Consider the following 43,836-nt stretch of genomic DNA (forward strand, 5'->3'; position numbering starts at 1 on the left):
CCCGGGCGGCGCAGGACGCCAGCCTCGCCGACCTGCGCCGCGCACAGCGCTGCGGCGCGCGGCTGGTCGTCCCCGAGGACCACGAGTGGCCGGGCCCGGCGCTGCACCCGCTGACGCTGGCCGCGCACGCCGGCGGGCACGACGGCGCCGACGGCCCGGGCGGCCGGCGCGACCGCACGACCGCGCTGGTGCCGCCGCTGGCGCTGTGGGTGCGCGGTGAGGCCCCGCTCGACGCCACGGTCGACCGCTCGGTGGCGGTGGTGGGGTCCCGGGCGTCGACCGCCTACGGCGAGCACGTGGCCGCCGACCTCGGTGCCCAGCTGGGAGAGCGGGGGTGGACGGTGGTCTCCGGCGGGGCCCACGGCATCGACGTCGCCGCCCACCGCGGCGCGCTGGCCGCGGGTGCGCCCACCGTGGTGGTGCTCGCCTGCGGGGTCGACCGGGCCTATCCGGCCGCCCACTCGGCGGTGTTCGAGCGCGTCGTCGACGGCGGCGGCCTGCTGGTCAGCGAGTGGCCGCCGGGTGCCGCGCCGCACCGGCACCGCTTCCTGGTCCGCAACCGGATCATCGCCGGGCTGACCCGCGGCACCGTGGTGGTCGAGGCCGCGGCCCGCTCCGGTGCGCAGGCCACCGCGCGCCGCGCCCGCGCGCTGGGCAAGCAGGTGCTGGTCGTGCCCGGCCCGGTCACCTCGGCGATGTCGGTCGGCTGCCACGAGCTGCTGCGCGAGGAGGAGAGCGGCGCCCGGCTGGTGAGCAACGCCGCTCAGGTGATCGAGGCGGTCGGCAGCCTCGGGGAGGACCTCGCCGCCCCCGCCGAGCGGCCCACGTCGGCGCGCGACGGCCTGTCCGACCTCGCCCGCCGGGTGCTCGACGCCTGCCCGGTCCGCGTCGGGGTCAGCGCCGAGCGGCTGGCGGCGGTCGCCGGCTGCGACCCGCTGGAGGCCATGCGGGTGCTGCCGGGCCTGGAGGTCGCCGACCTCGTGCAGTGGACCGGCGGCGGCTGGCGGCTGGCCCCGGCGCCGCGGGAGCGGGGGCGCCGCTGAGGTCGGTGGGACAGCGGTTCCGTCGTGTGGGACCGACCGGCGCGGCGCCTTGACCGGGCGACGGTGCCGTCGGACGGTCGGACCGTGACCGCCCGCACCGCCGACGCCCGCGCCGCGCTGCCCCCGGCGCTCGCGGCGGCGCTCGAGGGCTACGAGGACTTCCTCACCGGCGAGCGGGACCTGTCCCCGCACACCGTGCGCGGGTACGTCACCGACGCCGTCTGGCTGCTCGACCACCTGGCCCGCCGGGGCGGCATCCGCGTCGACGAGCTCGACCTCGCCGCGCTGCGCAGCTGGCTGGCGCAGGGCCGGACGCGGGGCGCCGGTCGCGCCACCACCGCCCGCCGCGCGGCCGCCGCCCGCTCCCTCACCGCCTGGCTGCGCCGCTCGGGGCTCACCCCGGAGGACGTCGGCCAGCGGCTGGTCAGCCCGAAGGCCCACCGCACGCTGCCCGACGTGCTCGCCCCCGACCAGGCCCGCGCGGTCGTCGAGTCCACCGCCGGCGCCGAGGAGCCGGTGGGGCTGCGGGACGCCGTCGTGCTGGAGCTCCTCTACGCCAGCGGGATCCGGGTCAGCGAGCTCGTCGGTCTCGACGTCGACGACGTCGACCGCGGCCGCCGGCTGCTGCGGGTCCTCGGCAAGGGCCGCAAGGAGCGCAGCGTCCCCTACGGCGCCCCCGCCGAGCGGGCGCTGGACGCCTGGCTGGTCCGCGGCCGCCCGGCGCTGGCCACCGCCGAGTCCGGCCCGGCGCTGCTGCTCGGACTGCGCGGGCGGCGGCTCGACCCCCGCGAGGCCCGCCGCACGGTGCACGCCGCGGTGGCCCGGGCGCCGGGTGCCCCCGACGTCGGACCGCACGGCCTGCGGCACTCCGCGGCCACCCACGTGCTCGAGGGCGGCGCCGACCTGCGCTCGGTCCAGGAGCTGCTGGGCCACGCTAGCCTCGCCACGACGCAGATCTACACGCACGTGACGGTCGAGCGGCTGCGCGCCGTGCACGCCCAGGCCCACCCGAGGGCCTGACCGGGGCCCGTGCCCGACCCCACCCAGCCCACCGCCTCCCCGCAGCACCGCGGGGACCGAGCCCACCACGAAGCGGGGAGTGCCGACGTGCCCGAGGCGACCATCCACCGGATCGGCGGCGACCCCGACGAGGACGCCGACGCCGCACTCGCCGACCTGTGGGCGCAGTACGTCGCCGACCGGTCACCGGCGCTGCGCGACCGGCTGATCCTGCACTACGCGCCGCTGGTGAAGTACGTCGCCGGCCGGGTCGGCAGCGGCCTGCCCGCGCACGTCGAGCACGCCGACCTCGTCTCCTACGGCACCTTCGGCCTCATCGACGCGATCACCCGCTACCAGCCCTCGCGCGAGGTCAAGTTCGAGAGCTACGCGATGTCCCGCATCCGCGGCGCGATCATCGACGAGCTGCGCAGCACCGACTGGATCCCGCGGTCGGTGCGCATGCGGGCCCGGCAGTTCGAGCGGACCGTGGCCGCGCTGGAGAGCCGGCTGCAGCGCAGTCCCACCGACGAGGAGATCGCGGCGGAGATGGACATGGACGTCGAGGAGGTGCGCAAGTTCCTCGGCCAGCTGTCGCTGGTCAACGTCGTCGCCCTCGACGAGCTGCTCACCGACGACGACGGCGGCGCCCCGCGCCTGGTCGACACGCTGCAGGACGCCAACGCCCTCGACCCGCAGGCGGTCGCCGAGCACGGGGAGTCGCGCCAGCTGCTGGCCCGCGCCGTCGAGCAGCTGCCCGAGCGGGAGAAGGTCGTCGTCAGCCTCTACTACTTCGAGGGGCTGACGCTGGCCGACATCGGCCGCGTCCTCGGTGTCACCGAGAGCCGCATCTGCCAGCTGCACACCAAGGCCGTCCTGCACCTGCGCACCAAGCTCGCCGACATCGCCTGAGGCCCCGGGCCGCCCCGCGCGCCGACCCGGCCGTCCGGGAGGTCACCCGAGCGGCAGCAGCCGCACCCGCGGCGGCTGCAGCAGGGCCAGGGGGTCGAGGTAGACCTCGCCGCGGCGCAGCCCCCAGTGCAGGCAGGCCGCGGCGGGACAGCCCTCGTGCCCGGCGGCGAGCGTGCCCAGCGGGTCCCCGCGCCGCACCTCCCGACCCGCGCCGACGAGGGGCGCGACCGGCTCGTAGGTGGTCCGCAGGCCGCCGGCGTGGTCGACGCTGACGACCGGCCGGCCGGCGACCATCCCGGCGAAGACGACGACGCCGTCCCCGGCCGCGCGGACCACGTCCCCGGGCGCCCCGGCGAGGTCCGCGCCCCGGTGCCCGGGCCCGTACGGCGACGGCGGGGGAGCGAAGGGCCGGGTCACCGCCGGCGGGTCACCGAGCGGGGAGACCCACGGCGGCGGTGCGACCGCGACGGCCGGGACGGCGGGATCGGCCGCGGCCCCGGCCGGGGCGAGGGCGGCCGCGCAGGCCACCAGGACGACGAGGAGCAGGCGGGCGCGCACCCGCAGCAGCCTCGCGGCCCGGCGGCCGGGAGGAGGGCGGTCGCCCGGACCTGTGGACGGCGCCGCCCTCGGGGGAGGAGCCCGCCCGCCACGGCGTATGCTCGTCGGCGCGACCCGTGTGCACGGGTCGACTCCGCGCGTCCTCCTCCCGCCCGCACCGGCGGGGCAGCCCCACCTCGGTCCCGGTCCCGCACCGGGTCGGTGGCGCCGCGGGACGCCAGGGCGGGCCGTCACCCGGCGCCCGCGTCAACCGAGGAGCGTGGCCGCCCGGCGGCCGCGCGCAGACAGGAAGGCTGCGGCCATGGCAGTCGTCAGCATGAAGCAGCTGCTCGACAGCGGCGTCCACTTCGGGCACCAGACCCGTCGCTGGAACCCGAAGATGAAGCGGTTCATCTTCACCGAGCGCAACGGCATCTACATCATCGACCTGCAGCAGACGCTCGGGTACATCGACTCGGCCTACGAGTTCGTCAAGCAGACGGTCTCCCACGGCGGGACGATCCTGTTCGTCGGCACCAAGCGCCAGGCGCAGGAGGTCGTCGCCGAGCAGGCGCAGCGCGTCGGCATGCCCTACGTCAACCAGCGCTGGCTGGGCGGCATGCTCACCAACTTCCAGACCGTGCACAAGCGGCTCCAGCGGCTCAAGGAGCTCGAGGACATGGAGCAGACCGGCGTGCTGGTCAGCCTGTCCAAGAAGGAGCAGCTCGGCCTGACCCGCGAGAAGGCCAAGCTCGAGCGCAGCCTCGGCGGCATCCGCGACATGCAGAAGGTGCCCAGCGCCATCTGGATCGTCGACACCAAGAAGGAGCACATCGCCGTCGGCGAGGCCCGCAAGCTCAACATCCCGGTCGTCGCGATCCTCGACACCAACTGCGACCCCGACGAGGTCGACTACAAGATCCCGGGCAACGACGACGCGATCCGCAGCATCACCGTGCTGACCCGCGTGGTCGCCGACGCCGTCGCCGAGGGCCTCATGGCCCGCTCGGCCGCGCAGGCCAACGCCGGGCGCGAGGACGGCGGCGAGCCGGCCATCGGCGGCGGCGAGCCGCTGGCGGACTGGGAGCGCGAGCTGCTGACCGGCCAGGCCGACGCCACCGCCGCGGACGCGCAGGCCACCCCGCTGCCCGAGACCCCGGTCGCCCCGCCCGCCGTGACCGCCGAGGAGGTCGCCCCGGTCGAGGGCGTGCCCGCCACCGGCGACACCGCCACCGGCACCCAGGGCGCCCAGAACGGCTGAGCCGCCGGCGCCGCCGCCCCGCGCACCTGCGCCCGGGCGGCGGCGCCGCGGCACGTCCGCACCCACCCCGCTCTCCACCTGAGAAGGAAGTGACATGCCTGCCTTCACCGCCGCCGACGTCAAGCGGCTCCGCGACGCCACCGGCGCCGGCATGATGGACGCCAAGAAGGCCCTGACCGAGGCCGACGGCGAGTACGACAAGGCCATCGAGCTGCTGCGCATCAAGGGCGCCAAGGACGTCGGCAAGCGCCTCGAGCGCTCCACGACCAATGGCATCGTCGTCAGCAAGCACGGCGCGCTGCTCGAGCTCGACTGCGAGACCGACTTCGTCGCCAAGAACGCCGACTTCGTCGCGCTCGCCGAGCGGCTGATCGAGATCGTGCTCGAGAAGTCGCCGACGACCCTCGACGAGCTGCTGGCCACCGAGGTCGAGGGGCAGACCGTCGCCCAGCTCATCGAGGGCGAGTCCGCCCGCATCGGCGAGAAGCTCGTCCTCTCCCGCTTCGCCACCTTCGAGGGCCCGACCGCGGTGTACCTGCACAAGCGGGCCACCGACCTGCCCCCGGCCATCGGCGTCGCGGTGCAGTACCAGGGCGGCGACGAGGAGGCCGCGCGGTCGCTGGCGATGCACATCGCCGCCGCCCGCCCGCGCTTCCTCAGCCGCGAGGAGGTCCCGGCCGAGGCGGTCGAGACCGAGCGCCGCGTGGCCGAGCAGACCGCCAAGGAGGAGGGCAAGCCCGAGCAGGCGATCACCAAGATCGTCGAGGGTCGGGTCAACGCCTACTACAAGGACTTCGTCCTGCTCGAGCAGCCGTCGATCACCGAGCCCAAGCGCACGGTGAGGCAGATCCTCGACGACGCCGGCCTGACCGTGCAGCGGTTCGCCCGCTTCGAGGTCGGCCAGGCCTGACCGAGGGCCCCTCGCCCCCCACCGCTCGCACGCTCGCGTCGGGGCCCTGCGAGGGGCCGTTCCAGCACCGCACCACCGGCCTCGTCCCTCTCCTGGGACGGGGCCGGTGGCGCGTCCGGGCCCGGCTGGCAGGATCACCCGGAACGACGTCGAGCGAGGGATGAGCCGTTGACCGAGACCGCCGCGCCGCAGACGACCTCCCTGACGCAGGCACCGCTGTCGGCACCCACCGCGTTCCAGCCCGCCGACGGCGCGGGTTACAAGCGAGTGCTGCTCAAGCTCTCCGGTGAGGCCTTCGGCGGCGGCAACGTCGGCGTCGACTCCGGCATCGTGCAGTCCATCGCCGGCCAGCTCGCCGCCGTCGTCCGCGGCGGCACGCAGGTCGCCGTCGTCGTCGGTGGGGGCAACTTCTTCCGGGGTGCCGAGCTCGCCGAGGCCGGGATGGACCGCCGGCACGCCGACTACATGGGCATGCTCGGCACGGTCATGAACGCCCTGGCGCTGCAGGCGTTCTGCGAGCAGGTCGGCCTGCAGACGCGGGTGCAGACGGCCATCGAGATGGGCCAGGTCGCCGAGCCCTACATCCCGCGCAAGGCCGTGCGGCACATGGAGAAGGGCCGGCTGGTCATCTTCGGCGCCGGCGCCGGCATGCCCTACTTCTCCACCGACACCGTCGCCGCCCAGCGCGCCCTGGAGATCGGCTGCCAGGTGCTGCTCATGGCGAAGAACGGCGTCGACGGCGTGTACGACGACGACCCCCGCACCAACCCCGACGCAGTCCTGTACGAGGACCTCGACTACGCCACCGTGCTGGCCAAGCAGCTGAAGGTCGCCGACGCGACGGCGATCAGCCTCTGCATGGACAACAGCATGCCGATCGTCGTCTTCAACCTGCTCAGCGACGGCAACATCGCCCGTGCCGTGGCAGGTGAGAGGATCGGGACGCTGATCAGCTGAGGCGGGCGCCCACCGCGCACGCCGCACCGCAGAGCACGGCGGGGACGCCCCGCCCCAGGAGGAGAGACCCGTGATCGACGACACCCTGCTCGACGCCGAGGAGCGGATGGACAAGGCCCTGTCGGTCGCGCGGGAGGACCTCGGCTCCGTGCGGACCGGCCGCGCCGCGCCGTCGATGTTCAACAAGATCCTCGTCGACTACTACGGCGCCCCCACCCCGGTCCCGCAGATGTCCTCGATCACCGTGCCCGAGGCGCGGATGGCAGTCATCAAGCCCTACGACAACGGCCAGCTCTCGGCCATCGAGCGGGCGATCCGCGACAGCGACCTGGGCGTCAACCCCACCAACGACGGCCAGATCATCCGCGTGGTCTTCCCGCAGCTGACCGAGGAGCGCCGCCGCGACCTGGTGAAGATGGCCCGCAGCAAGGGCGAGGACGCCAAGGTCGCCATCCGCAACGTGCGGCGCCGGGCCAAGGACGAGCTCGACCGCATCGCCCGGGACGGCGAGGCCGGCGAGGACGAGGTGCGCCGCGCGGAGAAGGAGCTCGACGACCTCACCGCCCAGCACGTCGCGAGCATCGACGAGGCCGTCAAGAACAAGGAGGGCGAGCTGCTCGAGGTCTGAGCCGCTCCCCCCGCGCTCCTCCGATGACCTCCCGTCCCGACGCCGCCGGGGCCGGCCCGTCCGGCGACGCAGCCGACACCGGGCCGATCCCGGTCGTCCGGCGCACCGGGCCGCTGCCGCCCCCACCGCTGTCGGTCGCGCCCGGCGCCGGTCCGGCTCCCGATCCGGTCCGGCCGGCGGTGCCGCCCACCGCGCCCGTCGTCCTGCCGCAGGCCCCCGCGCCGGCCACCCAGGAGATCGCGGTCCCGGTGGCCGCCCCCGCCGGTGCCAGTGCGGCCTCGGGCCTCGACGAGGACGGCCCGGTCGGCCCGGACGGTGTCCCGGACCCCGAGCCGGACCTGGTGCCGCCGACGAGCAGCCGCGCCGGCCGCAACCTGGTCGCCGCCATCGCCGTCGGGCTCGGCCTGGGCGCGGTCATCCTCGTCTCGCTGCTGGTCTACCGGCCGGCGTTCCTGCTGGTCGTCGCCGTGGCGATCCTGGTCGGCGTCGTCGAGCTCGTCCGCGCGCTGGAGGCCGGCGGCGCCCGCGCCCCGCTGGTGCCGCTGCTGGTCGGCACGCTCGCCATGCTGGCGCTGGCCTGGACCCGTGGCGCCGACGGGCTGGTGGCCGCGTTCCTGTTCACCGTGGTCGCCGTCCTGCTGTGGCGGCTCGCCGACGGGCCCGAGGACTACCTCCGCGACGCCACCACCGGCGTCTTCGTCGCCCTCTACGTGCCGCTGCTCGCCGGCTTCTGCGTGCTGCTGCTGGTGCCCGACGACGGCGCGGCGCGGGTGCTCGCCTTCATCGCCACCGTCGTCGGCAACGACGTCGGCGGGTACACCGCCGGCGTGCTGTTCGGCCGGCACCCGATGGCGCCGTCGGTCAGCCCGAAGAAGTCCTGGGAGGGGATGGGCGGGTCGATCGTGGCCTGCGTCGCCGTCGCCACCCCGATCGTCACCCTCGCCCTCGACGGGCCCTGGTGGGGCGGCGTGCTCCTCGGTGTCGCGCTGGCGGTCACCGCCACGGTCGGCGACCTGGGCGAGTCGCTGATCAAGCGCGACCTCGGCATCAAGGACATGGGCACCCTGCTGCCCGGCCACGGCGGGATCATGGACCGCCTCGACAGCCTGCTGCCCTCGGCCGCGGTGGCCTACCTGCTGCTGTCGTGGGTGGCGCCCCCGGCTTGAGGCGCAGTCGTCTCCCAGACGGAGCCGACGACGGCGAAGCCGCGGCGCGCGTACCAGTGGCGCGGCCAGTCCGCGGCGTCGGCCTCGAGCACGACGAGGTCGCACCCGGCGCCGGCGGCCAGCTCCAGGGACCGCGCGAGCACCGCGTCGGCGTACCCGCGGCCGCGCGCGGCGGGGTCGGTCATCACCGACTCCACCGCGGCCGTGGCACCGTCCACCCGCAGCTGACCGGCCGCCACCACCCGGCCGTCGGCCCGCACGACGACGTCGTGCACCGCGACCACCCGGCCGGTGCGCGCCTCCCGGCCGACCAGCTGCGCGACGACCTCGTCGAGGTCGGGCACCCCCGCCAGGGAGCGTCGCCACGAGGCCTCCCACAGCGGGTGCACCTCGCGCTGGTCGACCACCTCGGCGCGCTCGGCGCCGGGCAGCCCGGGGGTCGGCCGGCGGGCCATCACCAGCAGCTCCTCCGCCTGCCAGCCGGACCCGGCCAGCCGACCGGCGACATCGCCGGCACCCGGCCAGGTCAGCGTCGCGACGGGGTGCGCCAGGCCCGCGCCGGAGACGGCCCGGGCCACCGTGTCGGCATCGACCGGTTCCCCGAGCACCACCCGGTTGTCGTCGTAGGAGTGCGGGAACCGCGGGTCGAGCACCGCGACGCCGCCGGGGACGTCGCGCACCTCGGCGGCTCGTCGCGTCCGCACCGACAGCGACAGCGCCACCGCCCGGCCCAGCGCGTCGTCCGGCGCCGGGAGCACGGGCTCGGCCGGCGGCCGGTACGGCACGACGGCGACCACCGCGCTCGTCGGCAGCGGCCCGTAGAGGTGCGGGAAACGGGTGCCGTCGGCGTCGGGCTCCTCCCGCACCGGGTCCGGCAGCCGCGCGGGGTCGACGACGAGCAGCACGAGGTCGCGCCGGCCGGGGTGCAGCCGCCCGGCGGGCACGTGCACCTGCCCGGGGTGGGACAGGTGCACGAACGGGCCCGGTGGCCGCAGCGCGCCGTCGTCGAGGGCGGCTCGCCAGTCGGCCGGCGTGCAGAGGTGGACGAGCGGGCTCACGCGGCCGGGGTGTCCGGGTCGACGCCGCGGGCGGCCAGCGCCGACTCGATCGCCTCGCACACCGTGCGGACGACGGCGACCCGCGCGTAGCGCTTGTCGTCGGCCGGCACCACCGTCCAGCGCCCGCCCGGGTGGTCGGTGCGCTCGAGCATCTCCTCGACGGCGACCTCGTACGCGGGCCGCTTGTCGCGGTTGCGCCAGTCCTCGTCGGTGAGCTTCCACGCGCGGTAGGGGTCGTCGCGGCGGGACTCGAAGCGCCGCAGCTGCTCCTCGGGGGAGACGTGCATCCAGAACTTGACCAGCACGGTGCCCTCGGCCGCCAGCGTCGTCTCCAGGTCGACGATCTCCTGGTAGGCCCGCTGCCACTGCTCGTCGGTGGCGAAGCCCTCGACCCGCTCCACCAGCACCCGGCCGTACCAGGTGCGGTCCAGCACGGCCATGCCGCCCCAGCCGGGCAGCACCGGCCAGAACCGCCACAGGAAGTGGTGCCGCTTCTCGTCGTAGGAGGGGGCGGCGAACTGGGCGACGCGCACGTGCCGCGGGTCGAGCTCGTCGACCAGCCGCTTGATGGCCCCGCCCTTGCCCGAGGCGTCCCAGCCCTCGAAGAGCACGCACAGCGGCGGACCCAGCTCCCCGGACCCGATCTGCCCGCCGAGCAGCAGGCGCAGGTGCACCAGCCGCCGCTGGGCCTCGGCGAGCTGCTGCTTGCCGTCCTTCTTCGACAGCTGCGCGGACAGGTCGACGTCGTCGAGTCGGCTCACCCCGCCGAGCCTGGCCCACCGGACCGCGCTCGGCACGCGGGAGCCTCAGCCGGCCCCGAGGTCGGCGTGCTGCCGGATCCACGCGTGCATCGCGATGCCCGCCGCGACGCCGGCGTTGATCGAGCGGGTCGAGCCGAACTGGGCGATCGAGAGCACGTCGCCGGCCAGCGCCCGGGCCTCCTCCGACAGCCCGGTGCCCTCCTGGCCGAACAGCAGCACGCAGGCCCGGGGCAGCTCCGCCGTCTCCAGCGGCCGGGCGCCGGGCAGGTTGTCGACGGCGAGCACCGGCAGGCCGGCGTCGCGCGCCCACGCGCCCAGCGCCGCGGCGTCGGGGTGGTGGCGCACCGAGAGGTAGCGGTCGGTCACCATCGCGCCGCGCCGGTTCCAGCGGCGACGGCCGACGACGTGCACCTCGGCGGCGAGGAAGGCGTTGGCGGTGCGCACGACCGTCCCGATGTTGAGGTCGTGCCGCCAGTTCTCGATGGCGACGTGGAAGCCGTGCCGCCGCGGGTCGAGGTCGGCCACGATCGCCTCGACGGTCCAGTAGCGGTACCGGTCGACGACGTTGCGCCGGTCGCCGGCGGCCAGGAGCTCCGGGTCGTACCGGGGGTCCTCGGGCCACGGCCCCTCCCACGGACCCACCCCGACGCTGTCGAGCGGGACGGGCGCCTCCTCGGCCTGGCTCACCTCCGCGACGCTAGCTGGCCGCGCCTCCGGCACCCGGACCCGTCCGTCCGGCACGATGACTCCTCCGGGTGATCTCAGAATGACGATGCGTTACTGCGAGGTGGGATGACGGCACGGCAGGACGACGAGGTGCCGGGGAGCCCGGACGGAGCCGGGACCGCCGGCGACGAGGGGACGGAGCCGGGTGCTCCGCTGCCGTCGGCGGTGGAGGAGTGGCAGGACTGGCTGCCCGAGTGGCTGACCGAACCCGCGGAGCCGGAGCCGGGGTGGCCTGCGGAGGCGGCTCTCCCCGCGGTGGTGGAGGACCCCGTCCCGGAGGAGGAGCCGCCCGCCGAGGTCGGCGCGGAGGCCCCCGGGCCGGTGGTGGACCCCGAGCCGGAGGAGGTCGCCGGGCCGGAGGAGGTCGTCGATCCGGTGGAGGTCGCCGGGCCGGTGGAGGTCGCCGGGCCGGTGGAGGTCGCCGCCTACGAGGAGGCCGCCGTCCCGGAGGACGTGGCTGTCCCCGAGGAGGTGGCCGTCTCCGAGGAGGTGGCTGTCCTCGAGGAGGTCGCCCTCCCGGAGCCGTTCGCCGACCTCTCCTGGCCGGACGCGACCGTCACCGGGACGGTGCCGCCGCGGGTCGTCGTCCGCCCGCGGGAGCGACCCCGGCGCCGGCTGGGGGTCGCCGTCCTGGCCTGCCTGTTCGCCATCGGCGGCATCGTGGGCGCGGCCCTGGTGGAGCGGTCGTCGTCCGGGACGGCGCCGTCGGCCGCCGTGCAGGCCTCGCCGAGCGCGGGAGCCACCCCCAGCCGGGCCGCCCCCACGCCCCGGCGCACCGGCATCGGGGACGCCGTCGCGGCCGCGCCGACCACCGCCGTCCCGGTGCCGGTGGTCCCCGAGCAGCCGACCTCGCCGGCTCCCCCTCGGGCTCCGGAGCCCGTCCCCTCGGCCACACCCCCCGCCACCCCGCCGGTGCCCGCGCCGGTGCCCGTGCCCGTCGCCGCGCCGGCGCCGCAGCCCGCGGCCGTCCCGTCCGCGGCGCCCGAGCCGTCGCCCGTCCTCCCGCAGCAGCCCGCCGCGCCTCCCGTCATCGGCACGGGTGCGATCGGCAGCGGGCCGGGTCCGCGGCCGGCCCCAGGGGGGACCCCGGTGGAGAACGAGACCCCTGACGTCCCGCAGACGCCGACGTCCCCGTCGGCCCCGCCGCCGCCCACCACCCCCTCCCCGCCGGTTCCGCCGCCGGCCGACGACACCACCGAGCCGGAGGACCCACCGGTCGTGACCGAGCCGGAGGAGCCCGGCACCGGCGGGGACGGCGCGCAGGTCGAGCCGACGCCGGTGACCACCCCGACCGACGCCGGGCAGCCGGGGGCCTGAGCGAGCCACCTCACCGGCGGGCGGGCCCACGGGCGGCACGCGGGTGGGACCATGGGAGGGCCATGACTGCCCTGCCGCTCGTCTTCGACGCCCCCCGCCGGGGCAAGCCGCCGCGCCACCTCGCCGACCTCACCCGCGAGGAGGCGCGCGCCGCCGTCACCGAGCTCGGGCAGCCGGCCTTCCGCGCCGACCAGCTGGCCCGGCACTTCTTCCGCGGGGTCACCGACCCGGCGGAGATGACCGACCTGCCCGCCGCCGCCCGCGACAGCCTCGCCGGGACGCTGCTGCCGGGGCTGCTGACCCCCGTGCGCACCCTGAGCGCCGACGGCGGCCGCACCCGCAAGACGCTGTGGCGGCTGCACGACGGCGCACTGGTGGAGAGCGTGCTCATGCGCTACCCGGACCGGGCCACCGTCTGCATCTCCAGCCAGGCCGGCTGCGGCATGGCCTGCCCCTTCTGCGCCACCGGCCAGAACGGGCTGACCCGGAACCTCTCGGCCGCGGAGATCATCGGCCAGGCGGTCGCAGCGGCCGCGGCGATGGCGAACGGTGAGGTCCCCGGCGGGCCCGGACGGCTGTCCAACGTCGTCTTCATGGGCATGGGGGAGCCGCTGGCCAACTACGCGCGGGTCCGCAGGACCCTCGACGCGCTCGTGACGCCGGCGCCGCACGGCCTGGGCCTGTCCCAGCGCTCGGTGACCGTCTCCACGGTCGGCGTCGTCCCGGCCATCCGGCGGCTCACCGAGGAGGGGCTGCACGTCACCCTCGCGGTCAGCCTGCACGCGCCCGACGACGAGCTGCGCGACACCCTCGTGCCGATCAACACCCGCTGGAAGGTGGGCGAGGTGGTCGAGGCCGCCGACGCCTACGCCGCCCGCACCGGCCGCCGGTACTCGGTGGAGTACGCGCTCATCCGCGACGTCAACGACCAGCCCGAGCGGGCCGACCTGCTCGGCCGACTGCTGGCCGGGAAGCGCGCCCACGTGAACCTCATCCCGCTCAACCCGACGCCGGGCAGCCCGTGGGACGCCAGCCCGCTGCCCGCGCAGCGGGAGTTCGTGGCCCGGCTGCGCGCCGCCGGGGTGCCGACGACGGTCCGCGACACCCGCGGGCAGGACATCGACGGCGCCTGCGGGCAGCTGGCGGCGGCCGACCGGGTCGAGGGCGTCCCCGCCGTCGCCGTCCCCGCGCCGTCCCTCGAGCCGCCGGTGGAGCTGGGTGCCGAGGCGGACGAGTGACCTCGGAGGCGCCGGCCGAGGCCCACGAGCACAGCCACGCCGACGTCTCGGGCGGGTGGCTGCGGGCCGCCGTCTTCGGCGCGATGGACGGGCTGGTCACCAACACCGCGCTGGTCGCCGGCGTCGGCGGCGGAGGTGCCTCCTCGCGCGCGATCGTGCTCTCCGGGGTGGCGAGCCTGGTCGCCGGCGCCGTCTCCATGGCGCTGGGGGAGTACACCTCGGTGCGGACGCAGAACGAGCAGCTCGACCTCGAGGTGGAGAAGGAGCGGCGCGAGCTCGAGCGCAACCCGGGCGGTGAGCTCGCCGAGCTGGTGGAGATGATGCGGGTCCGCGGGGTGGACCCCGACCTGGCGCGGCAGGTGGCCGTCCAGCTGCACCGGGACCCCGACGTCGCCCTGCGGCTGCACGTGGTCGCCGAGCTGGGGCTCAGCCCGAGTGACAAGCCCTCCCCGCGGACGGCGGCGGTCTCCTCGTTCCTCACCTTCGCCACCGGAGCGGTGGTCCCGCTGTTGCCGTTCCTGTTCGGGTTCCCGCTGCTGTGGGTGGCGCTGGTGGCCGGCGGGATCGGGCTGTTCACCGCCGGGGCGCTGTCCGCGCGCTTCACCCCGCGGCCGTGGTGGTACGCGGGCGGGCGGCAGCTGCTCTTCGGCGCGCTGGCCGCCGGGCTGACCTACGCCGTCGGCGCGGCCATCGGGGTCACCGCCTCCGGCTGACCTGCTGGAACGGCTCCCTGCAGGGCCCCGCCGCGGGCCTGCGAGCGGTGGGGGGCAGGGGGTCCTTCGTCAGGGGCGCCAGGCGGTGCGCTTGCGCCGCAGGTCCCACAGGAGCAGGCCGGCCATGACGGCGGCGATGCCCACCAGCCACAGGTCCTCCATGCGGGCCTCGTGGTTGCCCCACAGGTAGGACAGGATCGCCAGGGTCATCACCCAGCCGGTGATCTGCGCCCACTTGCCGGCGCGGGCGTGCCAGCCCCAGTCCTCGGGGCGCTCCTCCTCGATCGGGTGCGCCCCGGCCCGGACGACGCCCTCCTCGCGGTTGGGCTGGTTGACCCGCGCCGTGGCGGGGTTGTCCTGCGCGATCCGGGCGCGGTGCAGCTCGCTCACGCTCTCCATCCTGCCAGCCGCCCGTGCCTCGCACCGGTCGAGGTGGCGGCGGGTCGTCAGCCGTCGCAGGACAGCCCGGCCGCCGCCACGGCGGCGCGCGTCTCCGCCGTCGCCTCGCGGGCCAGCGTGCCGCCCTCCGGCTCGCCGGCCGGCAGGACGGCGACCGGGCCCACGTCGGCCCGGGCCAGGGACGCGAGGTCGGCGACGGAGGTCCCGGGGTCGACGGTGAGGGCGCCGGAGGCGGCCCAGGCCACCGACTGCAGCCGCCACGGCGCGGCCAGCGCCCGCTGCACCTGCTCGGTCAGGGCGGCCAGGACGCTGCCCGCCGCGGTGGCGCGGCCGTCGGGGTCGACCGGCGCGGGCACCCAGGCGCCGTCCACGAGGTGCTCGGGGTGGCGGGAGCGGACGAGGGCGAGCGCCGTGGCGCCGTCGACGCGCTGGCGGCCGGCGCGTTCCAGCAGCAGGCCGGCCGGCTGGTCGCGGACGGGCTCGGGGACGTCGACCTCCAGCCCGCCGGCGGCGTCGACCACCGCGGCGAAGCCGGCGAGGTCCACGCCGGCCAGGTGGTCGGTGGGGATGCCGAGGCCGCACAGCGCGGCCACGGTGGTCCGCGGGCCGTCGAGCCAGGTCAGGGCCAGGCGCCCGGGGCGCCCGCCGACGCGGACGACGAGGTCGCGCGGGACGGAGGTGACCGTGGTGCCCGCGTCGGTCTGGTGGACCACCAGGACCACGTCGGCCCGGCTGCCCGGCACGGCCTCCTCGGTGCCGAAGTCGCGGGGGTCGGCGCCCTCGGGGAGCCGGGCCCGGGAGTCCAGGCCGACCAGGACCCAGGTGCGGCCGTCGGAGTCGTCCGCGGCCAGGTCCACGTCCACCTCGCCGACCCGGCCGGCGAGGACGGCGGCGTCGGCCCCGACGACGGCGAGCAGCAGCACGAGGACGGTGAGGGCGACCCTGGACCACCTCCGCCGTCCGGAACGCGGCCGACGCCGGCCAGGGGAGCCCTGGCCGGCGTCGGTGTCGTGCGGTGCGGTCATGCTCAGACCTGCGCGGCCTCCGCGGCGCCCGCAGCGCGGCGGCGGGTGACGAGCACCAGGCCACCGCCCAGCGCCAGGGCGCCGGCGCCCAGGCCCAGCGGCAGCGCGATGCTGGCGCCGGTGTAGGCCAGGTGGTCACCGGAGCCGGTGCCCGACGCGGCGGTCACGGTGAAGGCCTCCTGGAAGTAGGTGCCCTGGTCGCCCTCGTAGACCAGCGTGTGCGCACCGGCCGGGGTGCCGGCCGGGAGGGTGAACTCGACGCGGACGTACCCGCGGGTGTCGGCGGTGGCGGTGGCGACCGTCTGCGGGGCGGAGTGCAGCGTGACGGTGACCTTCTCACCCGGCTTGAAGCCGCTGAGGATCTTGACGACCTTCTGGCCGGGGGCGGCGGTGTCGCCGGTCGCGCCGCCGCTGTCGGGGCTGGCCACGCCGGGGGTGTTGGCCGCGGTGCCGCGGATCTGGCCGGTCGGCGCGACGGTCGGCTTGGCCGGGGTGGTCGGCTCGGCGGTCGGGGCGGCCGGCGCGGCCTCGAGGGTGAAGGAGAAGTCGGGGTACCAGTCCGCCACGTCCGCGTACGGCTCGCAGCTCGCCCAGACGACGTACTCACCGGGGGTCGCGGCGGACGAGAAGGTCGCCGTGGCCGTCCACGTGCCGTCGGCGTCCACCGGCCCGTCCAGGCTGAGCACCGGCTCGGCGGCGTCGGGGTCGGCCTCGACGTCCGCGGCCACGAGGAAGTCCACGTAGACGATGGCCTCCTCGCCCTCGGGCGCGACGCAGTCGGTGCCGGTCAGCACGTAGGGCTGGCCGATGACGGCCGTGTCCGACCCCTCGAGGGGCGGGAGGAAGGAGTCCACGGGGGAGGCGAGGGCGGTGGGCGCGAACGCGAGACCGGCCGCGGCGGTGCCGGCGGCGAGCCCTGCGACGGTGCAGAGGCGGAGCGTGGACACGCGGGACATGAGGCCCTCCTGGGTCTGTGGCCCGGGCGTTCGGGCCGTCAACAGCTACATCGGCAGTCCCACGCCGCGCTGTACCGGAGTGATCAATCGGGGGCAGGAGTGGCAGATGGGTCCCCTGGGGCCCGATACCGCTCCTGGGACGGCGGTTGGCAGGATCACCGCATGAGCGAGCCGCGCGAGGTGACCGTGCTGGGCTCCACCGGATCGATCGGCCGGCAGGCGATCGCGGTCGCCGGGCAGAACCCCGGCCGGCTGCGGATCACCGCGCTGGCCGCCGGCGGCGGGGACGTCGCCCGGCTGGCCGAGCAGGCCCTCACCCTCGGCGTGCGGACCGTGGCCGTCGCCCGCGCCACGGCGGCCCAGGACCTGCAGCTGGCCTTCTACGCAGCGGCGTCGCGGCGCGGCTGGGCGAGGGGCGAGTACGCCCTGCCGGAGATCCTCGCCGGCCCGCGGGCGGCCGAGGAGCTCGCCGCCCGCCCCGCCGACGTCGTCCTCAACGGCATCACCGGCTCGATCGGCCTGGGCCCCACGCTGGCCGCGCTGCGGGCCGGCACCGTGGTCGCCCTCGCCAACAAGGAGTCGCTGGTCGCCGGGGGCGACCTGGTCACCGCCGCGGCCGCGCCCGGTCAGCTGGTGCCGGTGGACTCCGAGCACTCGGCGCTGGCGCAGTGCCTGCGCGGCGGGCGGCGCAGCGAGGTGGCCCGGCTGGTGCTCACCGCCAGCGGCGGCCCGTTCCGCGGCCGCGCCGCCGCCGAGCTCACCGACGTCACGCCCGATCAGGCGCTCGCTCACCCGACGTGGGACATGGGCCCGGTCGTGACGATCAACTCCGCGACCCTGGTCAACAAGGGCCTCGAGCTCATCGAGGCCCACCTGCTCTTCGGCGTCCCCTACGCCGACATCGACGTCGTGGTGCACCCGCAGTCGATCGTGCACTCGATGGTCACCTTCACCGACGGCGCCACCCTGGCCCAGGCCAGCCCGCCGGACATGCGGCTGCCGATCGCGCTGGCGCTGGCCTGGCCCGACCGGCTGCCGCACGTGCAGCCGGCCCTGGACTGGTCCACGGCGAGCACGTGGGAGTTCGCGCCGCTGGACGACGACGCGTTCCCCGCCGTCCGGCTGGCGCGCGCCGCGGGGGAGGCCGGCGGCGTCGTCCCGGCGGTGTTCAACGCCGCCAACGAGGAGGCGGTCGCGGCCTTCCTGGCCGGGCGGCTGCGTTTCCCGGACGTCGTGGGCCTGGTCGCGCGTACGCTCGACGACGCGCCGGACCTCGGCGCCCCCACCTGCGTGGACGACGTGCTGGCCGCCGAGCGCTGGGCCCGGCAGCACGCCCGCGCCGCCCTCGTCGGAGGTCAGAGCTGAGCACCCTCCTGACGGTCCTCGGGATCGTCGCGTTCTTCGTCGGGCTGCTCGCCTCCATCGCCTTCCACGAGGCCGGGCACTTCTGGTGGGCCCGGAAGTTCGGCATGCGAGTGCCGCAGTTCATGGTCGGGTTCGGGCCGACGGTCTTCTCCCGGCGCCGCGGCGAGACCGAGTACGGCGTCAAGGCCATCCCGCTGGGCGGCTACGTCCGCATCGTCGGCATGATCCCGCCGGCCGAGGAGGGCGAGAGCAGGCGCGCCACCCGGATGCGCAGCTTCATCGCCGAGGTGCGCGGGCAGGCGCTCAACGACGTCCTGCCCAGCGACGCGGGCCGGGTCTTCTACGCCAAGCCCTGGTGGCAGCGCGTGATCGTCATGTCCGCCGGGCCGTTCCACAACCTCGTCCTGGCCGTCCTCTTCTTCACGATCACGCTCACCGCGATCGGCACCACCGTCATCACCACCCAGGTGCAGACCGTCCCCGCCTGCGTCGTGCCGGCCGGGGCGGAGAGCATCGCCGTCGCCGACGCGCAGGACCGCGACGTCTGCGACATCCCGATCGTCACCAGCGGCGCCGACGCCGGGCAGGTCTGCGAGGAGGGCAGCCCGAACTGCGCCCGCCCGGTCCCCAGCCCCGCCGCCGAGGCCGGCCTGCGCCCGGGCGACACGATCGTCGCCGTCGACGGCCAGCCGGTCGACCCCACCGCCCACGACAGCTGGACGGCGGTGCAGCAGGCGATCCGCGGCTCGGCGGGGGAGCCGCTGGACCTCGTCGTCGAGCGCGACGGCGAGCGCCGCGACCTGACCGTCACCCCGATCGAGAACGTCGTCGCCACCGAGGACGGCCCGGTGACCGCCGGCTACCTCGGCGTCGGCCCGGTGGTCGGCTTCGCCCGCCAGTCCGTCGCCGACCTGCCCGGCTACTTCGGCATGGTCGTGTCCCAGTCGGTGCAGCGGCTGATCGAGATCCCCGAGAAGGTGCCGCAGCTGTTCCGCGCGGCCTTCCTCGGCGAGGAGCGCGACCAGAACGGGCCGATCGGCGTGGTCGGCGTCGGCCGGATCTCCGGGGAGGTCTTCGCCATCCAGGAGTTCAGCGGCGCGGAGAAGCTCAGCTTCTTCCTCAGCCTGCTGGCCAGCGTCAACCTCGTGCTGTTCCTGTTCAACCTGCTGCCGATCTACCCGCTCGACGGCGGCCACGTGGCCGGGGCGCTGTACGAGAAGGCCCGCTCCGTCGTCGCCCGCCTGCGCGGCCGTCCCGACCCCGGCCCGTTCGACATCGCCCGCCTGATGCCGGTCGCCTACGTCGTCGCCGGGCTGTTCATCGCGCTGTCGGGGCTGCTGCTCGTCGCCGACGTCGTCAACCCGATCACACTCCAGTAGGCGTCGGCACTCCTCCCGCTCCAGCGGGGATACTCGGGGTCATGGCGACCTCCGTCGGTCTCGGCATGCCCGCGCTGCCCCCGCCCGTCCTCGCGCCCCGGCGCAAGACCCGCCAGCTCATGGTGGGCGACGTCGGCGTCGGCAGCGACCACCCCGTCAGCGTGCAGTCGATGACGACGACGAAGACCGCCGACGTCAACGCCACGCTGCAGCAGATCGCCGAGCTCACCGCGTCGGGCTGCCAGATCGTGCGCGTCGCCGTCCCCGACACCGACGACGCCGAGGCGCTGCCGGTCATCGCGCGCAAGTCCCAGATCCCGGTCATCGCCGACATCCACTTCCAGCCGCGCTACGTCTTCGCCGCGATCGACGCCGGCTGCGCCGCGGTCCGGGTCAACCCCGGCAACATCAAGAAGTTCGACGACAAGGTCGGCGACATCGCCCGGGCGGCCGAGGCCGCCGGCATCCCGATCCGCATCGGCGTCAACGCCGGCTCGCTGGACAAGCGGCTGCTGGCCAAGTACGGCAAGGCCACGCCCGAGGCGCTGGTCGAGTCGGCGCTGTGGGAGTGCTCCCTGTTCGAGGAGCACGACTTCCGCGACATCAAGATCTCGGTCAAGCACAACGACCCCGTCGTCATGGTGCGCGCCTACGAGCTGCTCGCCGCGCAGTGCGACTACCCGCTGCACCTGGGCGTCACCGAGGCCGGCCCCGCCTTCCAGGGCACCATCAAGTCCGCCGTCGCCTTCGGCGCCCTGCTCAGCAAGGGCATCGGCGACACCATCCGCGTCTCGCTCTCCGCGCCGCCCGCGGAGGAGGTCAAGGTCGGCAACCAGATCCTCGAGTCGCTCAACCTCAGGCAGCGCGGGCTGGAGATCGTCAGCTGCCCGTCGTGCGGCCGCGCCCAGGTCGACGTCTACAAGCTCGCGAACGAGGTCACCGCCGGTCTCGACGGCCTGGAGGTGCCGCTGCGGGTCGCCGTCATGGGCTGCGTCGTCAACGGCCCCGGCGAGGCCCGCGAGGCCGACCTCGGCGTGGCCTCGGGCAACGGCAAGGGCCAGATCTTCGTCAAGGGCGAGGTCGTCAAGACCGTGCCCGAGTCGCAGATCGTCGAGACGCTCATCGAGGAGGCCATGCGGCTGGCCGGCGAGCAGCTCGACGACGGCGTCGCCTCCGGCCCGCCGGTCGTCAGCGTCGGCTGACCGCGCCCCGCACCGCGCCGTGCTCCGCTCGCCGACCGCCCGCGTCCTCGACGAGGGCGACGAGGCGGCCGTCCGCCGCCTGCTGGCCGCCGACCCGGTCGCGGCCTGCGTCCTCGCCGGCCGGGTGGAGGCGGTCGGCACCGCCCCGACGGCGCTCGGCGCGCCGCTGTGGGGCATCGGCAGCGGCCGCAGCCTCGACGCGGTCTGCCTGGCCGGGGCCAACCTGATCCCGTTCGCCGTCCCCGGCGCCGAGCGGGCCGCCGCCACCGCCTTCGCCGAGCGGGCCCGACGGGCCGGGCGGCGCTGCTCGACGATCGTCGGCCCGGCCGCCGCCGTCGACCCGCTGTGGGAGCAGCTAGAGCCCTCCTGGGGGCCGGCCCGCGACCACCGGCCCCGGCAGCCGCTGCTGGCCATCGAGGGGCCGCCGGCCGTCGTCCCCGAGCCGCGGGTGCGGCCGGTCCGCCCGTCCGAGGTCGACGTGCTGCTGCCCGCCGCGGTGGCCATGTTCACCGAGGAGGTCGGGGTCAGCCCGCTGCGGGTCGACGGCGGCGCCGGCTACCGCGCGCGGGTCGAGGACCTGGTGCGCGCCGGGCAGTCGCTGGCCTGGATCGAGGACGGCCGGGTGTTGTTCAAGGCCGAGATCGGGGCGGTGTCGCGCGCGGCCTGCCAGGTGCAGGGCGTGTGGACCGCACCGGAGGTGCGCGGCCGCGGGATCGGGGCGGCCGGGATGGCCGCCGTCGTCGAGTACGCGCGGACCTCGATCGCCCCCGTCGTCAGCCTCTACGTCAACGACTACAACGCCCCGGCCCGCGCGGTCTACCGCCGTGTCGGGTTCGCCGAGGTCGGCTGCTACGCGAGCGTCCTGTTCTGAACCGGCTCCCCGGCGGACCGGGCGGCCTCCACGGGGACGTCGTCTCCGTCTGACAGGGTGTGCCGACGTGGCAGCACGACGCACGGCGGTCCTCGGCACGGTCCTCACCCTCCTGTCCGCGCCCGTCCTCACGGCCTGCTCCGGCAGCTCCGAGGACGACGTCCGCGCCGCCGCCCAGGCCTTCCTCGACGACTGGACCGGCGGGGACACCGGCGCCGCCGCCGCGGGGACCACCGACCCGGACGCGGCCGGCGCGCTGCTGGAGCAGACCGCCGCCGACCTGCCCGGGGCCACGCTGGCCGCCGAGCTGGGCGACGTGACCGTCGACGACGGCACCGCCACCGCCGCCTGGACCGCCACCTGGGACCTCGCCGCGGCCCCCGACTGGACCTACGACGCCACCCTCGAGCTGCGGGAGGCCGAGGAGGGCTGGGAGGTCGTCGCCGGGCCGACGGTGGTGCACCCGGAGCTGGGGGAGGGGCAGCGCCTGCAGCTGACCCGCTCGCTGCCCGAGCGCGCCGCCATCACCGACGCCGCCGGCCAGCCGATCTTCGTCCCCACCGAGGTGGTCAACGTCGGCGTCGACACCGCCCAGGTCACCGACCTGCCGGCGCTGGCCTCGGCGCTGTCGGCGGCCACCGGGGTCGCCGCCGAGGACATCACCGCCGACGTCCAGGCCGCCCCGCCCGGCCAGTTCGTGCCGGTCATCACCCTGCGCCGTCCGCAGTTCGAGGCCATCCGCGCGCAGGTGTTCGACCTCCCCGGGGCGGTGTTCCCCACCGACACCCGGCTGCTCGCCCCGTCCCCCCGCTTCGCCGCGGCGCTGCTCGGCCGGGTCGGGGACGCCACCGCCGAGGTGATCGAGGAGACCACCACCGACGGGGTCGCGGCCTACGCCGCCGGCGACGAGCTGGGCCTCTCCGGCCTGCAGCGGGCCTTCCAGGAGCAGCTCACCGGCACCCCCGGCTACACCGTCTCGGTGCTCAGCACCGACGAGACCACCGGCGACCCCGGCCGCGAGGTGGCCGCCGTCGCCCCGGTGCCGGGCAGCCCGCTGCAGACGCCGATCGTCCGCGCGCTGCAGGAGGCCGCCGACGGCGCCGTCGCCACCCAGCCGCTGCCCACCCACCTCGTCGTCGTGCGGCCGGGCACCGGCGAGCTGCTCGCCGTCTCCTCCAACGAGGCCGCCGCGGCCGGCAACGCGCTCACCGGGCAGTACCCGCCCGGCTCGAGCATGAAGACGATCACCGCGACGGCGCTGCTGTCGGCCGGCACGGTGACCCCCGACGCCCCGGTCGCGTGCCCGGGGACGACGGTGGTCGACGGCCGCGAGTTCGAGAACCAGGACCAGTTCGACCTCGGCACCGTGCCGTTCACCGAGGCCTTCGCCCAGTCGTGCAACACGACCTTCATCCAGGCCGCCCTGCAGCTGCCCGACGACGCGCTGGCCGCCGCGGCCGCCTCCTACGGCGTCGGCAGCGACTGGCAGCTCCCGGTCGAGCTGTTCTCCGGCAGCGTCCCGACCGACTCCACCGGCACGACCAAGGCGGCCGACGCCATCGGCCAGGGCCAGGTGCTCATGAGCCCGGCGCAGATGGCGCTGGTGGCCGCCGGCGTCGCCGCCGGGACCCCGGCCGTCCCCGTCGAGGTGGTGGGTGCGGAGCCGGCCGGTCCCGCACCGGCCGGTCCGGACCCGGCGGTGCTCGACCAGCTCCGGCCGCTGATGCGGCAGGTGGTGCTCACCGGCACCGCGCGGGAACTGGCCGACCGCGGCGAGGTCTACGGCAAGACCGGCACCGCGGAGTTCGGCAGCAACACCCCGCCCGACGCGCACGGCTGGTTCGTGGGCTACCAGCTCGCCGGTCCGCAGGGCGACGTCGCGTTCGCGGTACTGGTCGAGGGCGGGCAGTCCAGCAGCACCGCCGTCGCCGTCACCGACGCCTTCCTCGGCGCCCTCGGCTAGGAGATGCCCGGCAGCGCCGCGGTGGTGTCCGGGCGGCCGGCCGCGGCGCGCCAGGCGACGGCGCGGACCTCCGCGGCCACCAGCGCGTCGAGTGCCAGCCGGCGGACGCCGGTGTCCTCCGCGGCGTCGAGCAGTGCCACCCAGCTCGCCGAGACGCCCTCCTCGAGGACGGCGCCGAGCGCGGCGGCGTCGACCGGCGACAGCACCGGGAACGGCAGCTCGTAGCCCGCCTCGGCCGGCACCGGGTCGGCGTCGCGCTCGTCCAGCAGCGCGGCCAGCCGGTCGCGGGCGTCGCGGTGGGCCTGCTCGCCGTCGACCGCCTGGGCGCGCCCCTCCGGCGGCAGCGCCGCACCGACGACGCCGTAGCCCCACACCGCCGCGTGCTCGGCGGCCAGGGCGTCCTGCAGGGCGCCGTCCTCCCCGCCGGTCGCCGTGCCGTCATCGGTCACGTCGGTGCCTCCTCACCACAGCTCCCTCACGCCGGCCCCTCACACCAGTGCGGCCTCGTGACCGCGCAGCCCGGCCGCCACCGACCCCAGCAGCGCCGCCCGCGCGCCCGAGGCGTCCAGGCAGGCGTCGGCGTGCGAGGCCGTGGCGGCGGCGACCTGCTCGCGCAGCCAGCCGAGCACGTCCGCGCCGGCCGGCGGGGCGGGCGCGGGTGCCGTCGCCGAGGCGGTGGCGGACGGCGCCGCCTCCCGCAGCCGGTCGAGCTGCTCGCGGGCCTGCGCGGCGAGGGGCGTCACCCGGCCCCCCAGCCCCGGGTCGGCGGCCGCGGCGGCGTCGTAGGCGGCCACCACCGCCTCCTGCACGGGCACCTGGCCGGCCAGCCGGTCGTCCTGCGCGGCGGCCCGCGCCGCGTCGCCGGCGGAGCCGCCGTCGGCCCCGCCGGAGGTGCACCCGGCCGCCAGCAGTGCCAGCCCGCCGGCGCCGGCCAGCAGCCGGCGCCGGGAGAACCCGGCGGGGGAGGAGGTGGACATCACGGCCATCCTCCCAGGCGCCCGGTCGTGCTCCGGGCAGCGACGGGCGGGCGGCCGCTGCGGCGCGGGGGCCCGGAGCGGCCGGGGCCGGTGCCGCGGGGGAGCGGTAGCCTGACCTCTTCCCGGGTACGCCGCCGGCGGGCGTGCGCGCCGCCGTCCGCGGCCCCGGGGTGCGGTCCGCCGAGCACGAGCTCCGACCGGTGCAGAGGGGAGGGAGCCCGTGTCCGCCACGCATCAGCAGGACCCGGCCGCGACGAGGCTCGCCGGCTGGATCGAGCCGGTCGTCACCGCCGCGGGGTACGACCTCGAGGAGCTGGTGGTCACCCCCGCCGGCCGGCGCAGCGTCGTGCGGGTCGTCGTCGACCGCGACGAGGGCGTGTCCCTCGACGACGTCGCCGAGGTCAGCCGCGCGGTCTCGGCCGTGCTCGACCGCAACGACGGCGAGCTGGGCCGCGCCCCCTACGTGCTCGAGGTGACCAGCCCCGGCGTCGACCGGCCGCTGACCGAGCCGCGGCACTGGCGGCGCAACACCGGCCGGCTGGTCACGGTCACCGTGGGGCCGGCCGGGGCCGCCGAGCAGGTGACCGGGCGCGTCACCGCCGTCGACGACGCCGGGGTCACCCTCGCGGTGGAGAAGCCGGGCAAGCCCGGCGCCAAGCGCAAGGCGCCCACCCCGCGGCAGGTGCCGTGGGCGCAGCTGGGGGCCGGCCGGGTGCAGGTCGAGTTCGGCCGCCCCGCCCGCGACGAGGGCGCCGCCCACGACGAGGACCCGCACGACGACGAGCTGCACGACGACGAGCTGCACGACGACGAGCTGCACGACGACGAGCTGGACGACGACCCGGCGGACGACGACGAGGGCGACGACGGAGGAGGACAGTGAACATCGACGTGACCGCCCTCAAGGCGGTCGAGCGGGAGAAGGGCATCCCCGCCGACACGGTCATCGAGGCCATCGAGACGGCGCTGGTGACCGCCTACCGGCACGCCGACGGCGCCGCCAAGCACGTGCGGGTGCACGTGGACCGCAAGAGCGGCGAGGTCGCGGTGCTGGCCCAGGAGCTCGGCGCCGACGGCGAGGTCGTGCGCGAGTGGGACGACACCCCCTCCGACTTCGGCCGGATCGCGGCCAGCACCGCCAAGCAGGTGATCGTCCAGCGGCTGCGCGACGCCGAGCACGAGCAGACCTTCGGGGAGTACGCGGGCAAGGAGGGCGACATCGTCAGCGGCGTCGTCCAGGCCGACGCCCGCCGCAACGCCCAGGGCTCGGTCCTGGTCGACATCGGCAAGGTCGAGGCGGTGCTCCCGGCCGCCGAGCAGGTGCCCGGCGAGCGCTACCCCCACGGCAGTCGGCTGCGCGCCTACGTCGTGTCGGTGTCGCGCACCTACCGCGGCCCGCAGGTGACCGTCTCGCGCACCCACCCGAACCTGGTGCGCAAGCTGTTCGCGCTCGAGGTCCCCGAGATCGCCGACGGCAGCGTCGAGATCGTCGCCGTCGCGCGCGAGGCCGGACACCGCTCGAAGATCGCCGTCCGCACCTCCGTGCCGGGCCTCAACGCCAAGGGCGCCTGCATCGGGCCGATGGGCCAGCGGGTGCGCAACGTCATGAGCGAGCTGCACGGCGAGAAGATCGACATCGTCGACTGGTCCGACGACCCGGCCACCTTCGTCGCCTCGGCGCTGAGCCCGGCCCGGGTGAACAGCGCGACGCTGGTCGACCCGAAGGCCAAGGCGGTGCGGGTCGTCGTCCCCGACTACCAGCTGTCGCTGGCCATCGGCAAGGAGGGGCAGAACGCCCGCCTGGCCGCCCGGCTGACCGGCTGCCGGATCGACATCCGCAGCGACGCCCAGGCCGACGACGCCGCGCCCTCGCCCGGCGTGGGTCGCCCGCCGCTGCGCTCGGGTCCGCCGCCGGTCCGCGCCGGCGCCTCCGGCGGCCGTCCGTCCCCCGGCGGAGGGGGCCTGCGCCCCGGTGCCCGGCGCCCGGAACAACGGGGGCCCGCCGCGCGCTAGGATGACGGGTGGCCGAAACGTCGATCCCGGTGCGCACCTGTGTGGGCTGCCGGAAGCGCGCTCCGGTCACCGACCTGCTGCGTGTCGTCCACCGGTCCGGGACCCTCGTGCCCGATCCGCGGAGGAGGCTCCCCGGCCGGGGAGCCTCCCTGCACCCCACCCCGGAGTGCCTGCACGCAGCGGAGCGACGCCGGGCCTTCCCCCGGGCGCTGCGCCTCCCCGGAGGCGGCGCCGCGGTGGAGGCCGGTCCGCTCCGGGCCCACGTCCTCGGCGCCGCGGCGCAGGAGGACCCCCGGCCCGGGACGGGCGACAGCGAACGAACGACAGACCGCACCCCAGACGGACCGGCACCCGGCCGGTCCGCACGTCGAGAGCAGGACGTCGTCGGATGAGCCAGCCGTGAAGTCCCCACGATGACAAGCCAGACCATGCACCACTGACGACGAGGTCGCGCGGGCGAGCCGCCGGCCTCACCAGAGGAGATCCGTGCCAGGCAAAGCCCGCGTCCACGAACTCGCCAAGGAGTTCGGGGTCGACAGCAAGACCGTCCTCGCCAAGCTCAAGGAGCAGGGCGAGTTCGTGAAGTCCGCCTCCTCCACCGTCGAGGCCCCCGTGGCCCGGCGGCTGCGGGAGGCCCTCGGCGCCGCGACCGGCGGCGGCAACGGCGGTGGCAACGGCGGCAACGGGAGCGCGGCCCCCGCGGCCCGTCCGGCCGCCCCGCGCCCGTCCGCGCCGCAGCCCGCCGCGCGCGCCCCGCAGGCGCCCGCCGCTCCGGCGGCGCCCGCTCCGTCGGCCGGCCAGACCCCGGGTCCCCGCCCGGGTGCGCCGCGTCCCGGTGCCCCGACCCCCGGTCCGCGACCGGTCGCGCCCCAGGCGCCGGCCGCCAGCGCCCCGGCGGCCAGCGCCCCGGCCGCCAGTGCACCGGCGGCCAGTGCTCCGGCCGCCAGTGCCCCGGTGCAGCAGCCGGCCGCGCCGCAGGGCCCGCGTCCGGCGGCCCCCGGCGCCCCGCGCCCCGGTGCGCCGGCGCAGCGTCCGGCCGGTGGCCCCGTCCCCGGTCCGGCCCGTCCGGCCGCCCCGCGTCCGGCGGCTCCCGGCGCTCCCCGTCCCGGCGGTCCCGCCGCCGCTCCGGGCGCCCCGGGTGCCGGTCCGCGGCCGGGTCCCCGTCCGGCGCCGCGGCCGGGCAACAACCCCTTCAGCAGCGCACCGCGTCCCGCCGCGGCCGGCCCGCGTCCGGGTCCGGCGGCCGGTGGCCCGCGTCCCGGCCCCGGTGCCGGCGGTCCGCGCCCGGCGCCCGGCGCCGGCGGTCCCCGCCCCGGTGGCCCGCGTCCGGGTCCCGGTGCCGGTGGCCCGCGTCCCGCGGCCGGCCCGGGTGGTCCCCGGCCCAACCCGGGCATGATGCCGCCCCGGCCCTCGCCGGGCATGATGCCGCCGCGTCCGGCCGGTGCCGGTCGTCCCGGCGGCGGTCCCGGTGGTCCCGGCGGCCGTGGCCGCCCGGGTGCCCCGGGTGGTGGCGGCGGCTTCCGTCCCGGTGGCGGCGGCCCCGGTGGTGGCGGTGGCGCGCCGGCCGGCGGGTTCCGCAGCGGCGGTGGCGGTGGCGGTCGCGGCCGTGGCCGCGGTGGCTCCGGTGCCGGCACCGCGGGTGCCTTCGGCCGTCCGGGCGGGCGCGGTCCCGTCCGCGGGCGCAAGAGCAAGAAGCAGCGGCGCCAGGAGTTCGACCAGATGGCGGCGCCCAGCATGGGCGGCGTCAGCCTGCCCCGCGGCAACGGGCAGGTCGTCCGCCTGCCCCGTGGCGCCTCGCTGACCGACCTGGCCGAGCGCATCGGCGCCCAGCCGGCGGCGCTGGTGACCGCCCTGTTCCACCTGGGCGAGATGGTCACCGCGACGCAGTCGGTCAACGAGGACACCCTGCAGCTGCTCGGTGCCGAGATCGGCTGGGACATCCAGGTCGTCTCGCCGGAGGACGAGGACCGCGAGCTCCTCGAGACCTTCGACCTCACCTTCGGCGACGAGGGCGACGAGGACGACTGGGTGGCCCGTCCGCCGGTCGTCACCGTCATGGGTCACGTCGACCACGGCAAGACCAAGCTGCTCGACGCCATCCGCAACACCAACGTGGTGGCGCGGGAGGCCGGCGGCATCACCCAGCACATCGGCGCCTACCAGGTCGTCACCGAGCTGGAGGGCGAGGAGCGGCCGATCACCTTCATCGACACCCCGGGTCACGAGTCGTTCACCGCGATGCGTGCCCGTGGGGCGAAGGTGACCGACATCGTCGTCCTGGTCGTGGCCGCCGACGACGGCGTCATGCCGCAGACGGTCGAGGCGCTCAACCACGCCCAGGCCGCCGCGGTGCCGATCGTGGTCGCGGTCAACAAGGTGGACAAGGAGGGGGCCAACCCCGCCAAGATCCGCCAGCAGCTCACCGAGTACGGCCTGGTGGCCGAGGAGTACGGCGGCGACACGATGTTCGTCGACGTCTCCGCGACCACCCGGCAGGGCATCGACGACCTGCTCGCGGCGATCCTGCTGACCGCCGACGCCTCGCTGGACCTGCGCGCCAACGCCGAGCAGGACCCGCAGGGCGTGGTCATCGAGGGCAAGCTGGACAAGGGCCGCGGCCCCGTCGCCACGGTGCTGGTCCAGCGCGGCACGCTGCGCGTCGGCGACTCGATCGTGGCCGGCGACGCCTACGGCCGCGTCCGGTCGCTGCTCGACGAGTACGGCAACAAGCTGAAGGAGGCCTCGCCGGCCCGCCCCGTGCAGGTCGTCGGCCTCACCTCGGTGCCGCGTGCCGGTGACACCTTCCTCGTCGTCGAGGAGGACCGCGTCGCCCGGCAGATCGCCGACCGGCGGCAGGCCCGCATCCGCAACGCGCAGAACGCCTCGATGCGCAAGCGGATCAGCCTCGAGGACCTCGACGCCGCGCTCAAGGAGAACCGCCAGCTCAACCTGATCATCAAGGGCGACAACTCGGGCACCGTGGAGGCGCTCGAGGAGGCGCTGATGAAGATCGAGGTGAGCGACGACGTCTCGCTGCGGGTCATCCACCGCGGCGTCGGGTCGATCACCAAGAGCGACATCGACCTGGCGCTGGCCGACGACGTCATCGTCCTGGGCTTCAACGTCCGGGCCGAGGGGCAGGCCACCGAGCTCGCCAACCGCGAGGGCATCGACGTCCGGTACTACTCGGTCATCTACCAGGCGATCGAGGAGATCGAGGCGGCCCTCAAGGGCATGCTCAAGCCGGAGTACGAGGAGGTCGCGCTCGGCACCGCCGAGGTCCGCGAGGTCTTCCGCGTGCCGCGCATCGGCAACGTGGCAGGCTCCATCGTCCGCAGCGGCACGATCAACCGGAACTCCAAGGCCCGGCTGGTCCGTGACGGGGTCGTCGTCGCCGACAACCTCACCGTCGAGTCGCTGCGCCGGTTCAAGGACGACGTCACCGAGGTCCGCGAGGGCTACGAGTGCGGTATCGGCCTGGGGTCGTTCAACGACATCAAGGTCGAGGACGTCATCGAGACCTTCGAGGTCCGCGAGAAGCCGCGCACCTGAGAAAGGACCCCCTTGCCCCCCACCACTCGCAGGCTCGTGGCGGGACCCTGCAAGGGGGCCGTTCCAGCGGTCGGCGGTGAGTGATGTTCACCGGATCTCTCACCGCCGACCTGCTGCTCGGCGACGTCCACTCGCTCAAGGGCAAGCGCGCCGTCGTCCGGCCGATCGTGGCCGAGCTGCGGCGCCGCTTCGCCGTGGCCGCCGCCGAGGTCGGCGACCTCGACCTGCACCGCCGCGTGCAGGTCGGGGTCGCCACCGTGGCGGGGGACGCCGGTCAGGTGACCGACGTCCTCGACGCCTGCGAGCGGTTGCTGGCCGAACGGCCGGAGGTGACCCTGCTGTCGACGCACCGACAGCTGTTCTCCGACACCGACGACTAGCCGGCCCCACCACCCCTGCCCGACCCGGGCGCGCCTCGACGCGCCCCCGATCCCCGGAGGTCCGCCGTGGCCGATCCCGCCCGCGCCCGCAAGCTCGCGGTGCGCATCCGCCAGATCGTCTCGTCGGCCATCGAGTCGCAGATCAAGGACCCGCGGCTGGGCATGGTCACCGTGACCGACGCCCGGGTCACCAGCGACCTGCGCGAGGCCACCGTCTTCTACACCGTCTACGGCGACGCCACCCAGGCCGCCGACTCCGCGCGTGCCCTCGCCAGCGCCACCGGCGTGCTGCGCTCGACCGTCGGCCGGCAGACCGGCATCAAGTTCGTGCCGACGCTGACCTTCGTCTCCGACGTCGTCCCCGACACCGCCCGCGAGCTCGACGCCGCCCTCGAGCGGGTCCGCTCGGCCGACGCCGAGCTGGCCCGCCTGCGCGAGAACGCCACCTACGCCGGGGACGCCGACCCCTACCGGCACCCCGAGGCCGACGACGAGCCCTCCGACGCCGCGGGCGCCGAGGCCCCGTCCGAGCAGAGCAGGAACGCCTCGTGAGCGAGAACGACCCCGATCCGCACCTGCCCGACGAGGGCCTGGGCCGCTCGGAGCTCGGCGGGCGCGCCGAGCCCGACGCCGGCGACCCCACCGACGGCGGCCGCACCGGGCAGATCGGCGCGGTCCCCAGCATCGCCGAGGACGAGCCCGACGACGGCGGCCCCCCGCTGCCGCCCGGCGGCGGCCTGGTCACCGAGGACACCGACGCCGCCCCGGTCGCCGACCCCGGCCCGGACGCCTGAGCGCATGACCGCCACACCCACGCAGCCGGCGGTCGGCACGCCGGTGGCGGTGCTGGCCGCGGCCGCCGACGCCGGTGCGACCGTCGTGCTCTCCGGGCACGTGCAGCCCGACGCCGACGCGCTGGGCAGCACGCTCGCCCTCGCCGAGGGCCTGCGCCGGCGCGGCGCGCGCGTGGTCGCGACCTTCCCCGGGCGGCACGTGCTGCCGGCCTCCCTGGGCTGGCTGCCGGGCGCCGAGGGGCTGCTGCCGGCCAGCGCCGTCGACCCCGCCCCGGACGTCTTCGTCAGCCTCGACGCCGCCTCCCCGGCCCGGCTCGGCGAGCTCGCGCCGCTGCTGGAGCGGGCCGGGACCTCCGTGGTGCTCGACCACCACGCCAGCAACCCCGGCTTCGGCGACGTGCGGCTGGTCGACCCCGCGGCACCGGCGACCGTCGTCCTGGTCGCCGACCTGCTCGACCGGCTCGGCGTCGACCTCGACGCCCAGCTCGCGACGCTGCTCTACGCCGGCCTGGCCGCCGACACCGGGTCCTTCCGCTTCGGCAGCACCCGCCCGGAGACCCACGCGCTGGCCGCCCGGCTGCTGGCCACCGGCATCGACCACGCCGCGATCAGCCGGCGGCTGTTCGACACCGCTCCCTTCGGCTGGCTGCGGCTGCTCTCGGCGGTGACCGGCCGCGCGGTGCTCGAGCGCGAGGTCGGCGGCGGCCTGGTGTGGACCTGGTCCAGCAGCGCGGAGGCGGCCGAGCACGGCCTGCCCGGCGAGCAGCTGGAGGCGCTGGTCGACGTCGTCCGCACGACCGCGGAGGCCGACGTCGCCTGCGTGCTCAAGGGCCAGGACGACGGCACGTGGTCGGTGTCGCTGCGCTCCCGCGGCGGCACCGACGTCGCCCGCGTCGCCATGGCGCTGGGCGGGGGCGGGCACCGGGCCGCGGCCGGCTACACCTCGCGGCTCGACCTCGGGGCCTCCATCGCGGCGCTGCGCGAGCAGCTCGGGGCGTGACCGCGCACCGCCCCTCGGTCCTCGCGCTGGCGGCGCCGGCACTGGTCGTGCTGGCCGCCGAGCCGCTGTACCTGCTCGTCGACACGGCCGTCGTCGGCAACCTGGGCACCGTGCCGCTGGGCGGGCTCGCCGTCGGCGGCGGGCTCCTGGCCTGGGCCGCCGCGCTGCTCAACTTCCTCGCCTACGGCACCACCGCCCGCGCCGCCCGCCGCGCCGGGGCGGGCGACCGCGCCGGCGCCGTCGCCGAGGGCGTGCAGGCCACCTGGCTGGCGCTGCTGCTCGGTGCCGCCGTCGTCCTGCTCCTCCAGGTCCTGGCCGGGCCGCTGACCCGCGCGCTGGCCGGCGGGCCCGGCGAGGTGGCCGCCGCGGGGGAGCAGTGGCTGCGCATCGCCGGCTGCGGCGCGCCGCTGCTGCTGGTCTCCCTGGCCGGCAACGGCTGGCTGCGCGGGGTGCAGGACCTGCGCCGGCCGGTGCGCTTCGTGCTGGCCGGCAGCCTGCTCAGCCTGGTGCTGTGCCCCCTGCTCGTGCACCCCGCGGGGCTGGGCCTGCCCGGGTCGGCGGTGGCCAACCTCGCCGGCCAGTCCCTGACGGCGGCGCTGTTCGTGCGGGCGCTGCTGCGCGAGGGTGCCGACCGGCGGTTCCGCCCGGCCGCCGTCCGCGCGCAGCTGGTCCTGGGCCGCGACCTGCTGCTGCGGGCCACCGTGCTGCAGCTGGCCTTCCTCGTCGCGGCCGGTGTCGCCGCCCGCGCCGGGCAGGCCCAGCTGGGCGCGCACCAGATCGCCCTGCAGCTGTTCCTCTTCCTCGCGCTGGTCCTGGACGCCTACGCCATCGCCGCGCAGACGCTGGTCGGTCACGCCCTCGGCGCCGGCCGGCCCGGCGAGGCCCGCGCCGTCGCCCGGCGGGTGACGCTGTGGGGGCTGGGCACCGGCGTCCTGGTCGCCGCCCTCCTGCTGGCCGGCCGGGAGCTGCTCGTCCCGCTGTTCACCGGTGACCCCGCGGTGCGCGCGCAGGCCGAGGTGGTCTGGTGGTTCCTCGCCGGGTTCCAGCCGCTGGCCGGCGTCGTGTTCGCCCTCGACGGCGTCCTCATGGGCGCCGGCGACGTCGCCTACCTGCGCACCGTCACCGTCGGGGCCGCGCTGGTCGGGTTCCTCCCGCTGTCGCTGCTGTCCGGCCCGCTCGGCTGGGGCCTGGCCGGTGTGTGGACCGGCCTGACGGCCTTCATCGCGCTGCGGCTGGTGGCCGTCCTGGTCCGGGTGGCGGGGGACCGGTGGCTGACCGCACCTGCCACCGTGGGGACGTGAACCCACCAGGCGAAGACGCTCTGCCGGCGCTCCACGTCTTCGCGGGGACCCCGAGATGAGCCGCCGCCGCGCCGCCGACGCCGACGTGACCCCGGGCGTCCTGCTGGTCGACAAGCCCGGCGGGATGACCTCGCACGACGTCGTCGTCCGCGCCCGGCGGGTGCTCTCGGTCCGCCGGGTCGGCCACGCCGGCACCCTCGACCCGATGGCCACCGGCCTGCTGGTGCTCGGCGTCGGGGCCGCCACGAGGCTGCTCGGTCATCTCGGCAGCTCGGACAAGGTCTACGACGCGACCGTGCGGCTCGGTCAGACGACGGTCACCGACGACCGCGAGGGGGAGGTGCTCACCACCACCTCGGCCGCCTCCCTCGACGACGACGCCGTCCGCGCCGCGCTCGCCGCCCAGACCGGCTCGCTGCAGCAGGTGCCCTCCTCGGTCAGCGCGGTCAAGGTCGGCGGCCGCCGCTCCTACGACCGGGTGCGGGCCGGCGAGGAGGTGGTGCTCGAGCCGCGCTCGGTCACGGTGCACCGCATCGACGTCCACCGCCTCAGCCGGCCCACGCCCGACCTGGTCGACGTCGAGGTCACCGTGGCCTGCACCGCCGGCACCTACGTGCGGGCCATCGCCCGGGACGCCGGCGCCGCGCTCGGCGTCGGCGGCCACCTCACCGCGCTGCGGCGCACGGCGTCGGGCCCGTTCACCACGGCGCAGGCCGCCCCGGTCGAGGAGGCCGCGGCCGCGCTGGCCGCCGGCGGCGGGCCGGGCGTGCTGGGCCTCACCGACGCGGCCACCGCCGTCTTCCCCGAGCGCCGGCTCACCGACGACGAGGCGCGCGCCCTCGGGTACGGGCAGCGGGTGCCCGCGACCGGCCGCCCGGGGCTGGTGGCCGCCGTCGACCCCGCCGGCCGGCTGGTGGCGCTGGTCGAGGACGCCGGCTCCACCGCCCGGGTCGCGGTCGGCTTCCCCGGGTGAGGGTCTGGAACGGCTCTCGTGCAGGGGCCCGCGCCGAGCGTGCGAGGCACGGGGCACGGGGGTCCTTCGTCTAGCCGCGGGCGGCCTTGCCGATCAGGGAGTCGTCCAGGTGGGCGAGCAGGTCGGCCGGGTCGTCGTAGACCTCGTCGGCGCCGGCCTCGAGCAGCTCGGCGCGGGAGATGCCACCGCAGGTCACCCCGACGCACGGCAGCCCGGCGTCGCGGGCGGCCCGCACGTCCCAGACGGTGTCCCCGACGACGACGGTGCGGGAGGCGTCCAGGCCGTGTGCCTCGACGGCGGTCTGCAGCAGGTCCGGCGCCGGCTTGGCCGCCTCGACGTCGGCCGAGCAGGTGGTCCCGTCGACGACGTCCTCGCCGCCGATCGCCGGCACCATCCACTCCAGGTCGGACTCCTTGCCGCTGGTGGCCAGCACCACGGCCAGGCCCTGCTCCCGGCAGGCGGCCAGCAGGTCGTCGACGCGGGGGAAGGGCGTCACCAGCTCGCGCAGCGGCTCGTAGCGCCGGGTCTTGGCGTCGGACACCTCCTCGACGTCGTCGGCCCCGTCGCCGAGCAGGTGGGTGACCAGCTCCTCGCTGGCGATGCCGATCGAGCGGTGGCAGGCGGCCATCGACACGTCCTCGTGCCCGGTGTCGCGGAACGCCTGCCACCAGGCGAGGACCTGCAGGTAGTTGGTGTCGAGCAGGGTCCCGTCGACGTCGAAGAGCACGCCGGGCCGCTTGTCCTGGGTCACCGCGCCATCCTCACCCGGCCGCGCGGTCCCCGCTGCGGTTAGCCGGGGGGCGGGGACGGGCAAGGGGATCGCATGAGCGTCGTGAAGATCAACGCGATCACCGTGCCGCACCACGCCCAGGAGCGCTTCGAGGAGCGCTTCCGCGGCCGCGGCGGCGCCGTGGAGAAGACCCCGGGCTTCGAGTGGTTCGAGCTGCTGCGCCCCCTCGAGGGCACCGACCAGTACCTGGTCTACACCCGCTGGGAGAGCGAGGAGGCCTACCGGGCCTGGGAGGACGGCCAGGACTTCGCCCGCGCCCACGACGGCGGCGGCGACGAGCTCGCCCCGGCGGCCAGCGACTCCCACCACCTGTGGTCCTACGAGGTGATCGAGAGCTCGGCGCCCGACCGGCCCTGACCCCCGCGGCGGTCGGCGCCCGGCCGCCGCGGTGCCCGGCGCTACTGTGAGCCGTGGGCCGGACGTCCGCCGGCCCGGTTCCAGCACGAGCTCACGCAGGTGGGAGACATGACCGACACGCTCGCCGACAGCCGCACCTCCACCCGGGTCTTCACCGAGGGCGTGCCGGTGACCGTGGAGGACGTGACCCGCCGCCCGGTCGCCGCGCGCGAGGCGGTGCTCGCCGACCCCGGCTTCGGCCGCCACTTCACCGACTCGATGTTCGTGGCCCGCTACACCGCCGGCCGCGGCTGGCACGACGCGCGGCTCACGCAGTACGCGCCGCTGCAGGTCGACCCCGCCACCGCCGCGCTGCACTACGCGCAGTCGATCTTCGAGGGGCTCAAGGCCTACGCCCAGCCCGACGGCAGCGTGGCCACCTTCCGGCCCGAGGCCAACGCCGCCCGCTTCGCCCGCAGCGCCCGCCGGCTGGCCATGCCGCCGGTGCCCGAGGAGGCGTTCCTCGCCGCCGTCGACGCGCTGGTCGACGCCGACCGCGACTGGGTGCCCACCGGCCCCGACCAGACGCTCTACCTGCGGCCCTACCAGCTGGCCACCGAGCCCTTTCTCGGCGTCCGGCCGGCCGACGAGTACCTCTTCCTGGTCATCGCCAGCCCGGCCGGCGCGTACTTCCCGCGCGGGGTGCAGCCGGTGTCGGTGTACCTGTCGGAGGACTACATCCGCGCCGCGCCCGGCGGCACCGGCGACGTCAAGTGCGCCGGCAACTACGCCGCGAGCCTGCTGGCCCAGGAGCAGGCGATCGCCGCCGGCTGCGACCAGGTGGTCTGGCTCGACGCGACGGAGAAGCGCCACGTCGAGGAGATGGGCGGGATGAACCTGTTCTTCGTCCTCGGCTCCGGCGACGACGCCGAGCTGGTCACGCCCGAGCTCACCGGCACGCTGCTGCCCGGCATCACCCGCGACTCGCTGATCACCCTCGCCCGCGAGCGCGGCATGCGGGTCACCGAGCGCCGCTTCAGCGTCGACGAGTGGCGCTCCGGCGTCGCCGACGGCTCGGTCACCGAGACCTTCGCCTGCGGCACCGCCGCCGTCATCACGCCGGTCGGCGAGGTGCGGGCCCGCACCGGCGACTTCACCGTCGGCGACGGCACCCCCGGCCCGGTCACGATGAGCCTGCGCGAGCACCTGCTCGACATCCAGCACGGCCGGGTGCCCGACACCCACGGCTGGCTGCACCGGGTCGCCTGAGCGACCCGGCGGACCCCCAGGAGGACGGCGCGTGCGGCGCTGGCGCGGGCTGGCGGCCACCCCGGCCGACCTCGGGCGCACGGTGGTCACCGTCGGCATGTACGACGGCGTCCACCGCGGCCACCAGCAGCTCATCGGCACTGCCGTCGCCCGGGCCCGGGCGATGCACCGGCCCTGCGTGCTGGTCACCTTCGACCCGCACCCGACCGAGGTGGTCCGCCCCGGCTCGCACCCGGCGATCCTGACCTCGCTGGACCGCAAGGCCGAGCTCGTCGCCGGGCTGGGCGTCGACGCCATGTGCGTCATCCCCTTCACCCCGGACTTCAGCCGGCTCACCCCCGAGGAGTTCGCCCACGGCGTGCTCGTCGAGGACCTGCACGCCGCCGCCGTCGTCGTCGGGGAGAACTTCACCTACGGGCACAGGGCGGCCGGCGACGTGACGACCCTCGCGCAGGAGGGCCGCCGGTTCGGCTTCGCCGTCGAGGGGATCCCGCTGGCCGGCGACGACTCGGCCGACGGCGCGGTCACCATCTCCTCCACCTACATCCGCGCCTGCGTCGCGGCGGGGGACATGGAGAGCGCGGCGCGGGCGCTGGGCCGCCCGCACCGGGTGGACGGCGTCGTCGTCCGCGGCGACCGGCGGGGCCGGGAGCTGGGCTACCCGACGGCGAACGTCGAGAGCCCGCCGTTCACCGCGATCCCGGCCGACGGCGTCTACGCCGGCGCCCTGGTGACCCGCGCCCCGGACGGGTCCACGCGCGACAGCGCCCCGGCGGCGATCTCGGTGGGGACCAACCCGACGTTCCACGGCTCGCGGCGGACCGTCGAGGCGTACGTCCTGGACTTCGCCGGTGACCTGTACGGCGAGCACGTCGGCGTCGAGTTCGTCTCGCGGCTGCGGCCGATGACCTCCTTCGCCGGCGTCGACGCCCTCGTCGCGGCGATGGCCGACGACGTCGCCCGCACCCGCACCGTGCTGGGGCTGCCCCCCGCCGGGTGATCGCCGCGGGGGCCGCCTCCGGCGGCGCTGGTAGCCTCGGAGCGGTCGGGCGCCGCCCGACGAGTGTGCGACCTGCCCCCGTGACCCAGACCGGGGGCCACACGTGACCCAGGCCAGGAGGCCCGCCCATGCCGCTCGACAGCGCGACGAAGCAGCAGATCATGACCGAGTACGCGACGGTCGAGAGGGACACGGGCTCGCCCGAGGTCCAGGTCGCGATGCTCACCCGCCGGATCAGCGACCTGACCGAGCACCTCAAGCAGCACAAGCACGACCACCACAGCCGGCGGGGCCTGCTCCTGCTGGTCGGCCGCCGCCGGCGGCTGCTGAACTACCTGGCGAAGACCGACATCACCCGCTACCGCTCGCTCATCGAGCGGCTCGGTCTGCGCCGCTGACCCCAGAGGGGACCGTCCCACCGGGACGGTCCCCTCTCTCGTGGGGCACCCGCCCCACGGGACCACGGCGCCCGCCGTGCGGCCCGACGCTGGTCGGTCCTCGGTGGTGGCCCCCGGGCATGCCCCTCCACGGGAGGGGGAACGACTCCCGCGGGCTTCGATCGAAGACCGGTCATCCCGGAGCAGTCCGGCGCGAGACGCCACGAAGAGGACGTCGCCGCATGCGACGTAGGAAGAGGACACCGTGTCCGCACCCACCACCCAGGGCAGCCAGACCACCAACGGCGTGGCTGCCGAGTACGACCCCGAGGACGGGGTCACTACCGCCACCGCGGTCATCGACAACGGCAGCTACGGCAGCCGCAGCGTCACCTTCGAGACCGGCCGGCTGGCCAAGCAGGCCGCCGGCTCGGTCGTCGTCACCATGGGCGACAGCATGCTGCTGTCGGCCACCACGGCGGGCAGGCAGCCCAAGGAGCACTTCGACTTCTTCCCGCTGACGGTCGACGTCGAGGAGCGCATGTACGCCGCCGGGCGCATCCCCGGCTCGTTCTTCCGCCGCGAGGGCCGGCCCAGCGAGGACGCGATCCTCACCTGCCGCCTCATCGACCGCCCGCTGCGCCCGACCTTCGCCAAGGGCCTGCGCAACGAGGTCCAGGTGGTCATCACCGTGCTGGCGCTGGACCCCCAGCACCTGTACGACGTGCTGGCCATCAACGGCGCCTCCGCCTCCACCCAGCTGTCGGGCCTGCCGTTCTCCGGCCCGGTCGGCGGCACCCGCGTCGCGCTGGTCAACGGCCAGTGGATCGGCTTCCCCACCCACGCCGAGCTCGAGGACGCCGTCTTCGACATGGTCGTGGCCGGCCGCCTCCTGCCCGACGGCGACGTCGCGATCATGATGGTCGAGGCCGAGGCCACGGAGAAGACGATCCAGCTGGTCTCCGGGGGCGCCACCGCCCCGACCGAGGAGGTCGTGGCGCAGGGCCTCGAGGCCGCCAAGCCGTTCATCCGGGCGCTGTGCGAGGCGCAGTCGGCGCTGGCCGAGAAGGCCGCCAAGCCGGTCGCCGAGTTCCCGCGCTTCCTCGACTACTCCGACGACGTCTACGCCGCCGTCGAGTCCGCCGCCCTGGACCGCCTCACCCAGGCGCAGTCGATCGCCGGCAAGACCGAGCGCAACGACGCCACCGACGCGCTCAAGGACGAGGTCCTGGCCTCGCTCGCCGAGCAGTTCGCCGGCCGCGAGAAGGAGGTCTCGGCCGCCTTCCGCGCCGTCACCAAGAAGGTCGTCCGGCAGCGGATCCTGCGCGACAAGGTCCGCATCGACGGCCGCGGCGTCACCGACATCCGGCCGCTGTCGGCCGAGGTCGAGGTCGTCCCGCGGGTGCACGGCTCGGCGCTGTTCGAGCGCGGCGAGACGCAGATCCTCGGCGTGACCACGCTGAACATGCTCCGCATGGAGCAGCAGCTGGACACGCTGTCGCCGGTGACGCGCAAGCGCTACATGCACAACTACAACTTCCCGCCGTACTCCACCGGTGAGACCGGCCGCGTCGGCTCGCCCAAGCGGCGCGAGATCGGCCACGGTGCGCTCGCCGAGCGGGCGCTGGTCCCGGTGCTGCCCGACCGCGAGGAGTTCCCCTACGCGATCCGGCAGGTCTCCGAGGCGCTGGGCTCCAACGGCTCGACGTCGATGGGCTCGGTCTGCGCCTCCACCCTGTCGCTGCTCAACGCCGGTGTGCCGCTGCGCGCCCCGGTCGCCGGCATCGCCATGGGCCTGGTCTCCGACGAGGTCGACGGCAAGACCGAGTACGTCGCGCTGACCGACATCCTCGGCGCCGAGGACGCCTTCGGTGACATGGACTTCAAGGTCGCCGGCACGAAGGACTTCGTGACGGCGCTGCAGCTGGACACCAAGCTCGACGGCATCCCGTCCGACGTGCTCGCCCAGGCGCTGACCCAGGCCCGCGCCGCCCGGCTGCACATCCTCGACGTGATGAACGAGGCCATCGACGCCCCCGACGAGATGAGCCCCTACGCCCCGCGGGTCACCACGGTGCGCATCCCGGTCGACAAGATCGGCGCGGTCATCGGCCCCAAGGGCCAGATGATCAACTCGATCCAGGACGAGACCGGCGCCGAGATCACCATCGAGGACGACGGCACGATCTACGTCGGCGCCTCCGACGGCCCCTCGGCCCAGGCCGCGGTGGACCGGATCAACGCGATCGCCAACCCGCAGATGCCGAAGGTCGGGGAGCGCTTCCTCGGCACCGTCGTCAAGACGACCCCCTTCGGTGCCTTCGTCTCGCTGCTGCCGGGCAAGGACGGCCTCGTCCACATCAGCAAGCTGGGCGGCGGCAAGCGCATCGGCAAGGTCGAGGACGTCGTCAACGTCGGGGACAAGCTGCAGGTCGAGATCACCGACATCGACGCCCGCGGCAAGATCAGCCTCGTCCCGGTGGCCGCCGACGGCGACGGTGCCGCCTCCGGTGACGGCGCGGCCCCCTCCGGTGACCAGGCCGCCCCGGCCGACGCTCCCGCGGAGGCCTGACACGGCTACCGACCTGGGTCCGATCGGGGCCGGGGTGGGGACGGGGTCGACCGACCTCGCCTCCGCCCCGGCCCCGGCCGGTGTCACGCGCGTCCTCGACGTCGACGAGGTGGGCGGCCGCGTCGAGCGCACCGTGCTGCCCGGCGGGCTGCGGGTGCTCACCGAGACGATGCCCGGCGTCCACTCGGTCACCCTGGGCATCTGGGTGGGCGTCGGCTCGCGGGACGAGACCGCCCGCGTCTCCGGCGCCTCGCACTTCCTCGAGCACCTGCTGTTCAAGGGCACCCGCAGCCGCAGCGCGCTGGAGATCGCGACGGCGATGGACGCCGTCGGCGGTGAGATGAACGCGTTCACCGCCAAGGAGCACACCTGCTACTACGCGAACGTGCTCGACAGCGACCTCCCGCTGGCCGTGGCGCTGCTCGGTGACCTCGTCACCGAGGCGCTCAACACCGCCGAGGACCTCGAGTCCGAGCGGACGGTGGTGCTCGAGGAGATCGCCATGCGCGACGACGAGCCCGCCGACCTCGTGCACGACCTGTTCGCAGAGACGCTCTTCGGCGACACCGCACTGGGCCGCTCGGTCCTCGGCACGGTCGAGTCCATCGAGGGTCTGGCCCGCGACGACGTCGACGGGTGGTACCGCTCGCGCTACGCGATCCCCTCGATGGTGGTCACCGCCGCCGGGCGGGTGGACCACCAGCAGGTGCTCGACCTGGTGACGGCGGCCTTCGGCGACCGGCTCTCCGGCCCGGCCGGCCCGGCGCCGCTGCGGCGCGGCGAGGAACTGGACCTGGCCCGGCCGGCGCGGCCGGCCGGCCTGGTGTCGCGCCGCACCGAGCAGACCCACCTGCTCTACGGCGGCCTGGCCCTGAGCCGGTTCGACGAGCGCCGCTACGCCGCGGCGGTGCTCGAGACCGCGGTCGGCGGCGGGATGAGCTCACGGCTGTTCCAGGAGATCCGCGAGAAGCGCGGGCTGGTCTACAGCGTGGGCTCCTCGCTGAGCTCCTACGCGGGCACGGGCACGTTCTCCGTCTACGCCGGGTGCGCGAAGAAGCGGGTCCCGGAGGTGCTCCGGCTGGTGCGCGAGGAGCTGGCACGGGTGGCCGCCGACGGGCTGACCGCCGAGGAGGTCGCCCGCGGCCGGGGTCAGCTGCGCGGCGGCACCGTCCTGGGCCTGGAGGACACCGGGTCGCGGATGAGCCGGCTGGGCAAGAGCGAGCTGTCGCACGGGGAGTACGTCCCGGTGCGCGAGGTGCTCGACCGGATCGCCGCCGTCGACGAGGACCAGGTCCGCGCGGTCGCCGCCGACGTGCTCGGCCGCGACACCTGCCTGGCCGTCGTGGGCCCCTACCGCGAGTCCGACCTCGACCGGCTCTGACGTCCGTGCCCGTCCCGCCCCGGCATCCCGCGCTCCGCGTGCACGGCGCCCTGTCCCGTGGCGTCTTCGCCGTCACGGTGCTCGTCTCGCTCGCGGTCCTGTTCGCGCCCGGCGACGACGTGCCGGCCGCGCCGCCGGGCGTGGACAAGCTCGTGCACCTGGTGCTCTTCCTCGCCCTCGCCGTCACCGGCCGGTGGGCGGGGATCCGCGCCGTCCCGCTGGCGGTGCTGCTGGTCGGCTACGGAGGGGTCAGCGAGCTGCTGCAGGTGCTGTCGGACCTGCAGCGATCGGGCTCGGTGGTCGACTGGCTCGCCGACGTCGTCGGCACGGGTCTGGGTCTGATGGCCTGGTCCCGTGCCGAGCGGCGGGTCCCGGCCCGCTGACCCCGGGGTCCTGGTTTGCGCCGCCCGGGCGGCCCGGGAGACTGACCCGGTGACCACCGGCACCCCTGCTCCCGACCCCCAGGCCCGCGCGGACGGCGAGCCGTCCCGGATCCCGGTGGGCGTCCTGGGCGCCCGGGGGCGGATGGGCACCGAGGTGGTCAAGGCGGTCAACGCCGCCGAGGACCTCGAGCTGGTGGCGATGGTCGACGAGGGTGACTGGCTGTTCAACGTCGCCGACGCCGGCGCGCAGGTGGTCGTGGACTTCACCCGCCCGGACGTCGTCATGGACAACATCCGGTTCTGCGTCGACCACGACATCCACTGCGTGGTGGGCACCACCGGCTTCGACGAGCAGCGCCTCGCGACGGTCGCGGAGTGGCTGGAGCCCAAGCCCTCCGTCGGGGTCGTGATCGCCCCCAACTTCGGCATCGGCGCGATCCTGCTCATGCGCTTCGCGCAGGAGGCCGCCCGCTTCTTCCCGTCGACGGAGATCGTCGAGCTGCACCACCCCAACAAGGTCGACGCTCCCTCGGGCACGGCGGCGCGCACCGCCCGGCTGGTGGCCGCCGCCCGCCGCGACGCCGGCCTGCCGCCCCCGCCGGACGCGACCACCGACGCGCTGCCCGGGGCCCGGGGTGCCGACGTCGACGGGATCGCCGTGCACGCCGTCCGCCTCACCGGGCTGGTCGCGCACCAGGAGGTCCTCATGGGGGCGGCGGGGGAGACCCTGACCCTGCGGCACGACTCCTACGACCGCGCCTCGTTCATGCCCGGGGTCCTCCTCGCCGTCCGCGAGGTGGGCCGGCGTCCCGGGCTGACCGTCGGACTGGAGTCCTTCCTGGGCCTCTGAGCCGTGCTCCCGGGTGTGACGGAGACCCCGTGTGCACGGTCCCCGGGAGTCGTGTACTGTCTTCTCTGCGCCGAACGGAGCCCGCGAGGGCCACGGAGAAGCACCCAGGGTGCAGAGCTCCGGAAGACGGCGTAAGGTAGAACAGCCGCCATCGACGAAGCCCGCGAGGGTGGAGTTGGTGTGCGTCCGCTCCTTGAGAACTCAACAGCGTGCCGAAAGTCAGTGCCAAGTAATACCCCGTTCCGGGTCTTCGGGTCCGGATGGGATTCCTTTGGTTGATTGATTCCGCGAGTGTCAGCTCGCGGTTCTCGGCCTGGTATCAAGTTCATCTACGGAGAGTTTGATCCTGGCTCAGGACGAACGCTGGCGGCGTGCTTAACACATGCAAGTCGAACGAGGGCGCCTCTTCGGGGGTGTTCCTAGTGGCGAACGGGTGAGTAACACGTGGGCAACCTGCCCCCGGCTCTGGGATAACTCCAAGAAATTGGGGCTAATACCGGAT

The 43,836-nt window shown here is 75.7% G+C and carries 44 protein-coding genes, 1 rRNA gene and 1 pseudogene (1 of these 46 running past the window's edge); 36 read left to right on the forward strand and 10 right to left on the reverse strand.

Annotated elements, in window-relative coordinates; genetic code table 11:
• The 3 genes from dprA to whiG all read left to right on the forward strand — a co-directional run.
• On the forward strand, positions 1-1,043 hold the 3' portion of the coding sequence (gene dprA, locus CHC04_RS03985; RefSeq protein WP_089402532.1) for a DNA-processing protein DprA. The gene continues 217 nt to the left of window position 1, outside the view; the window shows 1,043 of its 1,260 coding nt (coding positions 218-1,260); the start codon falls outside the window, past its left edge; its stop codon occupies positions 1,041-1,043.
• A gap of 84 nt (positions 1,044-1,127) precedes the next feature.
• Positions 1,128-2,063 carry a tyrosine recombinase XerC gene (locus CHC04_RS03990; RefSeq protein WP_089402677.1) on the forward strand — a complete coding sequence of 312 codons (936 nt, stop codon included), beginning with the start codon at positions 1,128-1,130 and terminating at the stop codon, positions 2,061-2,063.
• Between the two features lie 87 nt (positions 2,064-2,150).
• Complete coding sequence (whiG, locus tag CHC04_RS03995; protein WP_089402533.1) at positions 2,151-2,954, forward strand: RNA polymerase sigma factor WhiG; 804 nt, start codon at positions 2,151-2,153, stop codon at positions 2,952-2,954.
• A 42-nt stretch (positions 2,955-2,996) separates the two neighbouring features.
• Here whiG and CHC04_RS04000 read toward each other — a convergent pair whose 3' ends face one another.
• A complete protein-coding gene (locus tag CHC04_RS04000) occupies positions 2,997-3,512 on the reverse strand; it encodes a murein hydrolase activator EnvC family protein (RefSeq protein WP_245816964.1) in 516 nt (171 codons plus the stop codon).
• A 301-nt stretch (positions 3,513-3,813) separates the two neighbouring features.
• Between CHC04_RS04000 and rpsB the strand changes: the two genes are divergently transcribed.
• The 5 genes from rpsB (at position 3,814) to CHC04_RS04025 (ending at position 8,413) form a co-directional block, all read left to right on the forward strand.
• Entirely contained in the window at positions 3,814-4,752 is a 939-nt protein-coding gene (rpsB, locus tag CHC04_RS04005) for a 30S ribosomal protein S2 (RefSeq protein WP_089402534.1), read from the forward strand.
• A 94-nt stretch (positions 4,753-4,846) separates the two neighbouring features.
• Positions 4,847-5,662 carry a translation elongation factor Ts gene (gene tsf, locus CHC04_RS04010; RefSeq protein ID WP_089402535.1) on the forward strand — a complete coding sequence of 272 codons (816 nt, stop codon included), beginning with the start codon at positions 4,847-4,849 and terminating at the stop codon, positions 5,660-5,662.
• 168 nt (positions 5,663-5,830) lie between these two features.
• Entirely contained in the window at positions 5,831-6,619 is a 789-nt protein-coding gene (pyrH, locus tag CHC04_RS04015) for a UMP kinase (RefSeq protein WP_425432447.1), read from the forward strand.
• Positions 6,620-6,689: 70 nt separating this feature from the next.
• Positions 6,690-7,247 carry a ribosome recycling factor gene (frr, locus tag CHC04_RS04020; RefSeq protein WP_089402536.1) on the forward strand — a complete coding sequence of 186 codons (558 nt, stop codon included), beginning with the start codon at positions 6,690-6,692 and terminating at the stop codon, positions 7,245-7,247.
• Between the two features lie 23 nt (positions 7,248-7,270).
• Positions 7,271-8,413 carry a phosphatidate cytidylyltransferase gene (locus CHC04_RS04025; protein ID WP_089402537.1) on the forward strand — a complete coding sequence of 381 codons (1,143 nt, stop codon included), beginning with the start codon at positions 7,271-7,273 and terminating at the stop codon, positions 8,411-8,413.
• Here the strand turns inward: CHC04_RS04025 and CHC04_RS04030 are convergent.
• Genes CHC04_RS04030 through CHC04_RS04040 form a run of 3 tightly spaced genes read right to left on the reverse strand, consistent with a single transcriptional unit; the run spans position 8,377 to position 10,919 of the window.
• The gene (locus CHC04_RS04030) at positions 8,377-9,471 is read right to left on the reverse strand and encodes a GNAT family N-acetyltransferase (RefSeq protein ID WP_089402538.1); all 1,095 of its coding nucleotides are present in this window, start codon (positions 9,469-9,471) and stop codon (positions 8,377-8,379) included. The genes CHC04_RS04025 and CHC04_RS04030 overlap by 37 nt on opposite strands.
• Complete coding sequence (locus CHC04_RS04035; protein ID WP_089402680.1) at positions 9,468-10,232, reverse strand: polyphosphate kinase 2 family protein; 765 nt, start codon at positions 10,230-10,232, stop codon at positions 9,468-9,470. Before CHC04_RS04035 ends, CHC04_RS04030 begins: the two co-directional genes overlap by 4 nt.
• A gap of 45 nt (positions 10,233-10,277) precedes the next feature.
• Positions 10,278-10,919: a TrmH family RNA methyltransferase gene (locus CHC04_RS04040; protein WP_089402539.1), complete on the reverse strand. Its 642-nt coding sequence runs from the start codon at positions 10,917-10,919 to the stop codon at positions 10,278-10,280.
• Between the two features lie 105 nt (positions 10,920-11,024).
• On the opposite strand from CHC04_RS04040, the gene CHC04_RS04045 reads away from it, so the two are divergent.
• The 3 genes from CHC04_RS04045 (at position 11,025) to CHC04_RS04055 (ending at position 14,226) form a co-directional block, all read left to right on the forward strand.
• Positions 11,025-12,275 carry a hypothetical protein gene (locus tag CHC04_RS04045; RefSeq protein ID WP_089402540.1) on the forward strand — a complete coding sequence of 417 codons (1,251 nt, stop codon included), beginning with the start codon at positions 11,025-11,027 and terminating at the stop codon, positions 12,273-12,275.
• A 62-nt stretch (positions 12,276-12,337) separates the two neighbouring features.
• Positions 12,338-13,513, forward strand: a complete 1,176-nt coding sequence (gene rlmN, locus CHC04_RS04050; RefSeq protein WP_089402541.1) for a dual-specificity RNA methyltransferase RlmN — start codon at positions 12,338-12,340, stop codon at positions 13,511-13,513.
• Positions 13,510-14,226 carry a VIT1/CCC1 transporter family protein gene (locus CHC04_RS04055; protein ID WP_089402542.1) on the forward strand — a complete coding sequence of 239 codons (717 nt, stop codon included), beginning with the start codon at positions 13,510-13,512 and terminating at the stop codon, positions 14,224-14,226. Before rlmN ends, CHC04_RS04055 begins: the two co-directional genes overlap by 4 nt.
• A gap of 69 nt (positions 14,227-14,295) precedes the next feature.
• Here CHC04_RS04055 and CHC04_RS04060 read toward each other — a convergent pair whose 3' ends face one another.
• The 3 genes from CHC04_RS04060 to CHC04_RS04070 are packed head-to-tail and all read right to left on the reverse strand — an operon-like array spanning position 14,296 to position 16,597.
• Positions 14,296-14,616: a DUF2631 domain-containing protein gene (locus CHC04_RS04060; RefSeq protein WP_245816965.1), complete on the reverse strand. Its 321-nt coding sequence runs from the start codon at positions 14,614-14,616 to the stop codon at positions 14,296-14,298.
• 56 nt (positions 14,617-14,672) lie between these two features.
• Positions 14,673-15,650 (reverse strand): LCP family protein, encoded by a 978-nt coding sequence (locus CHC04_RS04065; RefSeq protein WP_089402544.1) that lies wholly within the window; start codon positions 15,648-15,650, stop codon positions 14,673-14,675.
• A 2-nt stretch (positions 15,651-15,652) separates the two neighbouring features.
• On the reverse strand, positions 15,653-16,597 hold the full coding sequence (locus CHC04_RS04070; protein WP_217897149.1) for a hypothetical protein: 945 nt from the start codon (positions 16,595-16,597) through the stop codon (positions 15,653-15,655).
• A 171-nt stretch (positions 16,598-16,768) separates the two neighbouring features.
• Here CHC04_RS04070 and dxr point away from each other — a divergent pair, with 171 nt between their 5' ends.
• From dxr to CHC04_RS04095, 5 genes are all read left to right on the forward strand, one after another.
• Positions 16,769-17,971, forward strand: coding sequence for a 1-deoxy-D-xylulose-5-phosphate reductoisomerase (gene dxr, locus CHC04_RS04075; protein ID WP_089402546.1), 1,203 nt, complete (start codon positions 16,769-16,771; stop codon positions 17,969-17,971).
• A 23-nt stretch (positions 17,972-17,994) separates the two neighbouring features.
• Positions 17,995-19,350: a M50 family metallopeptidase gene (locus CHC04_RS04080; protein WP_281252191.1), complete on the forward strand. Its 1,356-nt coding sequence runs from the start codon at positions 17,995-17,997 to the stop codon at positions 19,348-19,350.
• 41 nt (positions 19,351-19,391) lie between these two features.
• Positions 19,392-20,552, forward strand: coding sequence for a flavodoxin-dependent (E)-4-hydroxy-3-methylbut-2-enyl-diphosphate synthase (ispG, locus tag CHC04_RS04085; RefSeq protein WP_089402547.1), 1,161 nt, complete (start codon positions 19,392-19,394; stop codon positions 20,550-20,552).
• A 19-nt stretch (positions 20,553-20,571) separates the two neighbouring features.
• On the forward strand, positions 20,572-21,423 hold the full coding sequence (locus tag CHC04_RS04090; RefSeq protein ID WP_089402548.1) for a GNAT family N-acetyltransferase: 852 nt from the start codon (positions 20,572-20,574) through the stop codon (positions 21,421-21,423).
• 67 nt (positions 21,424-21,490) lie between these two features.
• Complete coding sequence (locus CHC04_RS04095; RefSeq protein WP_089402549.1) at positions 21,491-23,386, forward strand: penicillin-binding transpeptidase domain-containing protein; 1,896 nt, start codon at positions 21,491-21,493, stop codon at positions 23,384-23,386.
• Here CHC04_RS04095 and CHC04_RS04100 read toward each other — a convergent pair.
• Together CHC04_RS04100 and CHC04_RS04105 are read right to left on the reverse strand one after the other, a co-directional pair.
• Entirely contained in the window at positions 23,383-23,835 is a 453-nt protein-coding gene (locus tag CHC04_RS04100) for a ferritin-like domain-containing protein (protein ID WP_089402550.1), read from the reverse strand. The genes CHC04_RS04095 and CHC04_RS04100 overlap by 4 nt on opposite strands.
• A gap of 39 nt (positions 23,836-23,874) precedes the next feature.
• Positions 23,875-24,363, reverse strand: a complete 489-nt coding sequence (locus CHC04_RS04105) for a hypothetical protein (RefSeq protein WP_245816966.1) — start codon at positions 24,361-24,363, stop codon at positions 23,875-23,877.
• Between the two features lie 220 nt (positions 24,364-24,583).
• Between CHC04_RS04105 and rimP the strand changes: the two genes are divergently transcribed.
• The 11 genes and pseudogenes from rimP to truB all read left to right on the forward strand — a co-directional run bounded on the left by rimP (position 24,584) and on the right by truB (position 34,376).
• Complete coding sequence (gene rimP, locus CHC04_RS04110; RefSeq protein WP_089402552.1) at positions 24,584-25,246, forward strand: ribosome maturation factor RimP; 663 nt, start codon at positions 24,584-24,586, stop codon at positions 25,244-25,246.
• Positions 25,243-26,376 (forward strand): transcription termination factor NusA, encoded by a 1,134-nt coding sequence (nusA, locus tag CHC04_RS04115; protein ID WP_089402553.1) that lies wholly within the window; start codon positions 25,243-25,245, stop codon positions 26,374-26,376. Before rimP ends, nusA begins: the two co-directional genes overlap by 4 nt.
• A 41-nt stretch (positions 26,377-26,417) precedes the next feature.
• Positions 26,418-26,768 carry a YlxR family protein gene (locus tag CHC04_RS04120; protein ID WP_245816977.1) on the forward strand — a complete coding sequence of 117 codons (351 nt, stop codon included), beginning with the start codon at positions 26,418-26,420 and terminating at the stop codon, positions 26,766-26,768.
• A 94-nt stretch (positions 26,769-26,862) separates the two neighbouring features.
• Positions 26,863-27,006, forward strand: a pseudogene (locus CHC04_RS24720) (translation initiation factor IF-2 N-terminal domain-containing protein); the annotation flags it as partial.
• 1,089 nt (positions 27,007-28,095) lie between these two features.
• On the forward strand, positions 28,096-29,928 hold the full coding sequence (infB, locus tag CHC04_RS24725) for a translation initiation factor IF-2 (RefSeq protein WP_245816978.1): 1,833 nt from the start codon (positions 28,096-28,098) through the stop codon (positions 29,926-29,928).
• 83 nt (positions 29,929-30,011) lie between these two features.
• Complete coding sequence (locus tag CHC04_RS04130) at positions 30,012-30,308, forward strand: DUF503 domain-containing protein (RefSeq protein ID WP_089402556.1); 297 nt, start codon at positions 30,012-30,014, stop codon at positions 30,306-30,308.
• A 66-nt stretch (positions 30,309-30,374) separates the two neighbouring features.
• Positions 30,375-30,860, forward strand: coding sequence for a 30S ribosome-binding factor RbfA (gene rbfA, locus CHC04_RS04135; protein ID WP_089402557.1), 486 nt, complete (start codon positions 30,375-30,377; stop codon positions 30,858-30,860).
• Positions 30,857-31,102 carry a hypothetical protein gene (locus tag CHC04_RS04140; RefSeq protein WP_089402558.1) on the forward strand — a complete coding sequence of 82 codons (246 nt, stop codon included), beginning with the start codon at positions 30,857-30,859 and terminating at the stop codon, positions 31,100-31,102. Before rbfA ends, CHC04_RS04140 begins: the two co-directional genes overlap by 4 nt.
• Positions 31,103-31,106: 4 nt before the next feature.
• A complete protein-coding gene (locus CHC04_RS04145) occupies positions 31,107-32,102 on the forward strand; it encodes a DHH family phosphoesterase (RefSeq protein WP_089402559.1) in 996 nt (331 codons plus the stop codon).
• Positions 32,099-33,403, forward strand: coding sequence for an MATE family efflux transporter (locus CHC04_RS04150; RefSeq protein WP_089402560.1), 1,305 nt, complete (start codon positions 32,099-32,101; stop codon positions 33,401-33,403). The genes CHC04_RS04145 and CHC04_RS04150 overlap by 4 nt, the downstream gene beginning before the upstream one ends.
• A gap of 55 nt (positions 33,404-33,458) precedes the next feature.
• Positions 33,459-34,376 carry a tRNA pseudouridine(55) synthase TruB gene (gene truB, locus CHC04_RS04155; protein WP_089402561.1) on the forward strand — a complete coding sequence of 306 codons (918 nt, stop codon included), beginning with the start codon at positions 33,459-33,461 and terminating at the stop codon, positions 34,374-34,376.
• A 70-nt stretch (positions 34,377-34,446) separates the two neighbouring features.
• On the opposite strand, the gene CHC04_RS04160 is transcribed toward truB, so the two are convergent.
• On the reverse strand, positions 34,447-35,127 hold the full coding sequence (locus CHC04_RS04160) for an HAD family hydrolase (protein WP_089402562.1): 681 nt from the start codon (positions 35,125-35,127) through the stop codon (positions 34,447-34,449).
• 72 nt (positions 35,128-35,199) lie between these two features.
• Between CHC04_RS04160 and CHC04_RS04165 the strand changes: the two genes are divergently transcribed.
• The 9 genes from CHC04_RS04165 to CHC04_RS04205 all read left to right on the forward strand — a co-directional run.
• The gene (locus tag CHC04_RS04165; RefSeq protein ID WP_089402563.1) at positions 35,200-35,523 is read left to right on the forward strand and encodes an antibiotic biosynthesis monooxygenase family protein; all 324 of its coding nucleotides are present in this window, start codon (positions 35,200-35,202) and stop codon (positions 35,521-35,523) included.
• A 108-nt stretch (positions 35,524-35,631) separates the two neighbouring features.
• Positions 35,632-36,771, forward strand: coding sequence for a branched-chain amino acid aminotransferase (locus CHC04_RS04170; RefSeq protein ID WP_089402564.1), 1,140 nt, complete (start codon positions 35,632-35,634; stop codon positions 36,769-36,771).
• 31 nt (positions 36,772-36,802) lie between these two features.
• The gene (locus CHC04_RS04175) at positions 36,803-37,771 is read left to right on the forward strand and encodes a bifunctional riboflavin kinase/FAD synthetase (RefSeq protein ID WP_089402565.1); all 969 of its coding nucleotides are present in this window, start codon (positions 36,803-36,805) and stop codon (positions 37,769-37,771) included.
• A 128-nt stretch (positions 37,772-37,899) separates the two neighbouring features.
• Positions 37,900-38,169 carry a 30S ribosomal protein S15 gene (rpsO, locus tag CHC04_RS04180; RefSeq protein ID WP_089402566.1) on the forward strand — a complete coding sequence of 90 codons (270 nt, stop codon included), beginning with the start codon at positions 37,900-37,902 and terminating at the stop codon, positions 38,167-38,169.
• 244 nt (positions 38,170-38,413) lie between these two features.
• Complete coding sequence (locus CHC04_RS04185; RefSeq protein WP_217897150.1) at positions 38,414-40,720, forward strand: polyribonucleotide nucleotidyltransferase; 2,307 nt, start codon at positions 38,414-38,416, stop codon at positions 40,718-40,720.
• A 34-nt stretch (positions 40,721-40,754) separates the two neighbouring features.
• Positions 40,755-42,101: a M16 family metallopeptidase gene (locus CHC04_RS04190; protein ID WP_245816967.1), complete on the forward strand. Its 1,347-nt coding sequence runs from the start codon at positions 40,755-40,757 to the stop codon at positions 42,099-42,101.
• Positions 42,102-42,139: 38 nt separating this feature from the next.
• On the forward strand, positions 42,140-42,484 hold the full coding sequence (locus tag CHC04_RS04195) for a VanZ family protein (protein WP_089402567.1): 345 nt from the start codon (positions 42,140-42,142) through the stop codon (positions 42,482-42,484).
• 49 nt (positions 42,485-42,533) lie between these two features.
• The gene (dapB, locus tag CHC04_RS04200; protein ID WP_089402568.1) at positions 42,534-43,334 is read left to right on the forward strand and encodes a 4-hydroxy-tetrahydrodipicolinate reductase; all 801 of its coding nucleotides are present in this window, start codon (positions 42,534-42,536) and stop codon (positions 43,332-43,334) included.
• A 328-nt stretch (positions 43,335-43,662) separates the two neighbouring features.
• Positions 43,663-43,836, forward strand: a 16S ribosomal RNA gene (locus CHC04_RS04205); the annotation flags it as partial.

It is taken from the genome of Geodermatophilus saharensis, from assembly GCF_900188205.1.
Lineage (GTDB): Bacteria > Actinomycetota > Actinomycetes > Mycobacteriales > Geodermatophilaceae > Geodermatophilus > Geodermatophilus saharensis.

What these genes read in the sequence shown, in the direction of transcription:
- rpsB (WP_089402534.1), top strand. Translation starts at nt 3,814, where the DNA reads ATGGCAGTCGTCAGCATGAAGCAGCTGCTCGACAGCGGCGTCCACTTC.
- tsf (WP_089402535.1), top strand. Translation starts at nt 4,847, where the DNA reads ATGCCTGCCTTCACCGCCGCCGACGTCAAGCGGCTCCGCGACGCCACC.
- CHC04_RS04025 (WP_089402537.1), top strand. Translation starts at nt 7,271, where the DNA reads ATGACCTCCCGTCCCGACGCCGCCGGGGCCGGCCCGTCCGGCGACGCA.
- CHC04_RS04045 (WP_089402540.1), top strand. Translation starts at nt 11,025, where the DNA reads ATGACGGCACGGCAGGACGACGAGGTGCCGGGGAGCCCGGACGGAGCC.
- rlmN (WP_089402541.1), top strand. Translation starts at nt 12,338, where the DNA reads ATGACTGCCCTGCCGCTCGTCTTCGACGCCCCCCGCCGGGGCAAGCCG.
- CHC04_RS04065 (WP_089402544.1), bottom strand. Translation starts at nt 15,650, where the DNA reads ATGACCGCACCGCACGACACCGACGCCGGCCAGGGCTCCCCTGGCCGG.
- dxr (WP_089402546.1), top strand. Translation starts at nt 16,769, where the DNA reads ATGAGCGAGCCGCGCGAGGTGACCGTGCTGGGCTCCACCGGATCGATC.
- ispG (WP_089402547.1), top strand. Translation starts at nt 19,392, where the DNA reads ATGGCGACCTCCGTCGGTCTCGGCATGCCCGCGCTGCCCCCGCCCGTC.
- CHC04_RS04105 (WP_245816966.1), bottom strand. Translation starts at nt 24,363, where the DNA reads ATGTCCACCTCCTCCCCCGCCGGGTTCTCCCGGCGCCGGCTGCTGGCC.
- infB (WP_245816978.1), top strand. Translation starts at nt 28,096, where the DNA reads ATGGCGGCGCCCAGCATGGGCGGCGTCAGCCTGCCCCGCGGCAACGGG.
- CHC04_RS04130 (WP_089402556.1), top strand. Translation starts at nt 30,012, where the DNA reads ATGTTCACCGGATCTCTCACCGCCGACCTGCTGCTCGGCGACGTCCAC.
- CHC04_RS04145 (WP_089402559.1), top strand. Translation starts at nt 31,107, where the DNA reads ATGACCGCCACACCCACGCAGCCGGCGGTCGGCACGCCGGTGGCGGTG.
- truB (WP_089402561.1), top strand. Translation starts at nt 33,459, where the DNA reads ATGAGCCGCCGCCGCGCCGCCGACGCCGACGTGACCCCGGGCGTCCTG.
- CHC04_RS04165 (WP_089402563.1), top strand. Translation starts at nt 35,200, where the DNA reads ATGAGCGTCGTGAAGATCAACGCGATCACCGTGCCGCACCACGCCCAG.
- CHC04_RS04170 (WP_089402564.1), top strand. Translation starts at nt 35,632, where the DNA reads ATGACCGACACGCTCGCCGACAGCCGCACCTCCACCCGGGTCTTCACC.
- rpsO (WP_089402566.1), top strand. Translation starts at nt 37,900, where the DNA reads ATGCCGCTCGACAGCGCGACGAAGCAGCAGATCATGACCGAGTACGCG.